Below are 57,671 nucleotides of genomic sequence, written 5' to 3'. Positions count from 1 at the left end.
TGATGAAGTTTCTTTATTCCTGCATTTAGTTGAAGAAAACAAAACAACAGAGAAAAAAGACACATACAAAAAATTAAGTCTGCTTAATAATGTGCTTAATGATAAAACTGTTCTTGTTGTTGATGATGATGTTAGAAACATTTACTCGCTTACTAAGGCTTTGGAAGTATTGAAAATGAATGTTATTACAGCCATTGATGGAAAAGAAGCTCTGAAAGCTCTTGAGGAGCACCCTGAAGTAGATGTAGTGCTATTGGATATGATGATGCCTAATATGGATGGCTATGAAACAGCTACACGTATAAGGGAGAATAGTAAATATAAAACGCTTCCTGTAATAGCGGTTACGGCTAAAGCTATGACAGGTGACAGAGAAAAGTGTATTAACGCAGGGGCTTCAGACTACATAACCAAACCCGTTGATGTTGATCAGTTATTATCATTGTTGAGAGTTTGGCTTTATGATCAGCAATAGCTTATAAACGACTAAAGATGGAAAGAAAAAAGATTTTAATTGTTGACGACGATTCCCGTAATATCTTTGCGTTAACAGCTACATTAAAGGCCAGCTCGTTTGATTGTTTGTCCTGTATTAGTGCTGAAGAGGCTTTGGAAGTGCTGAGGAGTAATGAAAGGATTGATGCTGTACTCTTAGATATGATGATGCCCGAAATGGATGGTTATGAGGCTATACCATTGATTAAGCAACTACCCGGGAGAAATTATATGCCTGTTATTGCTGTGACAGCGCAGGCAATGGTAGGAGATAGGGAGAAATGTATTGAAGCCGGAGCTGATGCCTATATCTCAAAGCCCATTGACGTTGACAAATTATTAGAGATACTTAGAACTATTTAAAAGTTATGATAAATGACCGTGAACTTGAGGTATTGATAAATGAAGTATTTGAATACCACGGTTTTGATTTTAGCGGATACTCCCGGGCTTCTTTAAAAAGGCGCGTTGAGCGTTTATACCAGTTAGACGGTTTTAATAATTTGGGAGAGATGCTTACAAAAATCAGGCTCGAACCCACATATTTTAAGCGTATGATAGAAGAGATCACGGTAAATGTTACGGAGATGTTTCGTGATCCTTTATTTTATAAGGTATTAAGGGAGGAAATTATACCTGTGTTAGCTACAAAACCTTTTATAAGGCTTTGGCATGCCGGCTGTGCCTCAGGCGAAGAAGTCTATTCGATGGCAATATTGCTTCAGGAGGCCAATTTGTTGCAAAAATCCCTTATTTATGCAACAGATATTAATCCTGTAGTGTTAGATACTGCCAAAAAAGGAATTTTCCCTTTGCAGATGATGAAGCAATATTCTGAAAATTATAGAATTTCCGGAGGTAAAAAAGATTTTTCGGATTACTACACGGCTAATTATGGGTTTGCAAAATTCAGTAGTGATCTCTCTGTTAAAATGGTATTTTCAGAACACAATCTTGTGTCTGATGGTTCGTTTAACGAATTTGATATTATACTTTGCCGGAATGTGCTGATTTATTTTGACAAAGAGTTACAGGAACGTGCATTTACTCTGTTTGATAATAGCCTTGCTAAATTAGGTTATCTCGCTCTTGGCACTAAGGAAACACTTAAGTTTTCGTCTTTACAAAAAAGATTTAAGCAGCTAAACAAAGACAAAATATGGAAAAAAACAGAGTGATTGAAGGCTGTAAAGTGCTTATAATAGGTGGTTCTGCCGGAAGTCTTGAGGTACTTATGGAATTACTGCCTAAGCTCACATTTGTTCCTGATTTTGCCATAGTTTTAGTTTTGCATCGTAAAAGTGCAGAAGACTCTACCCTTGAAGAGCTTATCTCATACAAGACTGAAATTCCTTTGATGGATGTTGAAGATAAGACTCCTTTACGCAGCGGTTTTATTTACATAGCACCTTCGGATTATCACTTACTTTTTGAAACTAATGATGTTTTATCCCTTGATACATCTGAAAAAATAAATTACAGCAGGCCAAGCATTGATGTGTCATTTGAGTCGGCTGCAGCGGTATATGGTCCTGCACTTGTGGGTATACTATTGTCTGGGGCAAATTCAGATGGTACAGAGGGATTACTTGCTATAAAAAGGGCAGGAGGATCTATTGTTGTCCAGATGCCTGAAAGTGCTCAAATGCCTTTCATGCCAATGAATGCTATTGAAAATACCAGTCCCCATTATGTTCTTGATGTAAAAGGAATACTTAATTTTATACTTCATATTAATTCATAAAAATGTCGGATATTAAATGCTATTGTAATTCAGGCTTGTTGTTTTCGGAATGCTGTCAGCCCTATATACTTGGACTAAAAAAAGCACCTACAGCTGAAACTTTGATGCGTTCGCGTTATAGTGCTTATGCTATTCACGATGCAGATCATCTATGGCAGACTACCGCACCAAAAGAACGCAGATATCATAGCAAACCTGATATGTTGCAATGGGCTAAAAGCAATCAATGGATTAAACTTGAAATAATAAAAGTTACAGATTTTACTGTAGAATTTAAAGCTTATTACCTGGATTATCGCCTCAAGGCACAAGTCCATCATGAAAAATCTTTTTTCATGATGGAAAATGATAACTGGTATTATAAAAAAGGTGTATATCCTGAATATAAATAGGAATTATCTGTACTTTCTGATTGTGAGAATTTTTCTTAATGAACGGATTTTATTATGGAAGTGCAGTGATTACTAAAGAAATGGAGAATAAAACATTAAGAGTTTTTTATCTTAAATTACTGGTTTTGTCAGTAAAAAAAGGTTAATTTTGTGGTAGTTAGATTAAGTTCCCCCTTTATCGGTTTAACCATAAATTAATTAACTATGACCTTACCAAACAAACAAAGCTGTATTAATTCTAATACAGATAAAATACATTATATAAACCGAAATTTAGAAACTATAAATTGTATTTATTACATATTCTTTATTTCCTCTGGTCAGTGTTTTTTTAATTAACTGTAGAGGAAATAGGAGCTTACAATTTATTAATTTCTTTTAATTTACGGATTAATGACATTTTATGAATTCTTGTCACATTTTACCCTTTTGTGCCTTGGCATGCCATGTATTGGTTTTTTGCTGGGTATGCTCAATTATAAATCCTTAGATATTACGCATAAGGGAGTAAGCTGGTACTTACTGGCTATGGTTTTGGTAGATATTATGAGTAGAATTTTAGGCACTACAGGCAATAACTTAATAGGCCTGTTATTCTACAGCCTTCTGGAAATGACAATGTTTACCTTTTTTTATTTTAGGTATTTTTTAAAAGCAAAACATCCTTGGGTCTTATTTTTATTTTCATTGGGATTTATATATATAATCTATGAAATACTAATATTTGACAGAACAACTATGGCAACATATCAGTCCTACGCTAAGGTAGTAGACGATTTTGTGATCATTATTCTGGCTCTAACTTACATTCATGAAAAAGTAAATGTCTTTAAGGAGGCTAAATGGGGTAATTTTAGACTGAATGCTGTATTAATAGCTTTTTTTTCAATCAATCTCGTTTTCTTTCTCCCTTTTAATTTTATAATAAACAGATCATCAGGATACCAGTTCTATTTTTGGTTTGGTATATCAATAACCATATTAACGTTCTATTCCTATTTAACATACTCAATATGGAAAAATGGCAGGACCCAAAAGTTATTGCCCTTTGGATCTCAATAACGATAGCGCTAATTGCAACAATAGTATTTCTAGTTGTAAGAATATTGTATGCAGGCTATAAAGGCATGACTGAAGCTAATTTGCGTGAAAGGGAACTAAAACTGGAACATCATAAAAAACTGATGGAAGCAGGGTTGCAGGCACAGGAAAAAGAACGTGCACGAATCGCGGCAGATCTTCATGATAGTTTAATAGGGAAAGTGGCTGTAATTAAGATGAAAAACCAATTGAATGCTTCGGATTCTGAAATAAATCTGCTTTTAGAGGAAGTGATGAATGAAGCCAGGAGGATATCTCACGATTTAACACCTCCGTTATTAGAATTTACGGGTATTTCTGAATTGATTGATGGTGTTTTTTTACCATGGAGTAAAAGATATTCGATCAATTTTATTAATGACAACAGACGTGATGATGATTTACAACCCGGATTCAAAATACAGATTTTACGTGTAGCGCAGGAGTTGCTTATGAACGTTATTAAGCATTCTAAAGCAGACGCAATAGATGTACAGCTACGCTTGACGCAAACAAGCTTTGCTTTAATGGTGAGTGATAATGGAAGAGGTTTTGGTGTAAATGAACAGAAAATGGGAATAGGGTTAAGGAATCTTGAACTTAGGATTGAATATCTCAAAGCAACCTATAAAATAAAATCTGTTAAAGGAAAAGGAACGATTGTAATAGTTTTTGGAATTTTTAAATAAAAAGTGAGTATGGTAAATATTGCTATAACGGATGACGATGCGCTAATCGTGGGTCTTTTACAAGATTATCTCAAATCCATTGAAGAATTTGATGTAATTTTTGTAGCTCATAGTGGTGAAGAGTTATTGCAAAAAATGACCGACACAAATGTTTTACCAGATATAGTATTGCTTGATTTGAAGATGACGGGGATGGATGGAATAGAAGCTACACATTTGATAAAAGAGAATTATAAGGATGTTAAGGTAATTATTATTTCTTCTCATTATCAGAAGTTCTTTATGGGATTTATGCTTAAAAGCGGAGTATCTGCCTTTTTACCCAAAGGTATTTCACCATTAGAGCTTGTAAACATTATACGTACGGTACACAAACAGGGTTATTTCTTTAAAGAAGATCAATTGGCTGTTTTAAGGGATCAAATACCAGCTAAGGTACCCAAACCCTTGTTACAGGAGGATGAATTGTTATCTGAAAGAGAATTGGAAGTACTGAAATTAATATGCCAGCAGAAAACGGCTAAAGAGATAGGAGATATGCTGCATATCACTCAACGAACTACTGAAGGTCATAAGAATAATCTCTTTGCTAAAACAGGAGCAAAAAATATTGCCGGATTGGTTATTTACGCAATCCAGCAGAGTATTATTAAAGTTGATGAATTGCCCATAATATAAGGGAGTACGTATAATTACCTGTTTTAATGCAACAGGTAATTTCTACCTGTTGTATGCTATATATTATTATGATCTTTGACTGTTCTTTATATAAGAAATTAATTATTAAATATAACCAAAAACAAGCAGGTTAGCAGTCGTTTTTAGCCCCCCCATAAATAGTACTGTTTCGCCCCCAAAGGTGATATATCGCCTGCTTGTTGAAATATTGGAATCTGATGAAGTTGTCGGATTAATTAAATGAGAGCAGCGTGGTAGTAAGTCGCTGCTCTTTTTTTATATACTTTGGTTAAATATAGAAGCAAAGGGAGCTGTCATTTTTATGACAGCTCCCTTTTGTTTGAAGTATAAATTAATTAACTTTTGTAAGTTAGAATTTTTTGTCAATAACAACTCTTCTTGTGGTCTCAGAAGTATCTGATGTAACTCTGAATAGGTAAATGCCTGATTCAACACCAGTAACATCCACACTTTGCAGTTCTGAGGTTATAAAGTTTTGTTTGATTAATCTTCCATTTAGATCATGGATAGTTAATTTCATATTTCTATGATTTTCAAAACCAGGAATTTTAATAAACACAGTTGTTGTTGCCGGGTTAGGATATAAATTAAGTTCTAGTTTAGTAAGATCATCTAAACCGGAAATTCCAGTTACCACTACAATAGCTTCTGCAGTACTACAATTAGTCAAATCTGTACTGTCGCATATACTATAAGTAATAGTATAAGTTCCGATAGTTGAGTTTGATGGTACTATTAGGTTTCCATCACCATCAATGGTAACACCAATTAATCCGTCATTGTCAACAACACTTATCGTAACATCAGAGTCATTTACAGGTTGACTGTTAAACAAGTCATTTGCTGTAACGTCTCCTGCAATGCCACCTTCAGTCTGCAAGATTTCGGTTGCACTAAAATCATCATTTATAGCCTCAAGAACGTTCTCAACATTTAATGTTGCAACATTGGTATATATCATACAATTTGCACCTGCAATTGCAGCAACTCTATATGAGTAACCATTATAGGTATGAGGCACATTTGTTAACGTTAGAGTAGCTGTCGTAGCACCTGAGTAAGTAGGGTTTGTTCCTCCATCTGTTACATTGTTCCAATCGATTCCGTTAGTACTGTATTGCCACTGATAGTTACTTGCATTTTGTGCGGCAGTTGTATATGATACAGTAGAGCCTGCTGTAGTTGTTACATTTTGCGGCTGCGTAGTTACTAATATTTGATTCGGTTGGGTTATCGTAAAGTTTTGAGTAGATATACATCCACTAGCATCATAAATTGTAGCTGTATACTCTCCTGCAGCTAGATATAATGGATCTGGAGCTCCTCCATTTGCTGAATCAAATCCAAAAATATAAGGCGGTGTACCACCGGTTACTGAAGTTACATCAACTGTACCGTTACTCGCGCCATAGCAGGTTGCGTTGTTTATTGCAAGTGTAAAGGTTATAGCTTGCGGCTGTGTAACAGTAATGTTTCTTACCGCTGTACATCCATTTGCGTCAGTAATTGTTACACTATAATTTCCTGCACTAAGTCCACTAACTGTTGGTGTAGTGCCTAATGAGGCCGGTGTCCACTGGTATGTATAAGGTCCAACACCTCCGGATACAGCTAAAGAAATTGCTCCATCATTATTGCTTGAACAAGATACATTCGTTTGAGTTACCACCACATTAATTGCCTCAGGAGAAGTAATTGTTACTGTATGAACAACAGCGCATCCTAACGCATCTGAAACAGTACAAGTATAGGTGCCTGCTGCAAGTCCGGTTACTGTTGGACTTCCTGCACCATTAGACCATACATAAGTGTAGTTTGGTACTCCACCTGTAGCAGATACTGTAGCAGTACCAGTTGTAGCTCCATGACAAAGTAAATCTGTTTTTACCGATGTTACAACAATTGGTGTTTGTTCATATATAGTATATGAACGTGTTTTTACACATCCGTTAGCATCTGTAACTGTAACGGTATAATTTCCACCTGATAGTCCGGTTGCTGTTGCCGCTGTCCCACCCGAAGGAGCCCAAGAATAGCTATAAGGAGCTGTACCTCCCGTTGGAGTTACTGTAGCAACACCATTTGAAGTACCATTGCAGCTTATGTTAGTTGATGTTCCATTAAGTACAAGTAATGTTGGTTGTGTAATTGTAAAACTTTGTGAGCCTATACAACCATTACCATCTGTTACTGTTACTGAATAGTTTCCTGGAGCTAATCCTGTAGCTGTAGCTGCAGTACCGCCAGATGGAGACCATAAATATGTATATGTTCCTGTTCCACCTGTTACTGCAACAGTTGCAGTACCATTAGTACCTCCATTACAAGAAACATTAGTCTGTGTTGGAGTAATTGTTAGTGCAGACGAACCCGTGATGGTAAAATTACGAGTCATTGTACAACTGTTAGCGTCTGTAACAGTTACTGTATAGTTACCTGCGGATAATCCGGTAGCAGTGGCAGTAGTTTGTACCGGTGTTGTATTCCATGAGTAGGTATAAGTTCCTGTACCTCCGCTTACAATAACTGTAGCAGAACCATTATTAGCACCAAAACAAGAAACGTTAGTTTGTGTTGTAGTAGCAGTAAGTGCTGTAGGTTGTGTTATGGTAAAGCTCTGCGTTGCTGTACATCCGTTGGCATCGGTTACTGTTGCAACATATGTTCCGGCAGGTTTACCGGTAATAGTTGCCGAAGTACCACTTGCAGGAACCCATGAATAGGTGTATGGCATTGTACCTCCTGTAGCAGTAACTGTAGCCGATCCGTTAGATCCTCCATTACAACTTACGTTTGTTTGAGATGATGCTGATGCAACTAAAACTGTAGGCTGTGTAATAGTGAAAGATTGAGTAGTCTGGCAAAGATTAGCATCTTTAACAGTTACAGTATAAGTACCTGCTGTTAATCCCGAAGCTGTAGCTGCTGTTCCACCTGTAGGTGACCATACATAAGTATAAGTTCCTGTACCACCGGTTACCGCTACCGTAGCATACCCCGTAGCACCTCCATTACAAGCGATATTAGTTTGTGCAAGAGGAGTGGCAACTAAAATAGATGGCTGTGTAATAGTAAAGCTTTGTGTAGTTTGACAGTTATTTGCATCTTTAACTGTTACAGTATAAGTTCCTGCTAAAAGTCCAGAAGCTGTTGCTGCAGTACCACCAACTGGAGACCATTGATAAGTATAAGTTCCTGTACCACCAGTCACGGCTACTGTGGCCGATCCATTGGAGCCACCATTACAACTTACGTTTGTTTGTGCTCCAATACCAGCCACTAGGGCTGCTGGCTGAGTTATGGTAAAAGTTTGAGTTTTCTGGCAAAGGTTAGCATCTGTAACGGTAACAGTATAAGTACCTGCTGCTAAACCTGTAGCTGTAGCCGCAGTACCGCCTGTCGGAGCCCATGAATAAGTATAACCTCCTGTTCCTCCTGTTGCGTTTACAGTAGCCGATCCATTAGAACCTCCGTTACAACTTACGTTTGTTTGTGCTCCAACGCTAGCCACAAGAGCAGTAGGTTGTGTTATAGTAAAGTTTTTAGTTATAGAACAACCATTAGATGCTGTAATAAGAACACTATATGTACCTGCAGCCAGGTTAGTTGCTGTATCTGCATTTCCTCCTGATGGCGACCATGTATATGTGTATGGTCCCGGAGCTCCTGAAGGTATTACTCCCGCTGAACCTGTATTCGTTCCATTACATAATATGTTAGTTTGGAACGTTGATGCTACTAAAGTATTTGTAGTACTAATCACAAAGTTTTTAGTAATGGTACATCCATTTGCATCAGTAATTAAACAGCTATGGTTTCCTGCGGCAAGTCCTGTCACTGCAGCTGTTGTAGCTCCTGATGGTGACCATAAATAACTATATGATGGTGTACCTCCAAACACTGTTACTGAGGCATCACCCCCTGTAGAACAGGTAGCATTAGTTTGAGATGTAGTAGCACTTAAGGCTGTAGGCTGGTTAATCGTAAAGTTTTTAGTTATAGAACATCCGTTTGCATCAGTAATAAGACAACTATAGTTACCTACAGTAAGTCCTGAAGCTGTAGCAGCCGTACCTCCACTAGGTGACCATAAATAAGTATACGATGGTGTACCTCCTGATGCAGTTACAGTTGCAGTTCCTGTAGCACCACCATTACACAATACATCTGTTTGAGATGTAGTGGCAACAAGAACAGAAGGTTGTGTTATAGTAAAACTTTGTGTAGTTTGACAGTTATTTGCATCTTTAACTGTTACAGTATAAGTTCCTGCAACAAGTCCAGAAGCTGTTGCTGCAGTACCACCAACTGGAGACCATTGATAAGTATAAGTTCCTGTACCACCAGTCACGGCTACTGTGGCCGATCCATTTGAGCCACCATTACAACTTACGTTTGTTTGTGCTCCAATACCAGCCACTAGGGCTACTGGCTGAGTTATGGTAAAAGTTTGAGTTTTCTGGCAAAGGTTAGCATCTGTAACGGTAACAGTATAAGTACCTGCTGCTAAACCTGTAGCTGTAGCCGCAGTACCGCCTGTCGGAGCCCATGAATAAGTATAACTTCCTGTTCCTCCTGTTACATTTACAGTAGCCGATCCATTAGAACCTCCGTTACAACTTACGTTTGTTTGTGCTCCAACGCTAGCCACAAGAGCAGTAGGTTGTGTTATGGTAAAGTTCTTAGTTATAGAGCAGCCATTAGATGCTGTAATAAGGACACTATATGTACCTGCAGCCAGGTTAGTTGCTGTATCTGTATTTCCTCCTGATGGCGACCATGTATATGTGTATGGTCCCGGAGCTCCTGAAGGTATTACTCCCGCTGAACCTGTATTCGTTCCATTACATAATATGTTAGTTTGGAACGTTGATGCTACTAAAGTATTATTAGTTGTTATGACAAAGTTTTTAGTAACAGTACATCCGTTAGCGTCAGTAATGACACAACTATGAGATCCCGCTGTTAAGCCAGTTACACCCGACGTTGTTGCACCTCCCGGCGACCATAAATAGCTATATCCGCCAGCACCTCCAAACGCTGTTACTGAGGCATCACCACCTGTTGAACAGGTTGCATTAGTTTGAGATGTAGTGGCACCTAATAGCGATGGCTGGTTAATCGTAAAGTTTTTAGTTATAGAACATCCGTTGGCATCAGTAATAACACAACTATAGTTACCTACGGTGAGTCCTGTTGCTGTAGCAGCCGTACCTCCGCTTGGTGACCATACATAGGTATATGATGGTGTACCTCCTGATGCAGTTACAGTTGCAGTTCCTGTAGCACTACCATTACACAATACATCAGTTTTAGATGTAGTCGCAGTAATAGCTGTTGGCTGTGTAATAGTAAAGTTTCTTGTTGCCTGGCAGCTATTGGCATCGATTACAGTTACTGTATATGTACCTGGAGCTAATCCGGAAGCAGTTGAAGCCGTACCACCTGAAGGAGCCCATGAATAATTAAGTGTACCTGTACCACCTGTAGCAATTACCTGAGCAGAACCATTAGTACCACCATTACAGCTTACATTATTTACAGTACCTGCAGATAAAGTTATTGCTGCTGGCTGGTTGATTGTAATACTTCTTGTAGCTTGACAGTTACTGGCATCTGTTACTGTTACAGTATATGTTCCAGCGGCAAGTCCTGTTGCTGTTGCAGTTGTCTGAACCGGTGTCGTATTCCATGAATATGTATAACCAGGTGTACCACCAGTTGGATTTACAGTCGCAGTTCCGTTAGCGCCACCATTACAAGAAACATCGGTTTTTGATCCAATCGTACTAAGCGCTGTAGGCTGCGTAATTGTAAAAGATCTTGTAGCCTGACAGTTAGCGGCATCGGTTACAGTTACAGTGTAATTGCCTGCTGTAAGCCCCATAGCTGTTGCTGTTGTTTGAACCGGTGTTGTATTCCATGAATATGTGTAACCAGGTGTACCACCGGTCGGCGCCACAGTTGCAGTTCCGTTAGCGCCACCATTACAAGAAACATCGCTTTTACTTCCACCTGTAGCAAGATTAAGCGATGTAGGTTCAGTGATTGTAACATTTACAGTTCCTGTACAGCTATTAGCGTCAGTAATAGTAACAGAATAATTTCCTGCTGCAAGGCCTGTTCTGTCTTCAGCAGTAAAGCCGCCAACCCAGGTATAAGTATAAGGTCCTGTACCTCCTGTAGGTGTAAGGTTAATCGCTCCTGTAGTTCCGCCATTACATGCAACATTGGTTACAACGGTAGTTCCACTTACGGTTGAGGCCGGTTGAGTAACAGTAATCCCGCTTATCGTTCCTGTACATCCGTTGGCATCGGTAATTGTTACCGAATAGCTTCCCGCTGTAAGTGATATCCTGTCTTCAGTAGTTGCACCACCTACCCAGTTATAAGTATAAGGTCCTGTACCTCCTGTAGGAGTAAGGTTGATTGTTCCATTGTTGCCACCAAAGCAAGACACATTGGTCACCACGGTAGTTCCGCTTAAAACAGCTGCCGGTTGTGTAACTGTTACATTAACTACTTTTGTACAACTGTTAGCATCGGTAATAGTTACTGAATAATTTCCTGCTGTAAGTCCTGTTCTGTCTTCAGTATTAATTCCTCCACCCCAGTCATATGTATATGGTCCTGTTCCTCCTGTAGGAGTAAGGTTGATCGCTCCTGTGTTGCCGCCAAAACATGCAATATTAGTTACAACTGTTGTTCCATTTAATGCCGGTGGTTGTGTAACTGTTACATTAACTACTTTTGTACAACTGTTAGCATCGGTAATAGTTACTGAATAATTTCCTGCTGTAAGTCCTGTTCTGTCTTCAGTATTAATTCCTCCACCCCAGTCATATGTATATGGTCCTGTTCCACCAGTAGGAGTAAGGTTAATTGCTCCTGTGTTGCCGCCAAAACATGCAATATTAGTTACAACTGTTGTACCGCTTATGGTTGTCACTGTACCACTTACAGCTACGTTTTTTTGTGTAGCTCCAGACGATGTTAAGCTAACATTTCCTGATGGATTACCTGATGCGGATGAACTTAATCTTACATATACAGTGGTTGATGCTACTGTGCCACTGCTTTGAGTTAAAGTAACCGTACCACCAAAACCACTGCCTGATGATAATGAAACCTCAAAACCTGTTGGTGCTGTAACAGTAATATTTCCGGACAGACCACTACCGGATGCATTAAAGCTTGTGGGCGATGATGAAGCTACACCTGAACATGACGTTAAAGCACTGGGTGTGCCTGACGTAGTTATTACACCAATTTTTTCCCAGGTCATAGAATCCATAGCTACATAGGCAATTGTGTTTGTAGTTTTAACAACGAAGGAGTCAATAAGTGCATTTGAATTATTGCTCCCGCCATAAGTAGCTAAGTCTATTAGGGTAAACCCCGCACTTGAATTAGTGAATGGATTACTTTGCACAACTGAAAAGACGTCTCCTCCCGAAATTTTTCCTGTAATTGTACAAGTTCCTGTTACATTCAGGGTGTTATTTGAATTAGCCAGGTAAAGATAAAGACTCTTTAATTTAAATGGTACTCCCCCGGCTGAACTAATAGTAAATTCTACGGGGACGTTTGCAAATACAGAACCGTCATTATCTATATAAACGTTACTGTTACTTACTCCCGTATTAGGATAATTCGTCTGGATATTAAAAACTGCAGGTGCAACGGAAGAGATATTAAATAACTGTCCGTTATCAGTAAAGCTTGTACTATTGTTAAGTTCGGTTTCAAATGTCTCTGTCGATTGTTGCGCTACAAGATGCTGCGTAGCAAAAAACAGAAAAATTAATAATAAGTAGAGTTTTTTCATGATTGAGGGGTTGAGTTTGAATTTGTCTTCATGTATTGTTTTTAATAATTATTATTTGTTTTAATAGTTAAAATGCAAATATAATTTTTATTTTTAACTTAAATTTATATTAAATCATGTTTAAGCAAGACATTGAGTCTATTGTTAAGTCTATCATCACATCAGAAACAGTTAAAGAGCATATAAAATGTGCAGCAAATCTTTCTGGTTATTATAAGAAAATTACTGTAAATAAGTATTCTAATGACAATGAAACCCTGGTTAAAGGTGGTGTCGCTTTGTCAAGTTCAGGTGCTGCCGATTGTGTTGATGATTACCTGCGTACTGTATATTTTATAAAAGGCATTCATAAAGCACTAACTAAATTATGTAACGATTTTCCTGAAAGAAGCATTAATATTTTATATGCAGGCTGTGGCCCATATGCAACATTAATCCTTCCGTTACTTCCTTTATTTGATAAAGGCAGGATTAATGCCATATTATTAGACATCAATGCATCCTCAATACAGTCTGTACATAATCTCATATCAGTTATCGGACTTGAAGAGTATCAGCTGCAATTAATTGAAACCGATGCTATCACATATGTTAAGCCTGATGATTTTATAATTGATCTGGCCATATCTGAGACCATGCATTATGGCCTTACACGCGAACCTCAGGTAGCTATAGTTAAAAATCTAATAAAACAGCTGCCTTCTCACGGAATATTAATTCCGCAGGAAATAAGCATTGATTTGGCCTATACCTTTTTTGATTACGAACCTTATCTTAAGAATGCTATAAATGAGGTAAAGGGCCGCAACGAATTGCAGCCCTATTCTCATAGAGTATTTATCGATAGATTATTTACGATAAACAAAGAACTCTTTAGCAGCCCCGGTTACGAATTAAAATTTATAAGTAACTTTTATGAACTGCCGGATAATTTTATCAATCATCCTGATGTTTGTGTTTTTACCGAACTTAAAATATTTGATGACATTGAGTTAAAAACAGCTGAGTCATATATTACGAATCCTTACTGTATAGTCTCTATTTATGGTCTGACTGGTTATTCAGGTATTCAGTTGGAATATGATTTTAGCGAGATTCCAAAATGGTCTTATAAGTTAAAAGAACGGACTGTAAGTAATCCTGATTAGTTCCTTGAAGGGAAAATTCCAGACACACAGATAATATAATTCATTGCCAGATAAGGCTGCATAATTGAAAAAGGCTGACTACCTCCTGAAATAGCAGTTGCAACATTACTGGTTAAATCTACACTTGGTGTTGAAGCAGCATAACCTAATGTTCCTGTGAAAGTTCTTCCAACTAACCCGCCCGGCGCAGCAATTGACATACCCCTTGCAGGTACTGAATCAGTTGCGTTAGCTGGACTTGCAGATACCGTACCGGGACCAGTATGTGTGTGCATTGGCATTTGTGCTGTTGTAAGTGTTACTGTAGGTGTGCCGGCTGCTTGTCCCAGTACATAGCTTGTTCCCGCCTTGCTTCCTACTCCGATTGGTACAGTACCCTGTAGATTAGGCAGACCAAAAGTCTGAACTCCATCACCACCGTAAGTTGTTCCTAAAATTGAAAATAAAGCAGTATTTTGTGAAATAGACAATAGTTGTCCATTACAAAGCATGTAACCTCTTGGTGCAAAATTTCCTGCAAATAGTTTAATGCATCCTATTAATTCTTCGTCCATGATTTTTAGTTTTTTTAGTTAATAAATTGGGTTGTATTTGTTTGAGGCTAAATTAGATAATGGGGTAGGACTAAAACCGCGTACTTTTACCTGATTTTTATTCCGATTAAAGATGTTTTTTTGTACTATATCCACTATACATAGGTTTTATAATTCAAAAAATAAAGAATCTTGCAAATAATTACTTAATAATTATTTTATCTTTGATAATCTAAGATTATTACTAAAAGCATTAATTTGCTGTTGAAATAAACAAAACCAAAGTTAGTTTTACACTATTGAAAACCAATTAAATAAATTATAATATGGCACAAACAAAATCAGACACAATTTCATTAGAAGATGCAATCCGTTATGCTAAAACATGGAGAGGAGTAGAAGGTACTTATAATGCGCACAAAGAACTTCACGCATTTTTAATCCCTGCTGATGATTTTTCGGGTATTCTTGCACAAGGTCCAATAGAATTTGTTAGAGGTTATTTAGGAGTTGACGATAATGGAGTTGAAAAGCTTATGTTCGTTGGTACTAAGTATGATGCAACTACAGATACTTATATAGATTTGTTACCGGGAACACCTGAAAATTATAGCATCTTTGATATGACAAGACCTTGTCCTAACGCTTGCGATAATAATAGTGTATTGAATAACGGGTAATAAATGTATTTATTAAAATTGTTATCATATGTAGGACATTGTATCCTGCTAATAAATACAATTGTTTATTCTATAGGCTTTTCCCAAAAAGGAAAAGCCTATAAAGCTTTTGTTGTATACCTTTTTTGTTTATTTGTTATGCAAACTGTCACAGAGGTTTATGCAACACAAAATTTGAATAATCATTTTATAGCCACATACTATCTATTTCTGCCTCTTATATTATTGAGTTTATTCTTTTTCAGGCTTTTTGCTGCAATAAACTCTTGGAAAAGACATGTTGTTTTATATGCGAGTCCTATAGCTACAATAGGATTTATTATTCAATACTGTTTTTTACCAAATCTATATTATGAGTTTAATTCTATAGGTTTGTTGGTTGCTACCTGCTTATTAATTGTTTATGCCGTAATGTATCTTTTCGAGCTTATTTCGAAGCAACTTGAATTTCATTATGTAGTTATCGGTATATTCATTTATTCTATTAGTAGCTTACTGATATTTGTTTCGGCAGCTTCGGTGGTGTCGTTCAACCAAGAAATGAGTAATTTTATCTGGAATATAAATGCTTTATTATTTATTGTCTATCAATTGTTAATTTTGTGGGAATGGAAACAGACTTATTATCTAAGACCAACCAGACGGGATTGATAATTATTACCGGTATCTTCCTAATGTTCTTTATGGGGACGATATTGTTGCTTTTTTTTCACTATTCAAAAAAGAAAATATTTCAAAAGGAACTTGAAAAGAAAGAACTCGAAAATGAATATCAAAGAGATCTTATTCTCGCTACCCTTGAAGTTCAGGAAACTGAACGCAAACGTATTGCCCAGGATTTGCATGATGACATAAGTTCTAAGCTTAATATAGTTTCATTAAATAGCCATATGCTAACTACACCTGATCTTACTCATCAGGAAATTACGGAAATTACAGGTAATATCATAAACATGATAGGCAAGACTCTAAATAACTCCCGGAGGCTTGCACATGATCTTTTACCTCCCGTATTAGATAAGTTTGGACTTGATGCAGGTATCGAAGAGCTTTGTTTCGAGATTAATAGTACCAAATCTATTGAAGTTCACTATAATAACAGGGTAGAGTTTAATGAAGAAGATAAAAATAAGCACCTTCACGTTTTTAGGATAATACAAGAATTAACCAACAACTCTATAAAACATGGTAATGCTTCATTAATATCATTAAAATTTGAAAGTGTTGAAAGTAAAATCGTTTGCACTTATTCTGATAATGGAAAAGGTTTTGATAGCAAAGCTATAGGAAATAAAAAGACAGGCCTTGGAATGAAAAATATCGAAAGCCGTATAATTTTTCTTGGAGGGTCTATAAAAGTAAATTCGGCTGTTAACAAGGGGATTAACGTGGTATTTAATTTTTAGATTATGGAAAATATCAAAATTGCATTAGCAGATGACGAAGTCTTATTCAGAAAAGGAATTTCTTTTTTGTTGCAACGAAAAAAGAATATAGATATAATTTTTGAAGCTTCAAACGGAGAAGAACTTGTTTCTTTTTTACGTGAGAATGCTGGAAATGGTACAAATCCTGACATAATAATAATTGATCTTAAAATGCCTGTCCTGAATGGGGTAGAGGCGACAAGGATAATACATGATGAATTTCCTGAGATTAAGATCATTGCACTTACCAGTTATAACACCCGTTCGTTTATTGCTAATATGATTGAAGTTGGGGCAGCTTCATACCTGGTTAAAAATACAACCCCACAAGAATTAATGACTACCATTACTGAAGTATATGATAATGGTTTTTATTATAATGATGATGTACTTCAGGTAATCCATGAATATCTAATATCTCCAAAGAAAAAAGCAAAGAGCAGATATCTTGATGAGCAGCTTACTAACCGTGAGATAGAGGTATTAAAGCTTATTTGTAAGCAATATAGCGGTGCTGAAATAGCCGAGAAACTATTTTTAAGCGTGAGAACTGTTGAAGGTCACAGAAATAATTTACTACGCAAAACCGAATGTAAAAATATGATAGGGCTAATTATTTATGCTATAAATAATGAGTATGTTACACTAGAAAGCTTGTTGGACTAACATTTACCAGGAATAAGATTTTCTTGCTTAAAAAAGAATCGCCAGAAGAAGTTTCTCCTGACGATTCTGACCCAAATAAACTAACTCAACTTATTTTTTATTAAGCTTACGTAAATAGTTACGAGCTTTAATTCCACTTTCTTTAAGATCAGTTTGTTTCCACTTTCCATTAGAGGATGCTGAAGGTTTTAAGACACTGCATGTTTCATTTTTGTCGGAAACTGACCAGGTAACCCAGCTAATTCCTCTGGCTTCCATCCAGTCAATCCATTTTTGCCATTCTTCAGTGTTTAGAGGACCATCTCCTGTTGCTTCCATACCGGCACATTCAGAGACGAAAACAGGCAGACCTTTCTTTATGGCTTCATCAGTTCTGTCACGTAATTCCTGCTTGTGTGTTGCAGCATAAAAATGAACTGTATACATTAAATTGTCATATCCTTTTATTGGGTCGGCAGCAGGTAAATTAATATCCTGATCCCAGTGAGGGCATCCGACAAGGATAATATTGTCAGGATCATTTTTCCTGATAACTTTTATAACAGCTTCGCTATATGCTTTTACATCAGGCCACGTTTCGTCATCAGGTTCATTAAACACTTCATAAATAACATTTGGATACTTTCCATACTCTTTAGATATTTCATCAAAGAATTTCTTAGCTTCTTCCAGATTGATGTTGTGACTATGCCAATCTACTATTACATAGATATCTTCTTTTATAGCTCCATCAATAACAGCTTTTATTTTTGCCTTTGAGTCTTCGGGATTTTCTTTATAAGTAAGTCCTTTAGATCCTGTTTCAATTCCCATCGCGGCCCTAACAATAGTAACATTCCAATCGTCTTTAAGCCACTTAACACTTTGAGCATTATAAAAACGAGGCCAAAAGCTGTGCCAGCCGTAACTCATACCTCTTAGGGTAATCTGCTTTCCATTTTTATCAGTAAGCAGAGTTCCTTTTACACTTAGTTGACCGTGTTGTTTTACAGTTTGTGCAAGACATCCAAGGCTGATAAAAAGTACCGCAATTGTTATTTTAATAATTCTTTTCATGCTTATTTCTTTTTGGTAAGGCGAAGTGTAAGAATATCGTGTGCAGGTACATCTGCTTTTAGAGCCTTTTTAGTAGTAGTAGTTCCTTTATCTTTTTTATCCCAAAGGTTTTTAAAGGTGTATGTAGTAGAACTGAAAGCAGCATCAAGTTTATTAATCTCATCATATACCTTTTGAGATGCCCAGTTGTAATCAATTTTTTTTGCGGTAGTGCTTCTGTTTAAAAAGGCAATTGCCCAGTCGCCATTAGCAAGAGGTTTAGCCCATACTTCCAAACCATCTTCTTCAGATACTTTAAAACCCTGTATCCCCAATTTGTCTTGATTTAAAGCAATAACTTCTTTATTTGTTAATACTTCACGTGTTTCGGCAGACATATTTCTAAGATCATTTCCTGCAATAAGAGGTGCCGCAATCATTGCCCACATTGTAAAATGCGCTCTGTCTTCACCAGGAGATAGCGCTCCGTTTCCTACTTCAAGCATGTCAGGGTCGTTCCAGTGTCCCGGGCCGGCATACTGACGTAATCCTTTTTGCATATCCAGAATTTGCATTACACCAAAAGCTTTCCATGTGCCATGGTCCTTAATACAGTCGAAACAGTTGTAGATATCTCCAGTTGTTCTCCATAAATGACCTACATTTTGTCCCCATTCCCATGGTTTATCAGTACCCCATTCACATATGCTTAAAACGATTGGACGTCCGGCTCTTTTAAGAGCCGCAGTAATTGTTTTATAGGCGCCTTCAGCTTTAAGACCTTCTGTATTACACCAGTCATATTTAATATAATCGATACCCCATTGGGCATAGGTTAAGGCATCCTGAAATTCATATCCACGGCTTCCGGGTCTGCCTCCGCAGGTTTGAGATCCTGCATCAGAGTAGATTCCAAGTTTTAGTCCTTTACTGTGTACATAGTCGGCAAGCGCTTTCATTCCTGAGGGAAATCGGGCAGGGTCGGGGTTGATAAAACCTTTCTCGTCACGATCGCCATGCCAGCAATCGTCAATGTTTATATATGTATAACCAGCATCTTTCATACCAGTTGAAACCATAGCATCTGCCATTTCTTTGATCATATTTTCATCGACATTACAGGCGAATTTGTTCCAGCTGTTCCAGCCCATAGGTGGTGTCATGGCCAGGCCCTGATATTTTGTATAGTCCTGAACGTAGTTGTTTCCTTGTGCAAGAGCAGCACCTGCCCAAGCAAAGCATAATAGTGAATAGAATAATTTTTTCATGGAAATTTGATGGTAATGTTTATTGGTTTCTGTTCTTTATTAAAAAGCATTCCCCGAATTTACTCCGGGGAATGCTACAAAAAACAATTTATAAAATATTACTGGTCATTTTTAAAATAACCTATGTTGTCAAAATAATAGTTATGTTTTGAACCTGTGAATTCCTGGAAAGAAATGTTTTGAAGTGCTTGTGGCTGTCCTCCTAATTCTGCCCATGTAAAACGATATTCCGTCCACTCAGTACTTGTGTTGAATGCGTGAGTGTCATCACCCCAAAACTGACCATTAAAGATGAATACAAGTTTACCTGCATCATCCGAACGAACAGCAATTCTAATACCGTCATATTGAGAAATGTTTTCATCCCAAGCCCAGTTACCCTGAATGTTATCCCATCCATTGATCTCTTTTTTGATAAAAGTTGTTCCCTGGTAAGCATTAGCAAGGTCAGTTACATATACATGGTTATTCCAGTCTTCAATTGTCCAAGGAGAATAAAAAGCATCATCGTAGATTGCAGTGCCTATAGCTGTATTCCATTCATTTTTACCTGAGATGGTTTTAACCTGAACATATTTTTGTTGAGAACCCGGAGGCAATATGGCAACGATTTGTGTTAATGAATTGGATACAATTTCTGCCTGAACTCCACCAACAGTTACAATTGGGTCAAGGAAATAGTTACCATAAATAGTGATTTGCTCGCCATCTGCAGCATTTACCGGCTGAAAGCTTTTAACCTCTGGAGCAGGTGGAGCTACAACGAAATGAAATACAGCTGTTCCTTTTGGAGTTACAACTTTTAATTCATCACTGGCATTTTCATACGGCGTATGTTCGTCAATAGTAACAATGATCGCCTCATCTGTAACTAGTGTTGAATTGAAATAAGTATTTGTTTCATTGAAGTAAATTTTCTGAGTATCAGTAAACCCTTTACCTCTGATGATATACATATTTTTAGCATAACCCTGATCAACTAATGAATCGTTATATGCATAACTTACACTCTCGATAGTTGGAGCTCCTGATTTTGCATCATCATCACTACATGATGTAAGGCTTATAAATACTGCAACTATTGCAAGTATATATAGCGTAAAATTATTTTTTAAATTTTTCATAATGCTTTAATTAATTAAATTCATAAGGTACAGGTGGCTCTAATAATAGTGGGTTTTTAGCCACATCATTATCAGGGTAAGGAAGATAGAAATCGCTTTCAGAAGGAGTATAGAACTCTGCCGTCCACATATTACCTCTGTTTTGTGCTCCCATAATTGCAATAGCTTGTGCTCTTGGCATTCTTCCAAGATCAAACCAGTAATCACCCTCAAAACATAACTCTTTTCTTCTTTCAAGGAAGATATCGTCCTGAGTTATGCTTGTAACGCTCTCTAATCCTGCTCTGTTTCTAACAGCGTTGAACGAAGCAAGTGCTGCTGCATCTGAAGTACTTCCACCACCTGCAAGAACTGCCTCGGCATGGATTAGTAAAAGGTCTGCATAACGCATAATGTAAGTACAGTTTTGCATCATAGCCCATCCGTCTATACTTCCTGTCTGGTCACCATTTTCAATACCGATACAGTACTTTTTGATAGCAACCCCAGAACCTTGTCCACCGATATCTTCAGCTGAAGGGACCGTGAATCCCATTTGCTCTGTTTTTCCGCCATTAACCAGTACTTTCATCGTAGGATAAGTATCTCCCGGGAACATTATGGTTTCATGTCTCCTTTTATCAAGAGGATCATAAAGGTTAATAACATCCTGAGAAGGAGCAAATACACCACCGTAACTTGTATTTGAAGTAGTAAGTGCAGATGTACTGATGCCAAACTGTGTATTACAGTTATTACCGGAACCATAATTACCATCATTTACCCACTGTAATGAGAAGATAGATTCTTCATTATTATTATTCGGGTAAGTAAACAGGTCACCAAAAGTTTTTCCAGGAAGTGAAGTGCCTCCTAATAGTTTAAACTCGCCACTATTAATAACTTCTTCTGCCATCTGTTTAGCACCGGCATAGTTTTTCATATATAAGTAAGCTTTAGCAAGCATGGCTTTTGCAGAACCTTTCGAAACCCTTTTGTTTGTTACATAAGCATTGGTTCTTGTTTTGTCGTATAGCCTGTCTATCGCCTCTTTATAATCTTTTTCAATCAACGTGTAAACATCTTCAATTCTGTTTGTCGGGAATTCAGGTTGATTTACATAATCAAGACTATTTTCAATAATTGGTACAGGTCCCCATAATCTTACAAGGTAAAAGTATGCTGTAGCCCTCATAAAGTAGGCTTCACCAAGAGTGTTTTGTACAACTGCAGGGTTTACACCTGGGCCAACACGCTCTTCAAGAAAATTAATAAGAGCATTGGCCTGTTGTATGTTTGACCATAAAGATCTCCATCCCTGAACCAGTTCAGGGTCACTACCGTTTATTGAAAATGTACGCATCGCATTTACGTCCGATGAGTTAGTGTACATATTACCCGAACCTACCTCAGAAACAGCATAGAAAAATTTGTTGTTAAATTGAAACCATGTTCTGGCATACATACCATTAGTAGCAGATTCTACTTGCGCATCTGTTTTATAATAGCTGTCGAGTGTAATCTGATCTTCAGGTGGTCTGTTCGCAAATTCTTCCGAGCAGGAAGCTAGACCAAGGCTAAATACTGCTATCAGGCCTAATATTTTATATCCATTAAGAAATCTTCTTTTCATTGTTACAATTTTTAAAATTCTACATTAATACCTACAGAAATTGTTCTTGGGCTAGGGTATCTTCCGTTATCGATACCTGTTAGCAGTACATTTTGGTTAAACGACCCAACTTCAGGATCATAGCCATCGTATTTAGTAAAGGTAACAAGGTTTTGTACAGAACCATATAGTCTTACTCTGCTAATTTTCGATTGGTTTAGCATATCAGATGGTAAGGAATAACCAAGTGTAAGGTTTTGAATTCTCATGTATGAACCATCTTCTATGTAACGTGTAGAAATATTTAAGTTAGGGTTACTTGTACTGGCAATTGGTCTTGGTACGTCAGTATTTGTGTTATCAGGAGTCCAATAGTTTTGAGTTCCCTGTAGACCATTTTGATATAACTGTGCATTAGCCATTCCTGTTCTCTTAGTAAGGTTTAAGATATCATTCCCATAAGATCCTTGCAGGAATACAGACATATCCCAGTTTTTGTACTTAAAGTTATTTGTAAAACCAAAAGTAAATTTAGGGTGAGGATTACCAATAGCGGTTCTATCTTTAGTGTCTACGACACCGTCACCGTTTACGTCTTTATATTTTACATCTCCAAGTTGCGCTGCACCAGCATCTGTAGAACCGTTAACAGCTCCGAACTGGTTTGGAGAGTTAGTAAGTTGTTCTGTTGTCTGGAAAAGCCCTTCAGCTACATAACCATAGAACATACCGATTGGTGCACCAACCTGAGTATTTGTTACTACATAAGGCTGGTAACCGTTAAGGTTTATCTCCTGTGTTAAAGGTAATGAGTTTACAATATCTGTTAACTTGTTTTTGTAGTGTGAAAAAACAAGAGTAGAGTTATATTGGAAATCTCCTGAGCCTTTAGTGTTATATCCTAAAGTAATATCATAACCATGATTTTGCATTTCTCCAAGGTTAGAGTAAGGAGCACTAATACCTCCATATTGTGAACCTCCACCTGTTAATATGTCAGAAAGCGGCATCTGGAACAGGAAGCCATCAGATACTTTTTTGTACCAGTCAAAACTTGCACTCAGTCTTGATCCAAACAAGGTGAAATCAATACCTAAGTTAGTTTGTTTCATTGATTCCCATGTTGTATTAGGATTTGGCATGTTTGAAAGAAGAAAGCCTGTTCCAATACCAGAGTTTTGCGGATTTAGATTAGCTGAATATGTTCCACCAGGTATTTGCTGGTTTCCGGTTTCACCGTAACCCGCTCTGAACTTGATATTGTCTACATATTTACGAGTATTTTCCATAAAACTTTCATTAGAAAGTTTCCATCCAACAGCTACAGCAGGGAAATAAGCCCATTGTGCTTCAGCGATAGGGTCAAATTTTGAAGATTGGTCAGCCCTGTATGATGCTGAAACGCTATATCTGTTATCAAAATCATATAGTATACGTCCAAAAATAGAGTATAATGAAGCGCTACCCTGATATCCAGTAGTGACAGTTTGTTCAGGATCAGCAAGGTTGATAGTGTGGGGATCGTTAACTAAGAATCCTGTAGCATATATTGAAGTACCTTCCCAATGTGTGTCATTCGACTCCAAACCTCCCATTACTGTTACATGATGTTTACCAAATGTATTATCATATGTTAAAAGGTTCTTTAAGTTGGTAGAGTACCAGTTCTGATCCCTCTGATAAAGGTCGGCAGTTATGTTTGTCTGTACTCCCCAGTAGTAAGTAGGAAGGAAATCTTTCTGGTTAGAGAATTCCGTATTTGCACCAAGCTCAAGTCTGTATTTTAAGCCTTTAGCAAGGTTAGCTTCTGCGTATAAATTCCCTAAGAAGTTTTTTCTAACCAGTTTATTGTCTCTAACAAGAGCCTCAGCTACGGGGTTAAAATATGTTGAATTTTGATCGTTACTTTGGGGACCTGCAAAACTTCCGTCAGGATTTCTTACTGGTATGTCCGGAGCCTGAAGAAGCGTGTTGCTAATGATTCCGCTGTAACTTTGGTTTACAGTTAGTTTTTCATTAGTAATTCCCATATTAACATTAGTTCCTACTTTTAACCAGCTCTTAACCTGAGAATCAACATTTACGCGGAAATTGTATCTTTTGTATCCAGAACCTAACAGAGTACCTTCCTGGTTAAGGAAACCTCCTGAAAGATAATATGATGTTCCGTCTTTAGCTCCTGAAAATGAAAGCTGATGGCTTGCTGATTGTGCAGTCTGGAAAACTTCATCCTGCCAGTCTGTACCTTCTCCAAGTAGTTCAGGGTGCATGAATTCCGGACGAAATTGTGAAATATCGTTTCCATACGCAAGGTATAGGTCTTTTTGCCATTGAGCATACTCGCGAAGGTTAAGTACATCCAGTTTTTTGTAAACTGACTGGATAGAAGTATAGCCTTCATAGGTAAGTTTTCCGTCACCTTTTTTACCTGATTTAGTAGTAATGATGATAACACCATTAGCACCTCTTGAGCCATAGATAGCAGTTGCAGAGGCGTCTTTAAGGATGTCGATAGACTGGATATCGTTAGGGTTAATCATTGAAAGCGGGCTTACAGCGTTATTACCGGCACCACCGCTCGACGAAAAATCATTACCTGAAATAGGTCTTCCGCTCATTGATTTACCTGTTGCATCACCCGAAACTGGTACGCCATCAATTATATATAATGGTTCGTTAGTTCCTGAAATTGAGGTAGTGCCGCGAACTCTTATTGAAGCCGCACTTCCCGGTTGACCTGAGTTGTTGGTTACTGATACCCCCGCAGCTTTACCCTGAAGCATCTGATCTACAGTAGTTTGCTTAAGGTTTTCGATATCTTTTGCACGTACAGATGAAACAGCACTGTTGATATCGTCTTTTTTCTGTGTACCATATCCTATAACTACTACTTCCTCAAGAACTTTTGCATCTTCTTTTAGTGTTACATTGATTTGTTTTTTTCCTTTTACGGCTACTTCCTGAGCTGCATACCCAATGAAGCTGTAAACAAGTGTACCGTCTGCAGGAACATCGATAGAGTATTCTCCATCAAGATTTGTAGCTACGCTGGTTGTACCTCCTTTTACCGATACGTTTGCCCCCGGAATAGTCATTCCGGTAGGGTCTTTTACAACACCGCTAACGATGTTTTGAGCCTGCAAGGAGCCCAGGGTACAAAATAGTAACATCATAAGGGACAGCGCTTTGCCCTTGGTGTACCATTTTGTTAGATAATGTAAAGTGTTACCCATAATTTGTTTGTGTTAGGTTAGTTACTGACTTTCTAATAAATAAACAGTTTAATTTCGCTTTCAGCAATTTAAGGGTTCATTTATTGACAAAAACAAATTTATGGGAGTTGTTAAGCGTTTGTTAATATTATTTTATCATTTAGTGATAATATTTTCTCTAACGTTTGCGTAAAACAGGTTTGATAATATATTTGTAAAAAAAATATTAATATTAATTAATTGACTGTCAATATTTTGATTATTTTTATGCCTTTGCTTTTTTAAGCCGTAAGAGTTGTATTTTTTAATCAAAAGAGGCTTATAAAAAGCGTTTCATACCATAAAATTCTTCACGGTACTGACTTGGAGTTGTATTTTTTATACTCTTAAAAATACGGTTAAAGTTAGCGATATTATTAAATCCTGATTTGAAAGCGATTTCGGAAATACTCAAATCTTTTTCAACAAGCCATCTTGCTGCATACCCCACACGGATATCATTTAAATAATTGACAAAGGTCTTATTGGTACGTTTTTTTATAAAACGGTTAAAAGATACAGGGCTCATGCTTGCGATGTCGGATACATCGTCCAGGGTAATTTTATTAGAGAAATTCTTTTGGATGTATTCATAAACCAGTTTCATCTTGTCATCATCTTCAAAAGTATCATAATCTACTGTAAAAGTTGAAAGCAAACGCTGATTGCGCGAATTAGCCATATCATGCAATATGGATATTATCTCAAGAAAATAATCCATTCCGTCAAGTTTGGATATTTTAACGATCCTGTCGGCAAGCTCCATTCCTGTTTTTTTTGAAAACAGTATGCCGTGGTTAGATCGGTTAAACATGTCTTTTATAGGCATCATTATTCGGCGATCTAATAACGATTCACTAAAAAGATCATTGTGGAATTGTATCGTGATTTCGTGGATACCTTTGTTTTTACATTTGTTCAATTCCCATCCGTGATACAGGTTTGGACCAACAAGTACAAGTTCTACGTCGTCAATCTCTTCAATATGGTCGCCAACTATCCTTTTAACACCTTTTCCGTTAAGGATAAAATTAATTTCATACTCGGGGTGATAGTGTATCGGGAAGTCAAAAGTATCTTTTAACCTGTCAAAAACAAGAAAGCTATCTCCTTTTGTAAGAGGAGGAATTTCCCTGTGAAATTTTTGGTTGTCCATTTCGTAGTTTTTATTTGCAATTATATGATATAATATTGATAAAATAATATTAACTTAAATTTATGACTAAAATTATCTTTGGCATTATCAAAAAACCCACTTTAAAATTGCTTTCTTATAAATATTTGATGAAATTATTTGTGAATTTATCAATCTTAGCAATTCATTTTTAAGTAGATATACGTAGATGAAAAACAAAATCATTATAATGCTTGCAGTTTCGCTTACAATTTCATGTAAGAGTGTTTCTCAAACTGCAGGTACCCCAATAGACAAAAAAGCTACTAAAGAAACGGTTGCTTTATACAAGAATCTTTTCAGGCTGAAAGAAAAAGGTTATATGTTCGGACATCAGGATGCACTTGCTTATGGTGTTGAGTGGAAATATGAGGAGGGAAGAAGTGATATTAAAGATGTTACCGGAGATTATCCTGCTGTTTATGGCTGGGACTTGGGAAGGATAGAAAACAAATCGGATAAAGATCTTGATGGTGTTCCTTTCGATAAAATGCGTGAGTTTATCAAACAAGTTTATGACAGGGGAGGTGTTAACACTTTCAGCTGGCACGTAAATAATCCATTAAGTGGTAAAGATGCATGGGATAATACGGAGGGTACTGTTGCTTCTGTATTGCCCGGAGGTTCACAACATGAAAAGTTTAAAGGCTGGATGGATAATGCAGCAGAGTTTTTACTCACTTTAAAAGGTAGTGACGGAAAGCCGGTGCCTATTTTATTCAGACCATACCATGAATTTACAGGAAACTGGTTCTGGTGGTGTAAAAATACTACTAGTGCAGACCAATTTAAAGGTTTATGGAAATTCACTGTTCAGTATTTTGAATCAAAGGGGCTTCATAACCTGATATATGTTTATAATACTTCGGATGCTAATGTTCAGACGGAAGCTGATTTTATGGAGTATTATCCCGGTGATGAATGGGTTGATGTTGTGAGCTTTGATATTTATCAGGGTGGTGATGGAGAAAAACAGGACAAATTTGTTGCTGATACTAAAAGGCTGGTAACCATTATAGATAAGGTTGCTAAAGAACATAATAAGTTGTCTGCTATTGCGGAGACCGGTTATGAGGCAATTCCATATTCAAAATGGTGGACAGAAACGTTAACCAATGCCATTGGTGACAAAAAAATATCATATGTGCTTTTATGGAGAAATCATGGCTGGAATGAGCATATGAATCCGCCAAGGATGCATTACTATGCTCCTTATCCAAAGAATGTGTCTGCTGATAATTTTAAACTATATTATAAAAAGAGCAACACATTGTTCCAGAAAGACGTAACCAAATTTAAACTTTACAAATAATATTGGGTGTAAAAGCCTTTACGATATGAGATTAACTGCCATAGATTTAACAATAATAGCCTTTTATTTTATCATGATGATCATTATAGGGATCGTCATGAAAAACAGAGCAAAGCGAAGTAAAGACAGTTACCTGATGGGAGGTAAAAAACTTCCGTGGTATATGCTTGGACTTAGTGATGCCAGTGATATGTTCGATATTAGTGGTACCATGCTTTTAGTGAGTATGGCGTTTTTATATGGATTTAAAAGTGTTTGGATTCCGTGGATGTGGCCTGTATTCAATCAGGTATTTTTAATGGTTTTCCTGAGTAAATGGCTTAGAAGAAGTAACGCGACAACAGGAGCCGAGTGGCTTGGAACACGTTTTGGACTTACTGATAAAGGAGTGAAGCAGAGCCATGCAATAGTTGTTGTATTTGCACTAATGCTTTGTATCGGTTATATGGCCTATGCCTTTGTTGGAGTGGGAGAGTTTTTAGAGATATTCATTCCTTATGAAAGCATTAAAGAAGTTGTCCCTTTCCTTAATCAGAATTTAGAGCAGTATACTGCAGGTTCAGAAGCATATACAACCGCTTTATATGCAGCGAAACACACAACTGCCCAGTTTTATGGTGTTAGTATATGTTTGGTAGCTACGTTTTATAGTATTGTTGGAGGTATGCACGGAATTGTATTGGCGGATTTCATCAAATATATGATCATGATTGTTTGTTCATTATTTGTAGGAACGATTGCCATGATCCATCTGGCAGATTCAGGGATAATATTTACAGATAAAATGCCTTTAGGCTGGGATAGTCCATTCTTTGGAGCAGAACTGGGGCTCGACTGGCAAAATATACTGGCAGATGCACAGATTAAGCTTGAAAAAGATGGTTATAAATTATTTTCTGCAGTTGTAGCAATGATGTTCTTTTCAGGAGTACTGAAAAGTCTTGCTGGTCCTGCGCCGAACTATGATTGCCAAAAGATCTTAAGTACAAAATCACCGGAAGAAGCAAGTAAAATGAGTGGATTTATTTCAATCATTCTATTGCCTATACGATATTTCATGACAATGGGTCTGTGTATTTTGGGAGTTCTTTATTTTAAAGATCTTACACTGAGCCATACGGCTGATGGGGTTAATTTTGAGAGTATCATGCCGGCGGTAATCAACAAGTATCTTCCTGTTGGGTTGGTAGGTCTTGTTTTGGCCGGTTTCCTTGGTGCTTTCATGAGTAATTTCTCTGGTACTCTTAATGCCGGACAAGCTTATATCGTAAATGATATTTACCTTAAATACTTTAAGCCGGAAGCCGATAGAAAACAAATTATCAGTATGGGATATCTTTCCGGAGCTGTAATGGTAATTCTTGGTGTTGGTCTTGGCTTATTCATTAAGGACGTTAATATGATATTTAATATCATAACTGCCGGATTATATGGTGGTTTTGTATGCGCCAATGTTTTAAAATGGTATTGGTGGAGATTTAATGCAAGTGGTTTCTTCTGGGGAATGTTTGCGGGTATAGTTGCCAGCGCAATACCACCGGCGTTATCGGTAACAGGTGTAACGACTTACTTTGATGGTACAAGTATGTTATACTACTTCCCAGTTTTCATTATCATTCAGCTTATAGCTTGCGTATTGGGATCTTATGCTGCACCGCCGACAGATGAGGCTACGCTTAAAAATTTCTACAAAACAGTAAGACCATGGGGCTTCTGGAAACCTGTGCGTGAAGCTATTCAGGCAGAAGATCCTACAATCGAGAGAAACAAAAACTTCAAAATCAATATGTTTAACGTAGGTATGGGTATTGCAGGACAAATATTACTGACACTACTCCCTATGTATTTTATATTATCAAAATGGACTGGCCTTTTCGTAGTGCTTGGTCTTTTAGCAGTGATATTTATTGTTATGAGAAAAACGTGGTGGAACAGGTTAAGTGATTTTTAAAAAAGAAAGTAAAATTTAAAGTTAATATTCGAAATGGGTAATGCAACAACTGATAAGCTGGTTTTAATACCAAACTATGATGCACTTTTAAAAGAGCACAATCAGCTTGTCGAAAAGAAAAACGAACCGGTAGCAAACGGCAACGGAGTATATACACGTTATAAAAATCCTGTAATTACTCCGGCACATACTCCTTTAACCTGGAGATATGATCTTAATGCAGCTACTAATCCGTTCGGTATGGAACGTATAGGAATCAATGCTGCCTTTAATGCCGGTGCTATTAAATGGAATGGCAAATACATAATGTGTGTACGTGTTGAAGGTGTAGACAGAAAATCTTTCTTTGCTATTGCTGAGAGCCCTAACGGAGTGGATAATTTTAAATTCTGGGATAAACCATGTGTTATCCCTCAACTTGAAGACCATGATACCAATGTGTATGACATGAGGCTTACTCTTCATGAAGATGGATGGATTTATGGTATTTTCTGTACAGAAAGAAAAGACCCGAATGCACCCGCAGGTGATACTAGTTCTGCTGTGGCTAATGCGGGTATTGTGCGTACTAAAGATCTTGTGAACTTTGAAAGACTTCCTGATCTTGTATCAAACACTGGTCAACAACGTAACGTGGTTATTCATCCGGAATTTGTAAATGGGAAATATGCACTTTACACCCGTCCTCAGGATGGTTTTATCGATGTTGGTAGCGGAGGAGGTATTGGCCTTGGTTATGTTGACAATATGGAAAATCCTGTTGTAAAAGATGAAGAGATTATATTTGGAAAAGTATACCATACTATATATGAGCTTAAAAACGGACAGGGACCTGCACCAATAAAAACTTCTAAAGGATGGCTTCATCTTGCTCATGGTGTTCGTAATACTGCAGCGGGTTTACGATATACATTGTATATGTTTATGACTGATCTGAATGATATTACTAAAGTAACGCATACACCGGCAGGATACTTTATGGCTCCTGAAAATGAAGAAAGAGTAGGAGACGTTTCTAACGTACTATTTACAAACGGTTGGATTGCGGATGAAGATGGTACTGTATATGTTTATTATGCTTCATCAGATACCCGTATGCATGTAGCGGTTTCATCGATTGATAAACTGGTTGATTATGTTATCAATACTCCGGAAGATACTTTTACTTCAGCAGGTTCAGTAAATACAATTATCAAATTAGTAGACAGTAACAGCAAATTTTTATAATGGCCAACCTAAAAGCAGAAATGTACAATGAATTGCTCTCTATTTTAGATTATTGGAGTAGTAATTCAGTTGATGATAAAAATGGTGGTTTTATAGGTACAATAGATTTTGCTGAAAATAAAGATTTTGAAGCTGAGAAAGGTTCAGTATTAAATGCCCGTATTTTATGGGCATTTTCTGCTTCTTATCCTGTTACCAAAGATGAAAACCATTTCAAATTAGCCAAAAGGGCTTTTGAATACATATATCAGCATTTTTATGATACTGAAAATGGGGGGATTTACTGGAGTGTGAATTTTGATGGTACTCCTAAAGATACTAAAAACCAAATTTATGCACTGGCTTTCGTGATTTATGGGTTATCTGAATATTACCATATGTCTAAAAATGCTAAAGCTTTGGAGCTGGCTATAAAACTGTACAATGTTATAGAACAGTATAGCTATGACCGTATTCATAAAGGCTATTTTGAGGCCTTTACCCAAAACTGGCAACCCATAGACGATTTGCGTCTTAGCGATAAAGATGCTAATGAGAAAAAGACAATGAATACGCATTTGCACATTGTGGAAGGATATGCAAATTTATACAGGGTTTGGAAGGATGAAGGTTTAAAAGCCAAGATATCCGAATTACTTCATACTATAAATGATCACTTTATGAACGAAGAAACCGGGCATTTGCATCTTTTCTTTAATGAAGAATGGATAGAAAAACCAGATGTTATCTCATACGGGCATGATATTGAAGCAGCCTGGCTCTTATTGTGGTGTGCTGAGATGATTGAAGATACTTCGCTTATAGATATTTATAAAAAGTATGCCGTTATTATGGCTGATGCTACTGTAGAAGGGATAGATGCTGATGGAGGACTTTGGTATGAATATGACCCTCACCAAAGAAAACTGATAGCCGAAAAGCATTGGTGGCCGCAATCAGAATTGTGGATAGGCATGATAAATGCATGGCAGCTAACGGGAGATAAGAAGTATTTTGATATTGCCAATACCAACTGGCAATTTGTAAAGAAACATATACTTGATACTAAAAACGGTGAGTGGATTTGGGGTGTAAATGCTGACTATTCTCTTATCGAAAAGGATAAAGCCGGTTTTTGGAAATGTCCCTATCATAATTCCAGGGCTTGTATAGAACTTATTAAAAGATTACCGGGATAATTCGTGGTAGTTGTGTAAATAGTATGTTTTTTTGACAAAAAAGCAGTAGTCCGAAAACGTTTGAAGTGGTAATTTAACATTATGTTTAAATAGCATTTTAATGCATTTATTCTGAATTTAGTAGTGCTGTGTTGGCACATTTAATAGCCGGCAATAACACAATTATTGCCGGCAAATTTTACCATTTATTAATGAAAAATAAACTTTTTATACTCAGTCTTGCATTATCAATGCTGACAGTTTTGGGCTGCTCTGATGATAATGGCTATGTAGGTATGTCACCAACGAATCCTGTAGAGGAAACTCCTGATTTGATTACTGTTGCCAATGTGCGCTCTTATATGTCTGACCCCAATGCTACTCAGGAAACTGTAGCTTTGTTCTATAATCTTAAAAAACTTTCTAAAACACAATACCTTGTAGGGCAGCAGGATGCATTTAATGGATTTTATAATAATGTTTCTGGCAGTTCTGATATTAAAAAAGCAACAGGTAATGATCCGGCATTATTGGGCTCTGACTTTATGTTTATTACAGATAAGCAAAATAACGGGCAACCTGACAACTGGTTCTATCAGCAGGAACTAAAAATTACATCGGATGTAAAAGAGGCTTACTCAAAGGGTATGGTAAATATTTTTTGCTGGCATTTGAGGGAACCTTATAATCAGGATACATTTTATGCCGACGATATAACTGATCCCCTACAAAAGGCTAATGTTTTTAAGAGCATATTGCCGGGGGGAGAAAATCATGAACTTTATAAATCGAAGCTTGATAAGGTTGCTGATGTATTTAATCATCTGACTGACAATACAGGTAAACTGATACCTGTAATTTTCAGGCCATTTCATGAATTTGACGGTAATTGGTTTTGGTGGGGAGCAACATATTGCACTCCTGATGAATATAAACTGGTTTGGAAATTTACAGTTGAATACCTGAGGGATACTAAAAATGTACACAATGTATTGTATGCTTTTTCTCCTGATAATAGTTACTCCACTGCATCTCAATACCTGAGCCGTTATCCCGGAGATGCTTATGTTGATTTGTTAGGAATTGATAACTATGGCGATTTTAGCAACGGAAGTACTGCCGGCGTTACAACAGCTAATAATAAACTTAAGATGATATCTGATCTTGCAAAAGAAAAGGTAAAGATTGCTGCCATGACCGAAACAGGATACAGGGTAACAACGTCAACAGCTCCGATCAATAATTTCTTTTCGAACAATATTTATACGGCAATGACAGCAAATAGTGTGGAGTTGGCTTTTGTGATGTTTTGGGCAAATAACCAGGATGGTTATTATGTTCCACCGTCAGGGCAAAGCAACACGCAGGATTTTAAAGATTTTACGCTAAAAGGAGAATCTGTTCTTCAAAATACAATTCCTCAAATGTATGTATTGCCATCAAATTAAAGTTACCAATAAACAATTATACTATACTCAGTAATCCCCGGCGTAAGACGGGGTTTAGCATTAAACTATGAAAAACACTCTTAAAAAGTTATTATGTACAGCTATAGTGCCACTAGCACTTTCCTGTTCAGCACAAAAACAAGTTCAGCCTCAAATTACAGTCAAAGGCACGCAATTTTACAAAGGTGATAAACCGTATCATTATATAGGAACAAACTATTGGTACGGAGCTTTGCTGGCAGCTAAAGATGGTGGTAACAGGGTACGTTTGGCAGAAGAGCTGGATCAGTTAAAAGCTAACGGTATTGATAACCTTCGAATTTTGGTTGGCGCCGAGGGCGGGACACAGGACTTCACGGTAACACCTGCTTTACAGTCTAAACAGGGTGAGTATAATCAGAATCTTTTAAATGGATTGGATTATCTGCTGAATGAGATGGGCAAAAGAGGCATGTATGCTGTATTGTACCTTAATAATAACTGGGAGTGGAGCGGAGGTATGTCGCAATATCTGGAGTGGAATGGATATGGCCCACTTCCGAATCCTAATATTAAACCCAATACATGGCCTCAGTTTATGGAGTATACGAAACAATTTCATAAATGTGAACCTTGTATAAAGGCATTTGATGACCATATCAAGTACATCTTAGGGCGTACAAATCCTTATTCTAAAAAGAAGTATACTGAAGATACTACTATCATGGCATGGCAGATTGCTAATGAACCGCGTGTATTTACAGCAGATAACGAAGCGGCATTTACCAAATGGCTTAATGGTGTAGTGGATCTTATTGACAGTCTGGATAAAAATCACCTGATTTGTACAGGATCGGAGGGTAAAGCCGGTTCGGCTGACGATGCCGCTATTTTTGAACGTACACATAATAATTCGAAAATAGATTACCTGACAATGCATATCTGGCCTAAGAACTGGGGATGGTATAACCATACAAAACCTAAAGAAACATTACCACCTACAATAGATAAAACGTTGGCCTATATTGATGAACATGTTGCTATTGCAAAACGTTTAGGTAAGCCTATTGTATTGGAGGAGTTTGGTTTACCAAGAGAAGGTGAAAGTCTATCAAAACAGTCATCAACTGCCGACAGGGATGCGTTTTATAAAGCCATCTTTGAAAGGCTTGAAAAAAGCATTAAAAACAAGGAAACCTTTACTGCTCTAAACTTTTGGGGTTATGGCGGAACAGGAAAAAATAACCCGGATAACGGCAAATGGAAAAAAGGGGATGATTTTACTGCTGACCCTCCACAAGAACCACAGGGATTAAATTCAGTGTTTAGTACTGATACTTCAACCCTGAACCTGATAAAAGAATATAATTCTAAAATAAGGAAATAAAAAATGGGACCTCAATTGAGGTCCCATTTTTATAGTAATTTATTATTTCAATTCAAATTCAGTTTCCTGAACATTGTCTGAGCTTGTTCCTACAAAAACTTTAAATGTTCCCGGCTCAACAAGATATTCGCCTTCATTATTAAAGAAGCCTAATTCTTTGTCGGTTAAAGTAAAGGTAACGGTCTTTGTTTCGCCTTTTTTGAGCGATATCAATTCGAAACCTTTTAGTTCCTTAACCGGACGTGAAAGGCTTGCTGCAATATCCCTTATGTATAACTGAGCAACTTCTTTACCGTCGTAATTACCTGTATTGGTAATGTCTACAGATACTTTTACTGTTTCACCTTTAGTGTAAGAGCTCTTATCTAATTTTGGAGCACTATATTTAAAGGTAGTATAGCTAAGGCCATGTCCAAAAGCAAACTGAGGTGTTTTCTCCACATCTGTATAATGTGACCAGAATACATTGTTGTCACTGTTAGCAGGTCTTCCTGTACTGTGCTGATTGTAATAAATAGGTACCTGACCTACATTACGAGGGAAGCTCATAGGAAGCTTTCCGCTTGGATTATAATCGCCATACAATACCTGAGCAACAGCATTACCGGTTTGCGTACCAAGATGCCATGCCTCAACAATAGCAGGAATGTGTTCTGCAGCCCATGGCAATGCCAACGGACGGCCATTGTTAAGTACCAAAACAACATTAGAATTTACTTTGTAAATTGCCTCAAGTAATTCCTGTTGAAGTCCTGGAAGGTCAAGGTTAGTTCGGCTGCGGCCTTCACCACTCTGGAATCCGTGTTCGCCCAATACCATTACTACTACATCGGCAGATGCGGCAGCATTTTTAGCGGCCTCAAACCCGCTGCGATCGGTAGTATTGAAAACAACTTCATCAAGGAAAGTGGTTTTACCAACGGTAAGGTCGGCACCTTTCTCAAAAGTAAGGGTGTTGCCTTTGTACTGTTGCATACCTTCAAGTACAGATACAGCTGTATTATCGTCTGAAGCAATTCTCCAACTACCAAGCGGACTGTTTTTGTCGTTTGCCAATGCACCTATCAGTGCAATTTTCTGTCCACTTTTCTTAAGAGGCAGGAGGTTCTTTTCGTTCTTTAAAAGTACTATAGATTTTTTTGCCATATCCAGTACAGCTTCATGATTAGCCTTACTGTTTATTACTTCTTTTTCTCTCTTTTCGTTACAGTAACGGTATGGGTCGTCAAACAGTCCAAGTTCGTATTTCACACGCAATATCCTTCTGACAGAATCATCCACGAGTTTAATATCCACTTTACCTTCGTTAACTAATTTAACAAGCTCAGCTACATATAAATGCGATTCCATATCCATATCAGCACCTGCTTTTACAGCTTTTAGAGAGGCTTCTGCACCATCTTTAGCATAACCGTGAGCAATCATTTCGCGGATTGAAGCCCAATCGGTAATGATAAATCCGTCAAATCCCCATTTACCTTTCAGAATGTCTCTTTGCAGGAAGCTGCTGCCTGTTGCCGGTACTCCGTTAAGAATGTTGAAAGAGTTCATGAAGGTACGAACACCTGCATCTTTAGCGGCTTTGAATGGTGGAAGTACAGTATTGTAAAGCGTTGCATTACCAATATCTACAGTATTGTAATCTCTGCCGGATTCTGCAAAACCATAGGCAGCAAAGTGTTTGGCGCAGGCAGCAATTGTGTTAGGCGCAGAAAGGTCATCTCCCTGAAAACCTTTTACCCTTGCAGTAGCTACACGTCTCCCCAGGAACGGATCTTCACCGGCACCTTCCATAACGCGTCCCCAACGGGCATCACGGCTAATATCTACATTTGGGCCAAAAGTCCAGTTGATACCAGAAGCCGAAGCCTCATCTGCAGCAACCTGAGCCGATTTTTTAATAGCTTCCATATCCCAGCTTGCAGCTTCTGCCAAAGGGATTGGACTAAGTGTTTTATATCCGTGAATAACGTCAAAACCTATGATCAACGGAATACCCAGGCGTGTTTCTTCCACAGCGATTTTTTGTACTGCACGTACCTGATCTACTCCGCGTACAGTAAGCATTGAACCTACCCATCCTTTGCGAAGGTGCTCATACTTTATAGCAGCATTTCCTTCTTTAGGTGAAGGTCCGGTTACATCCCAAAATCCGTTGTATTGGTTCATTTGGCCCACTTTTTCTTCAAGTGTCATTTTTGCCAGTAGTTGATCTACTTTTTGTTCAATTTCCTGTTTCTTATCCATAGGTTTCTTTTTTTGCGCGTGAGCTGTCCCTAAGGAAAACAGTGCAAGCAGCAAGAGTGTTTGTGATTTTTTCATTTATGTTTGTTTGTATTGGAAAGCTTTAAGCATTAATTTCCGAGCAGGGTTTGCAGGTATGGAGCCAGTTGGGCTGCCATTAGTTTATCATCTTCTATTTCCGGATGATATCCACATCCGTGTGGCGTAACCGATTTATAAATAAACACGCTTACCGGTTTATGTTTCTTTTCGCTGTTAATAGCGTCTTTGATACGGTTAAGGCATTTTGCAAAAGTCTGGCTTTTTTCACCATTTACCATTGGACTGTCTAATAGTACGATTTGTGTATCGGGTGAATGCTTGTAAACAGTATTTATAAAGTTTATATAGTTGGCTATATACTTTTCTTCATTAAAAGGCAGCCTTTCTTTAGTACCATCACCCTGAGAAAAATCATTAGTACCTAATGCAATACATGTAATATCCGGATTGAATCCGAAAGCATACGGTTTTGAGTTATCTTTATTCAGATAAAGGTTCTCATACACGTCGGGCATTATAGCCTCTTTATCGTGTTCATCATTCCAGTTACGGTATATACCAATTCCCGATACAGAGCTTAGCACAAAATCTGTATTTAGTGATCTTGCAGTTATCGGAGCATAAGAGTAGTATGCGTTATGCTGATCATACCATTCACCTTTACCACAAGGCATGGCAATGGTATCATTGCCCATTCCACAGGTAATAGAATCACCAATGAATTCTATTTTTTTCTTCTTGGTCTTTTTCGCTTTAAAAAGCTGACCTTTTGCTCCGGTAAAAACTATATTACCATTAGCAGCTTCTGTAGCTTTATAAATGGTAATAATATGGTCGCCATTGGTGTCAGCTTTAACAGGTATAGTGTTTTGAGAAGCCTGTATTTGCTGCCTGTTAATATATTTACCATCAACTTCGATTATGATATAATTATGATGATCTTCGGCCTTTACAAAAATGGTACATTCTTTTCCTTTGAAACCAAAAGTTACTGAAGATGCGGAACCGATAAGCGTTATGTTATTGTCTTTAAGAATTTCTACACGTCCACTGGTACTAAATATACTTTTGCTTTTTTGTGGAGTATGGGCGTTACAAATAACAGATAAAAGAAAAGTAGTAAAAAACAGGATGATTTTTTGCTCAATACGCATAACTAACAGGTTTAAAAATCGTAAAAATAGCGAATTATCTATTTTTAGACTTGTACTAAAATGTCAAAAACCTATAGATTTTAAGACCTGTAAAAACGGGGAGGGTATTAACAAATCAGCTTATAGCCATATCCACGGCTATTGATTATCTGGACATTTTTGTCCTTGTCGAGTTTTTTTCGAAGTTTGGTAATAAAAACATCTAGGCTTCGTCCATTAAAAAAATCATCATCACCCCATATCTCTTTTAAAATATGAGATCTTGTAACCATTTCGTTTTTAGTGCTGTAAAGGTGTTTCAATACCTCGGCTTCACGGTAGGTTAGTACTTCGGTATTTCCATCATAGGTAAGTGACTGTTTAGCGTAGTCAAATATATATCCACCAATATGGGTCAATCCGTCATCACTACCCTGGTTGTTTTCAACTCTGTTTAATAATGCATGAATCCTTACGATAAGCTCTTCCATACTGAAAGGCTTTTTCAGGTAATCGTTACCTCCGTGTTTAAAGCCATCTACCACATCCTGGGTTTGCGATTTGGCAGTTAGAAAAATGATAGGTATTCTTTTATCTTGTTTTCTTATTTCTTCAGCTACTGTAAAACCATCTTTTTTAGGCATCATTACATCAAGAACCAACAACTCCGGTTTTTCTGAAATGTAGGTATTATAGGCCTGGTCACCATCTTCGGTTACAATAACCTCAAAATTCCTTGTTTCGAGGCTTTCTTTAATTATCAGTGCCAGTGAAGGTTCATCTTCAGCTAAAACTATTTTAATTTTATCAGACATAAGGAATAGTTATTTTAAATACTGTGTACTTATCATCATCTTCAAGGGTAAGTTTACCGTTATGTTTTTCAATTATGCTTTTAGAATAGTACAGGCCAATACCATACCCCTTTACATCGTGCCTGTTTTGTGTTGATATCCTGTAAAATTTGTCAAAAATTTTACTGCGCTGCGATTTATCAATAGGCTTACCATCATCAGAAAATGTTATTATGGCATGCTTATGAGCCGGAGCTACTTTAACGGTTATTGTATTACCACCATATTTAATGGCATTTTCTATAATATTGTTAACCACGTTCTCAAAATGAAATGCATCGATGTTAGCCAGCAAAATTTTGGTTTCCGGCATAAATGATATTACTTTCTGTGTGTTGAGAAGATATTTTTCTACTACATTATTTATGATAGGAACTATGTCTGTCATTTCTTTTTGCAACGCTATCCTGTCACTGTCTAAAGATGCTGTGTCCAATATTTTTTCTACCATCACATTCAGCTTTTGAAGTTGCTGTGAGGCTATACCCATATATTTATCGGTCTTGTCTTTGTCGTCAGCTGCATTGAAATGCTGGATTGCTTCCAATGCACTAAGCGATGTTGCAATTGGTGTTTTAAGTTCGTGGGATATATTGCTTATAAAATCGTTCTTGCTTAAAACAATCTGCTTTTGCTGTCTTATAATCCTTAAAAGGTAAATCAGGCTGGTAATAATAGCTATAGTAAATACAAATGATAAAAGTATTCCTGCCAAACCCTCTTTTAGCGCTATAAGATTGATATTGGGATAATACATCTTAATATATGTTCCTGAAGGTAAGTAGGCTGATTTTGAATCAACCGATAATTGATATTCAGGATTTTTTACATCGCCATAATTTATAGGTTTGCCATCTTCTTTAATATGTGATAGTGCATAATTAAAATTCAGGTCTTTTCTTTTAAGTTCATCTTTAAGGTATTTGTTCAGGCTTTTAAAATCAAGCTCATCTAACGATAACGATATTATAATTTTTGTTGCGAGATTATTTAATCCCTGCAACGAATCTTTGTCTTTTGATTCAATTGTACCTGTTGCCGTAACCGATCCGGGCATATTTTTGATTTTAAGCATCTGCGCCACTTCCGGAGGCAGACTGTTTCCATTAGAATCTATGGTTGTTACATTAATGATAGTTCCTGTTTTTAAATCCTGAGAAATCACTCCGGTGGTTTCCGGTGCAGTTTTAATGAGGCTGTCTATCAGCATTTCTATGTTTTTCGGTATCTTTTGATTCTCCGGTAATTCTTCATGTACTATAGTTGATTTAATATCTGATTTTGCCAGATTGGTATAATAGCTATCCACACTATTGTTAAGTGCTGCCATTACCTCGTTGTTCACAGTGATTTTATTTGCTTCGTAATTCTTAATGTTCCAGTAGACCTGTATAAACAGGGTAACCAAAATTACTATTGCAATTACATAAACAATATTTTTGTGCAGCCACTTTTTCATATCTCAAAAATATAAACAAAAAACGGTTTGTCGGGTCGGTTAACATACGTTAACTTTCAAATTTTAAGTACCTTATATAGGCAATATAATTAATTTTAGATAAAAGGAAAAGGAAGTAACCATTGTTACTTCCTTTTATTGGTTGTTATTTGCCGTTGATTTGTGTTTGTATTGAAGCCGTTTCAAGTATGTTAAACTCCTGAATCTTTTTCTCTTTGTTGAAAAGGAAATTAGCAGGATATTCATAACCTGATTTGCTTTCAGTTAATAAGACATTTACTCTTGTACCTTCTTTTTCTTCAGATTGGCTAACAAGTTTGTAGTCGTCAAAACGGGGAAGTTGTGGTAATACCTGTGGAAGTACCTGCTCTTCAGCGCCTGGAAAAATCCCTGCGATAGTATAGTTTTCTGCAAGCACGGGATTGATTACATCTGCATTTTTTGTCGTGAATAGTTTTACAACAGTATTTAGCTGAGTGTCAAATTTGCCTTTATCCTGCCCGTAACCTGTAAGGGTTACTATCAGGGCGAATATTAAAATGATTTTTGTTTTCATGATGTATATTGTTTAAAATTTATAGTACAAACTTACCATCACATCATCATTTTAATGGTTAACCAAAATTATTGTATGTTATTTAATGTTAACGCTCTTTTTTCAAATAGTAAAGCCCGTTTTGATACGGGCTTTACTATAATTGAGTGTGAATTTATTTTCTAAATTTTATATGATTGCCAAAAGTATAGGTAACAGCAAGAGATGGTCCGTTATAACCCCAGTCAAAACTACCGTTAACTCTTTTCTTTGTAATTTCAACGTCTATGTCAAGACCGCTGTAACCGGCTGTGAGACTAAGGTTCTGAAATACATTATACAAAAGGGAAACATTATAGCTAAGTATCTGACCGTCGATGTTATCTACTTTGGCTGACAGGTAATTAGCATTAACATACAATCCTAGCTTTCTTGTAATAACAACCTCGCTCCATATACCTAAATCAGGCAGAGGAGCGGTAACCTTAAATTTGTCGCTGACACCTACACTTCCTACGTTAGTACTAAGTCCCATTCCAAGGTCTATAAACATTACATGGGAGCCTATAAGCAATCCGACTTCATACTTTGGTTTGCACAGAATAGCATAGCCATAGGCAAATCGTGTAATTGTAGTGTTAAAATGAGCATTTACACTGGCGTTTACAGGATAGGTATGATCGTTAAAAGTTATTTCCTTTTCAAGTGTTTTACTTGATTCCCTGTTTAGATAGAAGTATTCAAGCTCAAATCTCGATCTTTTAGAGGCTCTCCACATTACATTTGCATAAAAAGAGGTGGTATTATCCTGAAAACCCAAATCATCCTCAAGATCAATTTCTGTAGCAATGTTACCGTTGTTACCGGCAACTTTTACAGTGGTGTTATTAATAGGGAAAAAAGTTCCCACCATAAGCCGGAAGCGTCTGGCATGCCAGGGAAGAGTTGCGGCATCATCGTCGGTAAAGGATTTATGATCCTCTTTTATTGTTTCGGTAGCAGTTGGTATGCTATCCTGGGCAAATGCTGGAATATAAAAGACAGCAAACAATAGTAATGTGGCAAGTTGTCTCATAAATTTTCGTTTTGGGTTGTTTTGTTGCTAATAATAAGATGTAGGAATTTTTAAAAACAGCCATTTAAAATAGATTGTCAATCCAGTTCCCAGCCAAAGGTGGTTTGTATTATATAATCATCTTTTGAAGCTCCCTCAACCGGCTTACTGTCATAATTATAGGTTATTCCTAATTTAAGGAAAAAATCAAGAGGGAGATCATATTTAAAATCGGTGCTAAAATCAGTTCTTATACGGTTGCTTTCCGTCAGGCTGGGATAAGCTGTTACTTTTGAAAGTAGGCTGATGTCTTCAAAATCGAAAAGGTTCAGTTCTAATCCTACAAAGGCTTCCAAGCTGTTTCTGTTAGTTTGGAGAGAGTCATTAAAGCGTTCGTTGTTCCAGGCAAGTCCGGTACCGGCTCCAAAATACTTTTTGTTCGTATAAACAAAATATTTACCGATACCGCCTTTGAGGGTCGTTCTTAATTTAAGTTTTTGTTCTTCGTTTGAGAGAAAATCGGCAGAGGCCAGAGCATACCAGTTTTTTTTAAGATAATCTTTAAAAGTAATATTCCCGTCGCTCCGCTGAAGTTCTTCAACATTGGTTTGCTTACTGCGTACGGAGTTATATGCACCACTGAGGCTCCAGTTATTTGCTGTATATTCCATAGTACTTCGTACAGTAAACTGACTCAGGTTCTGGCTTTTTGTAAAGTTGTAGCCTACAGATAATGAGGCTTTAAAACGGGAAAGAAAGTTGTCCTTTGCTGCTGTCTTTATAAAGGTGACCTCGGCTAATGCTAGCTGAACCTCCTTGCCATTATTATTAATTGTTACCTGTGCAGAATCTTTTGGGTTAGCAATGAAAGTGCTGTTAAGACGTTCTCCGTTTGACAATGTTATTAAAAAATTACGGTCACTTATAATTTGTTTGATATTGAGCCATTCAATTTTAAAATCACTGTCACTATAGGAGGTTTCAACTGTTAATACCCCTTTTGTGAGATCTTTTATTTCACCGATAACCCTATCTTTATTTTTAAATATAATGGTGTCATTTTGAGCGAATGAAATAATGGGAAAAAAAACTAATGTCATAGATAGCATTAGCTTTAATGTGTATCTATGACATTTAATTTTTTTCATTTTTTTCATTTTTAAGATCTATTTATCTTTTACACATCTAAATCCTAAATGTTCCTGTCCGCTATCTATGGAAGTAGCCATTCTTGCATTTGGACGATAGTTAGAGCAGTATTGTTCGCTACATAAAAATGATCCTCCTTTAATTACCCTTTTTGTACCATAAGGGTCGTTAGGGTCATAACTGTCTTTAGGTCCTTTTGGACTATGGCATTCTCTCATACCGTCTGTTTTATATTTGGCATAAGTATCAGGTCTGTAATAATCAGTTGTCCATTCCCAAACGTTTCCTATAACTTCATATAAACCAAATTTGTTAGGAGGGAAGGTCTTTACGGGTGCAAGCCTTTCGTAACCGTCTTCGTGAGTATTCTTATAAGGAAATTCACCCTGAAAGAAGTTAGCCATATACTTACCCTGAGGATTGAGTTCGTTACCCCAGGCAAATTTGCTGTTATTGTTGCCTGCCTGAGCTGCATATTCCCATTCCGCTTCAGTTGGAAGTCGTTTACCGGCCCATTTTGCATACGCTTCAGCATCTTCATAAGCTACATGAACTACAGGGTAATTATCTTTCCCCTTAATATCTGAACCAGGGCCTTGCGGATGTTTCCAGTTTGCGCCTTTAGTCCAAGACCACCATTTGGAGTAATCCTCAAGGGTAACAGCATGATTTGGTGGAGTAAAAACTAATGATCCGGGTTCAAGGTCAGCATCATCGGGTTTTGGTGTACCGGGAGGTAATTGTGTTTTTAAGAATTCCCAGTCAACAGGACGCTCGGCAACAGTTATATATTTTGTAGCGTCTACAAATTTTTTAAACTGAGCGTTTGTTACTTCAGTTTCATCTATATAAAACCCATCAATTGTTGCTTCAATAGCAGGTGATTCTATTTGAAGTGCTGCAGGATCGTTGTCACCAAGAGTAAATTTACCGCCTTCTATCCAAACCATTCCTGCAGGTTTGTTTATGTTTTTTTTTATCGGTATTTACAGCCAGTACTTTTGGTTGTTTCTGACAACTGAATAAACAAAGGCTACCCAATAGTAGTAATGATATTTTCATCGTAATTTTTAAATTGGTCAATAATTGGTTCCTTAAAGATATTACATTTATCTTAAAATTAAGATAACTATATTCATAATGTTTTTGTTTATTAGCATGTTAACTGTTTTTTAACAAATATGTTGTTGTATAATGTATTGTGTGTGACAAAGGTTTTTTTTAATGATAATTTAGACCATAACGTATAAAGAAGATTAAAATAATTATAAAAAAATGCTGCCCTATTGGACAGCATTTACATTTATTGAGGTTCAGGCTATTCTGTTTTTTCCTGGATGCTTGGTTTACCATTATCCATCATTTCCATAAGTTTTAATCCTAGTAGTCCATTTATGGAACCGTCTGAACCGCCGTTACCTGAGATTAAAACATCAGGAATAACTTTTATATTACCTTTGCCAATCTCTTCTGTAATTTTATACTTAGTAAAGTTATCACCCCCCATAGCCGATACCTGTAATTGATAAGCTTCAGCGGTAGATTTACCAATTGCCATAATCTTTTCAGCTTCGGCCAAACCGGTTTTAGAAATGCGTTCCGCTTCAGCGCTTGCAGTTAGTTTAGTAGCTTCTGCCTGAGCACCGGCTCTTGCTTTAGTAGCTTCAGCCTCTGCATTTGCACGCATTTTAGTAGCCTCTGCCTCAGCATTAACATTAAGTTTTAAACTGGTAGCATCACCTTCAGCTTTTTTAACTGTTGCATCCGCGGTACGTTGAGCAATTTCTACACTTTGCGATGCACGCACAATCTCCTTTTGCATATCTGCAATTGCTGTTTCTTTTTCTACTCCCTGACGCTGTTCTTGCGCCATTTTTTGAGTTTGATACGTTTTTTGCTCTTCCTCAGCTATTTTACGATCAGTTAATGTTTTCATTAGTGATTCAGGAGGAACAATATCACCTATAAGTGTATCTACTGCATTAACATTATATTCGTCAAGGACTGCTTTGATATGATGTTTAGCAGATTCCTGACGTTCTTTTCTTGTACTTAGAAAAGAAATCACATCGCTATCCTGTGCAGAGTTACGGAAATAGTTACCAATAGTTGGTTCAAGTACCTGAGATACCAGGTTAGTCATGCTTCCAAAACGTGCAATTACCTTAGGTGCTTCATTAGCCGGAACATGAATGATTTGAGCTACATCCAGATTAAAAGGGAAACCGTCTTTTGAACGAACAGTGATGGTTGACAGGTTTTTGTCAAGATCATGTGATTCACTACGTGCATTTGCCCAGTTTAGTACAAGGTTAGTTGTAGGTACAGCTTCAAGTTTGGTCGTATATTTATTAATGGCATACTTGCCGGGACCAAGCGGTTCCATCCATACACCACGGTTTCCTTTAGCAACAATGTTACCGTGTTTAAATGTTTCTCCCGTCATATCCTCACCGTCTTCACCAATATATGATATAACTACTCCTACATATCCAATAGGCACATCGGTCATTGGTATCTGCTCTATTAAAACTCCCCAAGTGTTTAGATAATAAGTACCTGCAAGCATTACCTGAGGCTGTAACCCCCTATTACCTCCTTTGTTAAGAAACTCATCAAGATCCTGAAAGTTGTTGTGATTTTCAACAAATTTACCTGCAATCTGGCCTATTGGTATTGGCTCTCCATCCAGCGCAGTTACAATTCCTACCATGTTCTCAAAAATCTTGACCTGATCGGAGATAATAACTTCAAACAAAAAAGTATTTATTCTGTATGATCCTGTTGTGATAAAAGCCGTTTGACGTCCTTTCTGTCCACCATTTTGAAGAAATGCACTGGCATCCTGAAAGTTATCGCTTTCAACTTTTCTTGCAAGGATTCTTCCTGTTGGTATTTCCATACCGTCTTTACTTAAAATCAAACCAATTTTTCCTTCAGGAATAATCGTAAAAGAGGTCATGTCAATACTGTATTGCCATATCCATTTCATCCAGTAAAGTCCTGGGGCCAGGGTTTGTGCCTGAAAACCAGCTTCCCCTTTAGTTGCCACAATTCGGCCATCCGGGAGTGATTTATTTTCACCAAAAAGCACAAATTTTTTGGTAACAAGGCCAATTTTATCTTCAGGAACGATAACCATTCCAAAAAATACGCGGAGTACAAATTTGTACCCAAAAACACATAAAAGCACCGGTATGATCCACCAGTAGCTCAATACATTTGTTGTCATAACTAACAGATTTAGACTACAAAATTACTGTTAAGAGAAATCGAAAATAACAATTTTAACTAAATATTTTTTTGCAGATCTACCCTTAAAAAAATCCTCATTTTAAGGTGCTAAATTGTCATTTTAAGAGATTATTTTTTTTAAAGTAAACTATAGTTGGTTTTTTGAATTTTAACAATTTTCAGCGTTTATTTTATTTAGCAGGATATTAATTATGTTTCAGGTTGTAAAATGAAACGCATTCACTGACTTAAAAAAAATATTGAATGTTTATTATCGGTAACTTGCCGAAAGTTTAAGATAACTCTTACCATGGGTATAGCTAATAGATGCTTTAGTTCTAAGATCAACATCTTGCTGACGTGTATGATGTTGCTTATTTCCCAATATGTTTTCTCACAGGAAACTATGGATTTAGAATCGTCATGTCCGCCAAAAACCTTATTCGAATTGTTTAAGAAAAAAGATTCCTTACTTGTAGTGAAGCCTGTAAAGAATAGTTTTTTTTTGGTGATTCCTATTATAGGTTCGCAACCTGCTACAGGATTTATGTATGGAGCAGTTGCGCAATATACTTTTAAAGGAAAAGGTATAAATGATAAATATTCGCTGGCTAACCTCGGGGTTGTTTACACTGCCAAAAAACAGCTGATGATAAATGTAAAGAATAACATTTTATTAAAGGGAAACTCATGGTATTTAAGTGGAGACTATCGTTTTTATATTTTTACACAGGCTAATTATGGTTTGGGCACAGGTATAATACCATCACATGATAAAGATTTTTCAATAGAATCTATTGCCGAGCCTATGGACTATAACTATCTTAAATTTCATCAGACGGTTTCTTATGAAGTAAAAGATAATTTTTATATAGGAGGAGGGATTAATGTAGATTGGTATTCTGATATAAATGATAAATTACTTGATCCAGAAAATGGTATATATACGCATCATTATAATTATAGTAAAAAGTATGATTTTAATGATAAGGAGTATTTTATGAATGGGTTCAGTGCAAATGTTACTTTTGACTCAAGGGATAATCAGGTTAATGCCAAACGAGGCTGGTTTGCGAACTTAAATTACAGAATGAACCCCAAAATTTTCGACAATCAGCACTGGAGTAATATTTTATATGCCGAATACCGCAATTTTATACCTGTATCTAAAAAGAATGAGAACTTTACATTAGCATTATGGGCTTACGGACAGTTTATTACCCGTGGTCGTGTCCCTTATTTAAGCTTACCCGCCATAGGATGGGATCAGCGAAGCAGGAGCGGGGAGGGCTATACTCAGGGACTTTTCAGAGGGCCAAATCTTATCTATTTTTCTACAGAATTCCGTTTTCCGATAACCTGTAATCAATTGTTGGGCGGCACGGTATTTACAAACTTTGTCACTGCCAGCAATAAGGACGAGAATATACATCTTTTCAGGTATATTCAACCTGCTATTGGTGTAGGTTTACGCATTATGATTGATAAGGCTACGCGTACCAACCTTATTGCTGATTACGCCAAAGGGCGTCATTCTGATGGTTTTTATCTTAATGCGGGAGAAACATTTTAAATTCATGAAAAATAATTTTGCGGTGTCAGGCTAATTATTAACTTTGTATTGTAAAGTACTTTTTTATGAAACAGCAGCAGGATTATATCCGTGACATTTCAGAGATACGCTCCATGATGGAGAAATCTACTAAATTTCTTTCCCTTTCCGGATGGGCAGGGATCATGGCAGGCGTATATGCATTGATCGGAGCCTATATTGCTTATAAAGTATTGTATTTTAACCCTGATGAGATTATTTATTCTTCAGCTTCAGAAAGGCATTATACCGGAGGTATAGTAAAGCTTGTGCTTCTTGCTCTTTCCGTTTTGGTTTTAGCTGTTGGTACCGCTGTATTTTTTTCAAGCAGAAGAGCTGCAAAAAGAAATGAGAAGTTTTGGAACGCTACCTCAAGGCGATTGTTAGTAAATATGGGTGTACCACTCGTAATAGGAGGGATATTAATATTAATTTTGATTTCTAAAGGATATGTAGGCTTAGTAGCGCCACTGACACTTATATTTTACGGGCTTTCTTTGTTTATTGCCAGCAGGTATACTTTTGAAGACGTTAAAATATTAGGATTGATTCAGGTCGTATTAGGGCTTATAAGTTCATACTATATAGGTTATGGCCTGTTGTTTTGGGCGCTTGGTTTTGGTGTAGCGCACATTGCGTATGGTATATACATACATTTTAAATACGAAAGGTGAAAATATCAGTAAACGGATTACATAAGGCATTTGAAAGTCGGATCAGGCTTGGTATCATGTCGGCTCTGGCTGTTAATGAGACCCTGGATTTTAATGCCTTAAAAGAATATCTGGACGCAACTGACGGTAACCTTGCCAGTCATTTAAAAGCACTTGAAAAAGAGGAGTTTATAGCTGTTGAGAAATCGTTTGTTGGAAGGAAGCCAAATACCAAGTATTTTATGACTAAAGAAGGAAAAACAGCTTTTTTGGAGCATCTCCGTATACTTGAAAATTTAGTTAAATCGCATAAATAAAAAAAATTTACTCTAAGACTTTGTAATTCAAAGTTCTTTTAAAATTGTTTTTTGATGATAATTTTAAAATGGAAAAGGAAAGCAACTTGTTAAAATAAAAGGTTATAATAACTATGGAATATTTTGTTGATAAAGACTCGATCGTAAGGAAGATATGGGGTAATAGTGATACCATACTTTTCATATTTGCAGGTGCTGCTGCTGAATTTGCACTTAACAAAGCTGTAGACTGGCTTTACTTTACGGGAAAATTACCGTCAGATCCTTTGGGAAGGCTTTTTTCAACGGTCGCTTACGCCAGGGCAATAGTGTTTGCTAAAAATGGTGATGCCTTACGTTCAATAGATACCATTGCTGCTATTCATATGGGGGTGGAGAAAAATCGGGGTTTTAAAATTCCAGATTGGGCCTATAGGGATGTACTTTTTATGCTCATTGATTATTCAATCAGGTCGTATGAACTATTGGAGCGTAAACTTAGTGAAGATGAAAAGCAGGAAGTCTTTAATGTCTTTTATAGAGTGGGATGCCGTATGGGATTGCAAAGTTTGCCAAAGGATTTTAGAGAGTGGGAAATAAGTCGTCAGGAACATTTACAGAAGGATATGGTACATAGCGTTCATACTACCGACTTGTTCAGGCAATACCGAAAACATTTGGGTGATTTTAGATACAGGATAATGCTTGAATCGCAGCTACTTGTTGTTCCGGATAAAGTAAGGTATATGTTTTCTATGCGACGTTTTTCGGTCTTAGCTCCATTGATTGCCATTTATAAAATAAGCAAGAGCATGAACCTTGATAGCGTAATTAAATCAGTACTCATACCCAAAAAGTATAAAAAAGAAATTAAAGCACTTAATATAATTCCAACATAATAAGAAGTATCGATATGAATACTACAGCAACATTTTATAATCAACTGTTGATGCTGATTTTTTATTTTTGTACAGACGTATTAACTGCGCAGTTTTCATTGTAGTAGCTTACCATTTCCACTATCTTAGTTCTATCAAATTCTCCACTCTCCAAACGATCGTTAATTCCCTGACACTGAAAATAGGCGGTAATTTTCTTTTTATTGCTGAGTATAGCAAAGTCTTTTTCTGTTGCCCTTTTAGCTTTTATGTTTTTGGGCATTGGAGGTATGATTTTGTTGTTTTTTGTGTCCCAAACGGTTACAGCTTCTGCATAAAGTGTTATTTCGCCGGGTTCAATAACCTGAAACAATGATGCCTGTACTCCGTCTACGTAAGTTATGTTAATGTATTCAAACGTAACAGGCGCTCCCATATCGTGAAAAACAATTTTAGCTACCGTTTCTTCATCCCAAAGTTCAGCTTCATCATCTTCAGAGACCCTGAATGATATCTTATCTTTAGGTATCCCGTAAAAAGATTCCTTAATAAATTTTATTGATGCAAAACCGGCAACATCGGTACCATCAGTAAAATACATGGTTGCCTCATGATCCTGAGCTACTGCTGAAAGTCCGTGAATGATAAAAAGGGTAGATAGTATTAATTGTCTCATTGTTGAATGCGCTTAGAGACAAATATAATCACTATTCTTTTATAACCATAACAGAAGCTTTAAATCCTGTGGCGAGATTCCACTGGTTTGACATTAATTGCTTTTCATGGTCGTCAATAATAGTAAATTGAGCGGTGTTTGGACCTGAAGTTCCCTGATTCATAGCTTCAAACTCAATTTTGTTAAATCCCGGCTGAAGCATTATTTGCAGGGCTTTACTGTTGTTTGTAAGCGTAAATTCAGGTATTACAACCCTGTCGTTGACTAAAACCCTTATCCTGTCGCCGTCTTCAAGGCCGTAATCAGCTGAGAATATGGTGAAATAGTTCGATTTTGTGCGTACTTCCCCAAAACTTTGATTACCACGAAAAGCTTCGTTTGACTCCCCTTTTTGCTGTACGCTCTGGTTCACTCTGTCCTGATACTCAGTACCTCTGTTAACGAATTCCTCCTTTTTGATCATGCTGAATTCTTCCTTTTTCTTGGTTAAATCCGTGGCATTGTAGGTTTTAGCGGGAGGCATAACGCTCGAAGGCAAGTCAGTTTTTGCAGGAATTGCTGAAGGCGTAACTGTAGATTTCGCTTTAGGGATGGCCATTCCGCCCATTGGATTATCAATCTGGGCGAATGCTGCTGTACCTGAGGTGATTAATAGCGATAATATAGCGTATTTTAAGTAACGTCTCTGCATAAAATTGAACCTTTTATAAGGGCTGTTCCTGACAAAACTAACCAAAATTTTAGAAATTTATTGCAATTAATATGCCAATTTATTAAGGTTTAGTTATCTCCCAAAGGTTGCAGGACTGCTCGAAGGTAATACTTCCGGGAGTTGTAATGTGCTGTTTTACAAAGGTAAAACCCACTTTTTCAAGAAGCTTATTAGGCGCCGGATTGAGCGCATATGGTTCGCAAAATAGCTTTTTCAGCTGTAGTTTATCAAAGAAAAAAGGTAACGATCTCTTAACCAGTTCAATACCAAAACCCTGTTGACGTACTTCTGGATACCATATATGTAGGTGCATATAGCCGTAATCACCATAAAATAAAGGGTTTACATTGCAATGTCCAACAGGTTTTCTGTCGAATTCCCAAATAAGTGCATAACCTTTTTTATCAGGGTATTCAAGTGCCAATTGTGTTCGTAACACACTCTTAAACTCCTCTTTTTCAGGGAGTTTTGATGGATCAACACCCATGTTATACAGGTGTTCCGGAGTTGCTGTAAACCAATAATCAATAATAAGAGGAATATCTTTTTCTTCCATTTCTCTTACATTTAAGGTATTACTCATATAATATATATTGATTTAATAAGTTGATTAACTACTTATTACGTCCGGATCTGTTTTGTTCGGCGTTCCAGTCGTCCATACTTTTATTACGGTCGCGATCATCCTCTCGGGTGATTTTACCATCTTTAGAATAATGTGCGTTATTACTTACATTGTCGTTCGCTAAAGTCTTTCCGTCGGAAGTGTTTTTTTTATCGTTCATAGCTCAAATTTTAATTCTTAAAGTTATGAATGATATTTTGTGTTTTTGTTAAAAACGTAATAAATCCTTCTTAACGAAAAACCCGCGTGAGGGATGGCAGCGGCACCCCGAGACGAAGGAGCGGGTATAGCGAACAGCCCGACCGTAATGCAATGGAGGGCACGCCCTAATACAACAGTTCCTCTACGTTTTTCCTGATATTCTCGGCCATTTTAGTGGTAGGCAGGTCGTTAGGGTCGTCGCCGAAAGGCTCTTCGATTTCTTCAGCGATAAGTTCAAGGCTGGAGAGCACATAAAAAATGAACACCACGACCGGTATAACATAATAGCCCAACTGGAACACATAACCAAAAGGCAGCGTTACGACATAAGCGAAAATGAATTTCTTGATAAAAGCACTGTAGGAGAAGGGGATAGGCGTGTTTTTGATACGTTCGCAGGCGCCACAAATATCAGTAAATGACTGTATTTCGGCGTTTAGCACAATAAGCTGTTCACCACTAAGTTTACCTGCCTGGTAAAGGTCGTTCAGTTTAGCCATAATGGTTTTGGCTATCTGGTTGGGTTTATGATTGTAAAGGTTTGTGGAAAGAGTTATATCATCAAACAATTCGTGGTTTATATCAGCACTTTTAAGGTGCTGGCTTAGTACCTCAGCATAAGCAGGTATGAGCTTTCTGAACAGCTCTTTATCTTCTTTGTCTTTAAGCATTACTGCCAGTTTCAGGGCGAGGTTACGGCTGCTGTTTACGAGTCCGCCCCACATACGGCGGCCTTCCCACCAACGATCGTAGGCCGTATTCGTTCTAAAAACCAGCAACAATGAAATCACAAAACCTAACATGGTATGCATTACGGTTACATTCTTTACATGACTGGTTTCGGATAGTTTAAACACTTCTATCTCAAGAAAAGCTATAAGAGCGGAGTATGCTGCTATGGCAACCATCAGTGGCAATAATTTGCCAAACGTTTCACCTTTGTGAAACCTGAAAATAAATGAAAACCATTCCTTAGGATTGTATGAAATCATATTGTGTTATTTCTTTGTTTTTAACAAATTAGATGTAAAATTAATATTGCACTTTTTGCTCTCAAAACGCCATTTTCGTGCGTAAAATTAGAGAGGGTTAAAGTGTTGTTTATCAGTAAACTAATTTTTAATGTTACTTTTCGCGACACTTTTGCGAAAGCACACAAATTTAGCAAAAATCACATACGGAAAAATACTATATCATGACTGAAAGAATCATTTCAGTAAAGGTTAAAATTGCGGTTGTAATTTTGCAGTGTTAGTTCCGGATTGCAGTTAGCCGGAAAAGTTTAGGGAGTAATATATTTTCGCGGATTAATTTTTAATCAGCATGCATGGGTCGGTCCGGGAGAAAATCTAAAAGGCAGGCCTTTCTGAAAAGCCTGCCTTTTGTGTTCATAACCTGATGATTTCCTGCAGGTGCGCAATTGAGTAGGCAAATGCTGAAAGTGTCAATCTAAGGTGCTTCACGAACAAATGTGTGGGGGCATTTTTCATAAACATTGTAATTAAATGTTATATCAAATGTAACCTCCTGTAATCACATAAAAAATTTATTGAGGTAAAAGGCCGGATTTAAGCGGTAAGCGGGATTGTTAATCTGTAAAATATTGAAAACCATATAAAAAGAAAATCCCTTCTGTTTTACAGAAGGGATTTGCATAACCAATAAGATCCTTACAAAACTATAACTTGTTATAGCACAGTATAAAGATACTTTATATTTAATGCTTTATGTTGTGTTTTGGTGCAACTAATTTATGAAATCGTGTCATTTACAGTTTTTTAGCACTTTTGTCTATAATTTTCTGAAGTCTTTTGTCAAGATCTTCCATAAGTTCTTCAAGGGCGCTCTCACACTGTGGCATTACCTTGTTGGCATCCAATACAGGTACACCGCTAACCATCATACCTGTTTGTTTGGCATTGGCATTTTCGTTGATAGTGAATACTTTAGTGCCTAGTTTGTTATACAGGGTGATATTTGTGTACGCTTTCATTTTTGTAGTTGCCGTACCGCCAACGCCAAAACCTTTATTCATTGAGAATGAAATGTATACAAACAGTACACCATCATAATCGGAAAATAATTTAACCATTTCCTTTACGTTCTTTTTGCCATAATAAGCATCTATAGCCTTATATCCGGCAGGCACAACATAGCGTGTAACCTCATAACCGGGTGCATATTCCGGTAGGTAGGCCTGATATGCCGCATTTTCGGTTACTGTTGTTTCAGGGGCAATGTCAAAAGGAAATTTAGGAGCGTAGTCCTTAAAGAATTTGTCGTGGTACTTGTCGATAAGGGGCTTCAGGTTGAAAGTGGGATCATCCAGAAGTTCTGCGACCAGGGTAACACCGGCACCGCCTACATCCGATAGGTCGATATTCCTGTCAGCATAAAAAGTAACAACTGCAACTTTCTTTTTAGCCTGGGCAAAGCCCGGCAGGGTTACTGCCAGTAAAAGCACTCCCAGCATCATTTTAATCTTACTCATAAGTATTTGTTTAATAATTGTTTGGTTGCTGTAAAGAAAAACAATTAATACTTTATGAAGGGTTTTTAATGTTAAATTTTTTAAGATTTTTTTAACAATGCGAGTTAACGTTGAGCGATAACACACCCCTAACCCCTCTCAAGAGGGGAACAAGCTTCACTCATGCTAAATTAAGAGTAAAAGTAGGATACGTCCTCCTTTAGAGAGGTGTTTCGCCACGGCGAACGGGTGGTTTTATCATATCCTTGCTAGTATAAAATTAACCACCCCACCCTACGGGCACCCCTCCGAAGGAGGGGAATTCTCACAAGAATATTTACGGTAGAGTAAGCAGCTATGAGTTCCCCTCTCCCTTGGAGAGGGGTTAGGGGTGAGGCCAATTCAGAGTAAGCAACTCTAAACCCGAAACTTTAAACTGCGCAACAATGACACACCCTATCCCGATAGCTATCGGGACTCTCAAGAGGGGAACAAGCTTCACTCATGCTAAATTAAGAGTAAAAGTAGGATACCTCCTCCTTTAGAGGGGTGTTAGCCACAGCGAATGGGTGGTTTTATCATATCCTTCCTGGTATAAAATTAACCACCCCACCCTACGGACACCCCACCGAAGGAGGGGAAACCACTCAGTCTAATATTTTCAAAACAGTACTCACGGTTGAGTAAGCAACCCAAAACCCGAAACCCAAAACCAAACAACCGCAAGGCTTTAGCCGAGCTCTATCCGCACCGGAGCATGGTCGCTGGTCTTTTCCCAACCGCGTACGTACTTGTCAACCTTGGCGTCTTTAAGCCTGTCTACGAGTTGCGGACTCAAAAGGAAATGGTCGATGCGCAGTCCGGCATCGCGCCCGTAGGCATTGCGGAAGTAATCCCAAAAGGTATATATGGTTTCGTTAGGGTAGAGGTGGCGTAGGGCATCCGTCCAGCCCTGTGCGACAAGGTTATGAAAAGCAGCACGTGTCTCCGGCCTGAAGAGCGCATCGTCTACCCAGCGTTCGGGTTTGTATACGTCGCGTTCGGTAGGCATCACGTTGAAGTCACCCAGCAGTATCACGGGAATCTTGAAGTTGAGCAGTTCCTGCGCACGGTTGCTAAGGCGTTGAAACCATTTTAGCTTGTAGTCGAATTTGGGGCCGGGAGCAGGATTGCCATTCGGCAGATACAGGCAGCAGATAAGGATATCATTTACCATACACTCCAGGTAACGGCTCTGTACATCATCAGCATCACCGGGAAGCACACGCCCAACTTCCTTAACGTCCATACCGGCTTTGGTAAGAATGGCGACACCGTTCCATTGCTTTTGCCCGTGCCACACCGCATCATAACCTGCTTGGTTAATGGCATCAACAGGAAATTTCTCCTGTGGGGCTTTCAACTCCTGAAGGCATACGATATCCGGCTGTGTCTCACTAAGCCATTGCAGCAATACTGGTAGCCTGCCATTTACCCCGTTTACGTTATAGGTTGCGATTTTCATAAAGGGAAGTTACGAAAGAATTTGGAAATGATTGAGGGGGTCAACAGATTTTTTAAATTATGACTATTAATCAATTGTTAAATAAACTGTTAATAAGTTATTTGTACGATGAGTTTTTGTGTAAATCCATGAAGTAATTTTATAAGTCGATATATTTAAATCAATGAAGTATGAAAAATGTAGTTTGCCAACAATGTGATTTTGAACAAGATGAATCTCATGATTTCTGTGTTAATTGTGGCGTTAAATTGAAATGCGAAAATTGTAATAGAGAAATTGTTAAAAATGCAAAATTTTGTAGTGGATGTGGATTTCCATTATCAGATGATAAATTTCCGAAATCTTCCAATACTTTTAAGTTACGTGAAACTGCAAATGAAAGAGTTATTGAAGCCTCATTCAGTGATAATGTAGGTAAAGATTTAGCAGGAATATTAAAAGATGCCTATACACCAAGAGTAAAAGGTATACCAATTAATACTCAGAATATTGGAAATGATAATATTCAGGATGAAACTTCAGAGGAAATCGATTATACAGATATAAATACTGAGGATCAGGATGTGCAAAGTAAATTCAAAAGGCCACAATCAAATTCTATAAATAACAAGTTCAATGCTGGTAATATTGAATATCCTGCGCTTGTAGCTATTGCTATGAAAAATTTACCGTCAACTGATCTTGAATGGTTGGTTGTATTATCTTTCTATGCTTCCAAATTTGGTGAAGATATGTTTTCAAGAGAAGAGATTGTTGAAAAATATAAAGAAGCTAATAAATTTACAAAAACTACAACTTCAAAACTTTCTATAAATATTCAAAGAGCTGTTGTCGCAGGTTATATTAACCCTCTTGCTTCGGGATATTCAGTTTTAGATGAAGGAAAAAATAAAGCTATTGAAATTTTGAATAGACAAGCTAGTTCTTCACCTAAAATCAAAAGGGTTTCCCCGACTGTGAAACATAAAGAACAATCAGAAGAAGCGAAATCTAAAACTAAACGCCAATCAAGTAGGTCTTATAAATTATTGAGCGATTTAGATTTTTATCCTGATAAACAAGAAAGTTTAAAAGAT

Annotated in this window: 46 protein-coding genes (2 of these 46 only partly in view); 22 read left to right on the top strand and 24 right to left on the bottom strand. The window is 37.3% G+C overall.

Features of this window, described 5'->3' with window-relative positions:
• From DEU42_RS03595 to DEU42_RS03560, 7 genes are all read left to right on the top strand, one after another.
• A protein-coding gene (locus DEU42_RS03595; RefSeq protein ID WP_114756901.1) for a response regulator crosses the window boundary here: on the top strand, positions 1–475 show its 3' end. The gene continues 3,095 nt to the left of window position 1, outside the view; only the last 475 of its 3,570 coding nucleotides appear in the window; the start codon falls outside the window, past its left edge; the stop codon is at positions 473–475.
• A gap of 17 nt (positions 476–492) precedes the next feature.
• Positions 493–858, top strand: coding sequence for a response regulator (locus DEU42_RS03590; protein ID WP_114756900.1), 366 nt, complete (start codon positions 493–495; stop codon positions 856–858).
• A gap of 5 nt (positions 859–863) precedes the next feature.
• The gene (locus DEU42_RS03585; protein ID WP_114756899.1) at positions 864–1,673 is read left to right on the top strand and encodes a CheR family methyltransferase; all 810 of its coding nucleotides are present in this window, start codon (positions 864–866) and stop codon (positions 1,671–1,673) included.
• Complete coding sequence (locus DEU42_RS03580; protein ID WP_114756898.1) at positions 1,655–2,239, top strand: chemotaxis protein CheB; 585 nt, start codon at positions 1,655–1,657, stop codon at positions 2,237–2,239. Before DEU42_RS03585 ends, DEU42_RS03580 begins: the two co-directional genes overlap by 19 nt.
• A 2-nt stretch (positions 2,240–2,241) precedes the next feature.
• Complete coding sequence (locus DEU42_RS03575; protein ID WP_114756897.1) at positions 2,242–2,631, top strand: YchJ family protein; 390 nt, start codon at positions 2,242–2,244, stop codon at positions 2,629–2,631.
• Between the two features lie 1,013 nt (positions 2,632–3,644).
• Positions 3,645–4,400, top strand: coding sequence for a sensor histidine kinase (locus DEU42_RS03565; RefSeq protein WP_114756895.1), 756 nt, complete (start codon positions 3,645–3,647; stop codon positions 4,398–4,400).
• Positions 4,401–4,409: 9 nt separating this feature from the next.
• Positions 4,410–5,078 (top strand): response regulator transcription factor, encoded by a 669-nt coding sequence (locus DEU42_RS03560; RefSeq protein WP_233506612.1) that lies wholly within the window; start codon positions 4,410–4,412, stop codon positions 5,076–5,078.
• Between the two features lie 370 nt (positions 5,079–5,448).
• Here DEU42_RS03560 and DEU42_RS03555 read toward each other — a convergent pair whose 3' ends face one another.
• Positions 5,449–12,927, bottom strand: a complete 7,479-nt coding sequence (locus tag DEU42_RS03555; RefSeq protein ID WP_114756893.1) for a T9SS type A sorting domain-containing protein — start codon at positions 12,925–12,927, stop codon at positions 5,449–5,451.
• Positions 12,928–13,043: 116 nt separating this feature from the next.
• Here DEU42_RS03555 and DEU42_RS03550 point away from each other — a divergent pair, with 116 nt between their 5' ends.
• Positions 13,044–14,075 carry a hypothetical protein gene (locus DEU42_RS03550; RefSeq protein WP_114756892.1) on the top strand — a complete coding sequence of 344 codons (1,032 nt, stop codon included), beginning with the start codon at positions 13,044–13,046 and terminating at the stop codon, positions 14,073–14,075.
• Here DEU42_RS03550 and DEU42_RS03545 read toward each other — a convergent pair.
• A complete protein-coding gene (locus tag DEU42_RS03545) occupies positions 14,072–14,629 on the bottom strand; it encodes a phage tail protein (RefSeq protein WP_114756891.1) in 558 nt (185 codons plus the stop codon). The genes DEU42_RS03550 and DEU42_RS03545 overlap by 4 nt on opposite strands.
• A gap of 305 nt (positions 14,630–14,934) precedes the next feature.
• Here DEU42_RS03545 and DEU42_RS03540 point away from each other — a divergent pair, with 305 nt between their 5' ends.
• The 3 genes from DEU42_RS03540 (at position 14,935) to DEU42_RS03525 (ending at position 17,381) form a co-directional block, all read left to right on the top strand.
• Positions 14,935–15,288, top strand: a complete 354-nt coding sequence (locus DEU42_RS03540; RefSeq protein WP_114756890.1) for a hypothetical protein — start codon at positions 14,935–14,937, stop codon at positions 15,286–15,288.
• A 608-nt stretch (positions 15,289–15,896) separates the two neighbouring features.
• Entirely contained in the window at positions 15,897–16,694 is a 798-nt protein-coding gene (locus DEU42_RS03530) for a sensor histidine kinase (protein WP_233506611.1), read from the top strand.
• A 3-nt stretch (positions 16,695–16,697) separates the two neighbouring features.
• Complete coding sequence (locus DEU42_RS03525; RefSeq protein WP_114756888.1) at positions 16,698–17,381, top strand: response regulator transcription factor; 684 nt, start codon at positions 16,698–16,700, stop codon at positions 17,379–17,381.
• A gap of 90 nt (positions 17,382–17,471) precedes the next feature.
• On the opposite strand, the gene DEU42_RS03520 is transcribed toward DEU42_RS03525, so the two are convergent.
• The 6 genes from DEU42_RS03520 to DEU42_RS03495 form a co-directional block, all read right to left on the bottom strand.
• The gene (locus DEU42_RS03520; protein ID WP_114756887.1) at positions 17,472–18,437 is read right to left on the bottom strand and encodes a glycoside hydrolase family 5 protein; all 966 of its coding nucleotides are present in this window, start codon (positions 18,435–18,437) and stop codon (positions 17,472–17,474) included.
• A 2-nt stretch (positions 18,438–18,439) separates the two neighbouring features.
• Positions 18,440–19,684: a glycoside hydrolase family 27 protein gene (locus DEU42_RS03515; protein WP_114756886.1), complete on the bottom strand. Its 1,245-nt coding sequence runs from the start codon at positions 19,682–19,684 to the stop codon at positions 18,440–18,442.
• Between the two features lie 98 nt (positions 19,685–19,782).
• Positions 19,783–20,808 (bottom strand): IPT/TIG domain-containing protein, encoded by a 1,026-nt coding sequence (locus DEU42_RS03510; protein ID WP_114756885.1) that lies wholly within the window; start codon positions 20,806–20,808, stop codon positions 19,783–19,785.
• 10 nt (positions 20,809–20,818) lie between these two features.
• Positions 20,819–22,420 (bottom strand): RagB/SusD family nutrient uptake outer membrane protein, encoded by a 1,602-nt coding sequence (locus DEU42_RS03505; protein WP_114756884.1) that lies wholly within the window; start codon positions 22,418–22,420, stop codon positions 20,819–20,821.
• Between the two features lie 11 nt (positions 22,421–22,431).
• Positions 22,432–25,572, bottom strand: a complete 3,141-nt coding sequence (locus tag DEU42_RS03500; protein WP_233506610.1) for a SusC/RagA family TonB-linked outer membrane protein — start codon at positions 25,570–25,572, stop codon at positions 22,432–22,434.
• 358 nt (positions 25,573–25,930) lie between these two features.
• A complete protein-coding gene (locus DEU42_RS03495) occupies positions 25,931–26,806 on the bottom strand; it encodes an AraC family transcriptional regulator (RefSeq protein ID WP_114756882.1) in 876 nt (291 codons plus the stop codon).
• Between the two features lie 187 nt (positions 26,807–26,993).
• Between DEU42_RS03495 and DEU42_RS03490 the strand changes: the two genes are divergently transcribed.
• From DEU42_RS03490 to DEU42_RS03465, 6 genes are all read left to right on the top strand, one after another.
• Positions 26,994–28,136 carry a glycoside hydrolase family 26 protein gene (locus DEU42_RS03490; RefSeq protein ID WP_114756881.1) on the top strand — a complete coding sequence of 381 codons (1,143 nt, stop codon included), beginning with the start codon at positions 26,994–26,996 and terminating at the stop codon, positions 28,134–28,136.
• A 25-nt stretch (positions 28,137–28,161) separates the two neighbouring features.
• The gene (locus DEU42_RS03485; protein WP_114756880.1) at positions 28,162–30,087 is read left to right on the top strand and encodes a sodium:solute symporter family protein; all 1,926 of its coding nucleotides are present in this window, start codon (positions 28,162–28,164) and stop codon (positions 30,085–30,087) included.
• Between the two features lie 33 nt (positions 30,088–30,120).
• Complete coding sequence (locus DEU42_RS03480; protein ID WP_114756879.1) at positions 30,121–31,314, top strand: glycosidase; 1,194 nt, start codon at positions 30,121–30,123, stop codon at positions 31,312–31,314.
• Positions 31,314–32,492, top strand: a complete 1,179-nt coding sequence (locus tag DEU42_RS03475; protein WP_114756878.1) for an AGE family epimerase/isomerase — start codon at positions 31,314–31,316, stop codon at positions 32,490–32,492. The genes DEU42_RS03480 and DEU42_RS03475 overlap by 1 nt, the downstream gene beginning before the upstream one ends.
• A 191-nt stretch (positions 32,493–32,683) precedes the next feature.
• Positions 32,684–33,919, top strand: a complete 1,236-nt coding sequence (locus tag DEU42_RS03470; protein WP_114756975.1) for a glycoside hydrolase family 26 protein — start codon at positions 32,684–32,686, stop codon at positions 33,917–33,919.
• Between the two features lie 67 nt (positions 33,920–33,986).
• Positions 33,987–35,285 (top strand): glycoside hydrolase 5 family protein, encoded by a 1,299-nt coding sequence (locus DEU42_RS03465; RefSeq protein WP_114756877.1) that lies wholly within the window; start codon positions 33,987–33,989, stop codon positions 35,283–35,285.
• Between the two features lie 42 nt (positions 35,286–35,327).
• On the opposite strand, the gene bglX is transcribed toward DEU42_RS03465, so the two are convergent.
• The 9 genes from bglX to DEU42_RS03420 form a co-directional block, all read right to left on the bottom strand.
• Positions 35,328–37,607: a beta-glucosidase BglX gene (gene bglX, locus DEU42_RS03460; RefSeq protein WP_114756876.1), complete on the bottom strand. Its 2,280-nt coding sequence runs from the start codon at positions 37,605–37,607 to the stop codon at positions 35,328–35,330.
• 32 nt (positions 37,608–37,639) lie between these two features.
• Positions 37,640–38,725 carry an SGNH/GDSL hydrolase family protein gene (locus DEU42_RS03455; protein ID WP_114756875.1) on the bottom strand — a complete coding sequence of 362 codons (1,086 nt, stop codon included), beginning with the start codon at positions 38,723–38,725 and terminating at the stop codon, positions 37,640–37,642.
• A gap of 107 nt (positions 38,726–38,832) precedes the next feature.
• Complete coding sequence (locus DEU42_RS03450) at positions 38,833–39,519, bottom strand: response regulator transcription factor (protein WP_114756874.1); 687 nt, start codon at positions 39,517–39,519, stop codon at positions 38,833–38,835.
• A complete protein-coding gene (locus DEU42_RS03445; RefSeq protein WP_114756873.1) occupies positions 39,512–41,017 on the bottom strand; it encodes a sensor histidine kinase in 1,506 nt (501 codons plus the stop codon). The genes DEU42_RS03450 and DEU42_RS03445 overlap by 8 nt, the downstream gene beginning before the upstream one ends.
• 145 nt (positions 41,018–41,162) lie before the next feature.
• A complete protein-coding gene (locus DEU42_RS03440; RefSeq protein ID WP_114756872.1) occupies positions 41,163–41,573 on the bottom strand; it encodes a hypothetical protein in 411 nt (136 codons plus the stop codon).
• 154 nt (positions 41,574–41,727) lie between these two features.
• Positions 41,728–42,627 (bottom strand): hypothetical protein, encoded by a 900-nt coding sequence (locus DEU42_RS03435; RefSeq protein ID WP_114756871.1) that lies wholly within the window; start codon positions 42,625–42,627, stop codon positions 41,728–41,730.
• Positions 42,628–42,704: 77 nt separating this feature from the next.
• A complete protein-coding gene (locus DEU42_RS03430; protein ID WP_233506609.1) occupies positions 42,705–43,706 on the bottom strand; it encodes a DUF481 domain-containing protein in 1,002 nt (333 codons plus the stop codon).
• Positions 43,707–43,772: 66 nt separating this feature from the next.
• On the bottom strand, positions 43,773–44,705 hold the full coding sequence (locus tag DEU42_RS03425; RefSeq protein WP_114756870.1) for a formylglycine-generating enzyme family protein: 933 nt from the start codon (positions 44,703–44,705) through the stop codon (positions 43,773–43,775).
• 368 nt (positions 44,706–45,073) lie between these two features.
• Positions 45,074–46,987, bottom strand: coding sequence for an SPFH domain-containing protein (locus DEU42_RS03420; protein ID WP_114756869.1), 1,914 nt, complete (start codon positions 46,985–46,987; stop codon positions 45,074–45,076).
• Positions 46,988–47,299: 312 nt separating this feature from the next.
• Here DEU42_RS03420 and DEU42_RS03415 point away from each other — a divergent pair, with 312 nt between their 5' ends.
• The 4 genes from DEU42_RS03415 to DEU42_RS03400 all read left to right on the top strand — a co-directional run bounded on the left by DEU42_RS03415 (position 47,300) and on the right by DEU42_RS03400 (position 50,428).
• Positions 47,300–48,562 (top strand): BamA/TamA family outer membrane protein, encoded by a 1,263-nt coding sequence (locus DEU42_RS03415; RefSeq protein WP_114756868.1) that lies wholly within the window; start codon positions 47,300–47,302, stop codon positions 48,560–48,562.
• Positions 48,563–48,627: 65 nt separating this feature from the next.
• Positions 48,628–49,254 (top strand): hypothetical protein, encoded by a 627-nt coding sequence (locus DEU42_RS03410; RefSeq protein WP_114756867.1) that lies wholly within the window; start codon positions 48,628–48,630, stop codon positions 49,252–49,254.
• A complete protein-coding gene (locus DEU42_RS03405) occupies positions 49,251–49,550 on the top strand; it encodes a winged helix-turn-helix domain-containing protein (protein ID WP_114756866.1) in 300 nt (99 codons plus the stop codon). Before DEU42_RS03410 ends, DEU42_RS03405 begins: the two co-directional genes overlap by 4 nt.
• Before the next feature lie 113 nt (positions 49,551–49,663).
• A complete protein-coding gene (locus tag DEU42_RS03400) occupies positions 49,664–50,428 on the top strand; it encodes an oxygenase MpaB family protein (RefSeq protein ID WP_114756865.1) in 765 nt (254 codons plus the stop codon).
• 61 nt (positions 50,429–50,489) lie between these two features.
• On the opposite strand, the gene DEU42_RS03395 is transcribed toward DEU42_RS03400, so the two are convergent.
• The 7 genes from DEU42_RS03395 to xth all read right to left on the bottom strand — a co-directional run bounded on the left by DEU42_RS03395 (position 50,490) and on the right by xth (position 56,595).
• Positions 50,490–51,083, bottom strand: coding sequence for a hypothetical protein (locus DEU42_RS03395; RefSeq protein WP_114756864.1), 594 nt, complete (start codon positions 51,081–51,083; stop codon positions 50,490–50,492).
• A 31-nt stretch (positions 51,084–51,114) separates the two neighbouring features.
• Positions 51,115–51,774, bottom strand: a complete 660-nt coding sequence (locus DEU42_RS03390) for a hypothetical protein (RefSeq protein ID WP_114756863.1) — start codon at positions 51,772–51,774, stop codon at positions 51,115–51,117.
• An 82-nt stretch (positions 51,775–51,856) separates the two neighbouring features.
• Positions 51,857–52,378 carry a GNAT family N-acetyltransferase gene (locus DEU42_RS03385; protein ID WP_114756862.1) on the bottom strand — a complete coding sequence of 174 codons (522 nt, stop codon included), beginning with the start codon at positions 52,376–52,378 and terminating at the stop codon, positions 51,857–51,859.
• Positions 52,379–52,409: 31 nt separating this feature from the next.
• Positions 52,410–52,580 carry a hypothetical protein gene (locus DEU42_RS17420; protein WP_158537850.1) on the bottom strand — a complete coding sequence of 57 codons (171 nt, stop codon included), beginning with the start codon at positions 52,578–52,580 and terminating at the stop codon, positions 52,410–52,412.
• 166 nt (positions 52,581–52,746) lie between these two features.
• Positions 52,747–53,613 (bottom strand): bestrophin family protein, encoded by an 867-nt coding sequence (locus tag DEU42_RS03380; protein WP_114756861.1) that lies wholly within the window; start codon positions 53,611–53,613, stop codon positions 52,747–52,749.
• A gap of 776 nt (positions 53,614–54,389) precedes the next feature.
• Complete coding sequence (locus DEU42_RS03375) at positions 54,390–55,112, bottom strand: hypothetical protein (RefSeq protein ID WP_114756860.1); 723 nt, start codon at positions 55,110–55,112, stop codon at positions 54,390–54,392.
• 709 nt (positions 55,113–55,821) lie between these two features.
• The gene (gene xth / locus DEU42_RS03370; protein WP_114756859.1) at positions 55,822–56,595 is read right to left on the bottom strand and encodes an exodeoxyribonuclease III; all 774 of its coding nucleotides are present in this window, start codon (positions 56,593–56,595) and stop codon (positions 55,822–55,824) included.
• A 170-nt stretch (positions 56,596–56,765) separates the two neighbouring features.
• Here xth and DEU42_RS03365 point away from each other — a divergent pair, with 170 nt between their 5' ends.
• On the top strand, positions 56,766–57,671 hold the 5' portion of the coding sequence (locus DEU42_RS03365) for a zinc ribbon domain-containing protein (protein ID WP_114756858.1). The gene runs 261 nt beyond the window's last position; only the first 906 of its 1,167 coding nucleotides appear in the window; it begins with the start codon at positions 56,766–56,768; the stop codon falls past the right edge of the window.

This window comes from Flavobacterium sp. AG291 (genome assembly GCF_003350375.1).
Lineage (GTDB): Bacteria > Bacteroidota > Bacteroidia > Flavobacteriales > Flavobacteriaceae > Flavobacterium > Flavobacterium suzhouense.
The sequence above is the reverse complement of the archived record's forward strand: the minus strand, read 5'-3'. Positions and strand labels throughout refer to the sequence as shown.

Excerpts from the sequence above, each read along its gene's own strand:
- DEU42_RS17420 (WP_158537850.1), bottom strand. The coding sequence starts at position 52,580 with ATGAACGATAAAAAAAACACTTCCGACGGAAAGACTTTAGCGAACGAC.
- DEU42_RS03415 (WP_114756868.1), top strand. The coding sequence starts at position 47,300 with ATGGGTATAGCTAATAGATGCTTTAGTTCTAAGATCAACATCTTGCTG.
- DEU42_RS03510 (WP_114756885.1), bottom strand. The coding sequence starts at position 20,808 with ATGAAAAATTTAAAAAATAATTTTACGCTATATATACTTGCAATAGTT.
- DEU42_RS03490 (WP_114756881.1), top strand. The coding sequence starts at position 26,994 with ATGAAAAACAAAATCATTATAATGCTTGCAGTTTCGCTTACAATTTCA.
- DEU42_RS03495 (WP_114756882.1), bottom strand. The coding sequence starts at position 26,806 with ATGGACAACCAAAAATTTCACAGGGAAATTCCTCCTCTTACAAAAGGA.
- DEU42_RS03545 (WP_114756891.1), bottom strand. The coding sequence starts at position 14,629 with ATGGACGAAGAATTAATAGGATGCATTAAACTATTTGCAGGAAATTTT.
- DEU42_RS03500 (WP_233506610.1), bottom strand. The coding sequence starts at position 25,572 with ATGATGTTACTATTTTGTACCCTGGGCTCCTTGCAGGCTCAAAACATC.
- DEU42_RS03520 (WP_114756887.1), bottom strand. The coding sequence starts at position 18,437 with ATGAAAAGAATTATTAAAATAACAATTGCGGTACTTTTTATCAGCCTT.
- DEU42_RS03420 (WP_114756869.1), bottom strand. The coding sequence starts at position 46,987 with ATGACAACAAATGTATTGAGCTACTGGTGGATCATACCGGTGCTTTTA.
- DEU42_RS03580 (WP_114756898.1), top strand. The coding sequence starts at position 1,655 with ATGGAAAAAAACAGAGTGATTGAAGGCTGTAAAGTGCTTATAATAGGT.
- DEU42_RS03400 (WP_114756865.1), top strand. The coding sequence starts at position 49,664 with ATGGAATATTTTGTTGATAAAGACTCGATCGTAAGGAAGATATGGGGT.
- DEU42_RS03375 (WP_114756860.1), bottom strand. The coding sequence starts at position 55,112 with ATGAGTAAGATTAAAATGATGCTGGGAGTGCTTTTACTGGCAGTAACC.
- DEU42_RS03440 (WP_114756872.1), bottom strand. The coding sequence starts at position 41,573 with ATGAAAACAAAAATCATTTTAATATTCGCCCTGATAGTAACCCTTACA.
- bglX (WP_114756876.1), bottom strand. The coding sequence starts at position 37,607 with ATGAAAAAATCACAAACACTCTTGCTGCTTGCACTGTTTTCCTTAGGG.
- DEU42_RS03585 (WP_114756899.1), top strand. The coding sequence starts at position 864 with ATGATAAATGACCGTGAACTTGAGGTATTGATAAATGAAGTATTTGAA.
- DEU42_RS03450 (WP_114756874.1), bottom strand. The coding sequence starts at position 39,519 with ATGTCTGATAAAATTAAAATAGTTTTAGCTGAAGATGAACCTTCACTG.
- DEU42_RS03565 (WP_114756895.1), top strand. The coding sequence starts at position 3,645 with ATGGAAAAATGGCAGGACCCAAAAGTTATTGCCCTTTGGATCTCAATA.
- DEU42_RS03515 (WP_114756886.1), bottom strand. The coding sequence starts at position 19,684 with ATGAAAAAATTATTCTATTCACTATTATGCTTTGCTTGGGCAGGTGCT.
- xth (WP_114756859.1), bottom strand. The coding sequence starts at position 56,595 with ATGAAAATCGCAACCTATAACGTAAACGGGGTAAATGGCAGGCTACCA.
- DEU42_RS03485 (WP_114756880.1), top strand. The coding sequence starts at position 28,162 with ATGAGATTAACTGCCATAGATTTAACAATAATAGCCTTTTATTTTATC.
- DEU42_RS03455 (WP_114756875.1), bottom strand. The coding sequence starts at position 38,725 with ATGCGTATTGAGCAAAAAATCATCCTGTTTTTTACTACTTTTCTTTTA.
- DEU42_RS03550 (WP_114756892.1), top strand. The coding sequence starts at position 13,044 with ATGTTTAAGCAAGACATTGAGTCTATTGTTAAGTCTATCATCACATCA.
- DEU42_RS03435 (WP_114756871.1), bottom strand. The coding sequence starts at position 42,627 with ATGAGACAACTTGCCACATTACTATTGTTTGCTGTCTTTTATATTCCA.
- DEU42_RS03410 (WP_114756867.1), top strand. The coding sequence starts at position 48,628 with ATGAAACAGCAGCAGGATTATATCCGTGACATTTCAGAGATACGCTCC.
- DEU42_RS03395 (WP_114756864.1), bottom strand. The coding sequence starts at position 51,083 with ATGAGACAATTAATACTATCTACCCTTTTTATCATTCACGGACTTTCA.
- DEU42_RS03575 (WP_114756897.1), top strand. The coding sequence starts at position 2,242 with ATGTCGGATATTAAATGCTATTGTAATTCAGGCTTGTTGTTTTCGGAA.
- DEU42_RS03385 (WP_114756862.1), bottom strand. The coding sequence starts at position 52,378 with ATGAGTAATACCTTAAATGTAAGAGAAATGGAAGAAAAAGATATTCCT.
- DEU42_RS03390 (WP_114756863.1), bottom strand. The coding sequence starts at position 51,774 with ATGCAGAGACGTTACTTAAAATACGCTATATTATCGCTATTAATCACC.
- DEU42_RS03505 (WP_114756884.1), bottom strand. The coding sequence starts at position 22,420 with ATGAAAAGAAGATTTCTTAATGGATATAAAATATTAGGCCTGATAGCA.
- DEU42_RS03555 (WP_114756893.1), bottom strand. The coding sequence starts at position 12,927 with ATGAAAAAACTCTACTTATTATTAATTTTTCTGTTTTTTGCTACGCAG.
- DEU42_RS03480 (WP_114756879.1), top strand. The coding sequence starts at position 30,121 with ATGGGTAATGCAACAACTGATAAGCTGGTTTTAATACCAAACTATGAT.
- DEU42_RS03380 (WP_114756861.1), bottom strand. The coding sequence starts at position 53,613 with ATGATTTCATACAATCCTAAGGAATGGTTTTCATTTATTTTCAGGTTT.
- DEU42_RS03445 (WP_114756873.1), bottom strand. The coding sequence starts at position 41,017 with ATGAAAAAGTGGCTGCACAAAAATATTGTTTATGTAATTGCAATAGTA.
- DEU42_RS03540 (WP_114756890.1), top strand. The coding sequence starts at position 14,935 with ATGGCACAAACAAAATCAGACACAATTTCATTAGAAGATGCAATCCGT.
- DEU42_RS03560 (WP_233506612.1), top strand. The coding sequence starts at position 4,410 with ATGGTAAATATTGCTATAACGGATGACGATGCGCTAATCGTGGGTCTT.
- DEU42_RS03430 (WP_233506609.1), bottom strand. The coding sequence starts at position 43,706 with ATGACATTAGTTTTTTTTCCCATTATTTCATTCGCTCAAAATGACACC.
- DEU42_RS03525 (WP_114756888.1), top strand. The coding sequence starts at position 16,698 with ATGGAAAATATCAAAATTGCATTAGCAGATGACGAAGTCTTATTCAGA.
- DEU42_RS03425 (WP_114756870.1), bottom strand. The coding sequence starts at position 44,705 with ATGGTTTGGATAGAAGGCGGTAAATTTACTCTTGGTGACAACGATCCT.
- DEU42_RS03530 (WP_233506611.1), top strand. The coding sequence starts at position 15,897 with ATGGAAACAGACTTATTATCTAAGACCAACCAGACGGGATTGATAATT.
- DEU42_RS03590 (WP_114756900.1), top strand. The coding sequence starts at position 493 with ATGGAAAGAAAAAAGATTTTAATTGTTGACGACGATTCCCGTAATATC.
- DEU42_RS03475 (WP_114756878.1), top strand. The coding sequence starts at position 31,314 with ATGGCCAACCTAAAAGCAGAAATGTACAATGAATTGCTCTCTATTTTA.
- DEU42_RS03465 (WP_114756877.1), top strand. The coding sequence starts at position 33,987 with ATGAAAAACACTCTTAAAAAGTTATTATGTACAGCTATAGTGCCACTA.
- DEU42_RS03470 (WP_114756975.1), top strand. The coding sequence starts at position 32,684 with ATGAAAAATAAACTTTTTATACTCAGTCTTGCATTATCAATGCTGACA.